Genomic DNA, 56,506 nt, shown 5'->3' with positions numbered 1-56,506 from the left:
AACATGTGAGACCCGACGACTCTCACTCCATTTTCGACGTCTTCGGCGACGACTACACCCGTGAGATACTGGCTCTCGTCCACTCCGAGCCGATGACGGCCAAGGCCATCGCCGATCGCTGCAACAGTTCCCTTCCGACGGTCTATCGACGCCTCACCGTGCTACAGGACCTCGATCTCGTCACGCCGAGCATCCGATTCGACGAGGAGAAAAACAGACGGAACGTCTACGAGAGCAATCTACAGAGCGTGACGTTCGAACTCGAGGATGGCCACATCGAGGTGGACGTGACCTACAAGCGGGACATGAGCGACAAGTTCGAGGAGTTCTGGAGGGAGCTGCAGTGACCGGAGCGGCGAAAAGATACATACCGACCGCGCGAATACCTTTCCGGAGGTGAGTTCCATGGTCGCGCCGATCGTGTTCTGGTCGTTCATCGCGCTTAAGGGGTTACTCCTACTCGCCGGCGGAGGGTTGACCGTCATCAGCTACCGGACGTCGCGGCGCAACGAGAACGCGTCGTTCAGGTTCGCCACGTACGCGTTCCTGCTTTTCACCGCTGGAGTGCTGCTGGAGGGGATTTACGCCCTGTACGACCTTCAGGTCCACGGCGCGTACGAACTCGTCGGCGCCGAACTCCTCGCGATCAACAGCGCGGAAAGCGTCCTCATCCTCGCCGGGTTCGGCCTGTTTTTCTACTCGATCTACTCGCTTTGATCCGCGTCGATCGAGGCTGCAAGACTTAAAACGTCGACCGCGGAATCCTCGTGTATGACGACCACACGCGATCTCCGGAGAAAGGCCGGGGAGGAGCCGATCACGATGTTGACCGCCTACGACGCGCCGACGGCGGCGATCGTCGACGAGGTCGGCATCGACGTGATCCTGGTCGGAGACAGCATGGGGAACGCGGTGATGGGCTACGACTCGACGGTCCCGGTGACGATGGAGGACGTCGCGAGCAGGACGGGATCCGTCGTCCGCGCCACCGAGGACGCGCTCGTGGTCGCCGATCTCCCGTTTCTCTCCTTCGGCGTCGAGCAGTCGGAGTCGATCCACAACGCCGGACGGCTCCTCAAGGAGGAGGGCGCCGACGCCGTCAAGATCGAAAGCGGCCCCCACACCGTCGCCTTGACCGAGGCACTCTCGGACGTGGGAATCCCCGTGATGGCCCACATCGGATTGACGCCCCAACACGTCAACGAGATCGGCGGGTACCACCGCCAGGGGACCGAACGGGACGCCGCCGCGGAGACGCTCGAGATCGCGGCGGCCCACGAGGACGCCGGCGCCTTCGCCGTCGTGATCGAACACGTCCCCGCCAACCTCGCCGCGGCGATCACGGACCGGCTCGAGATCCCCACGATCGGGATCGGCGCCGGCCCGGACTGTGACGGACAGGTGCTCGTCAGCACGGACGTATTCGGCCTCTCCGACTGGTCGCCGCCGTTCGCCGAGCGGTTCGGCGACGTTCGCGGCGAGATGCGACGGGCGGCCGAATCCTACCGGGAGGCCGTCGAGAACGGGGAGTTCCCCGGTCCCGAACACGCCTCGATCGAGGAGGACCTGGAGGGCTTCGACGATCGCGAGTGATCCCGGCTGACTGGTGACACTCCGATCGGCTCGCCCTGGAACGTCATCCGACCTCGCTTTCGAGGAGTTCGTCGAGACGCTCGACGCGGTGGTCGCCGAGCACGCATCGCCCCCGCTCGCGGTGGCCGAGGCGTTCGACGTGGACCGCATCGAGCCCAGCGTTCCAGGCGGCGCCCACGTCGGCCTCGCCGTCGCCGGCGTAATACCCCCGGTGTGTGGTCGGGTCGACGTCGAGTTCCGCCATCGCCGTCCGAAGCGGGTCGGGATCCGGCTTCCACCCCGTGTCCGCATCGCAGCAGACGACCGCGTCGAAGTGGTCGCGAAGGTCGAGCCGGTCGAGGATCGGCTCGGTCAGAAACGACTGACAGTGCGTGATGAGCCCCGTCGGCCCCTCGATGTTGGCGAGCACGCGCTCGGCGTCGGGGTGGAGGTAGGTCGCCTCGGCGCGCGCGGTGGGGTCCTCCGCGGCGTGGAAGGCCGGCCAGAACTCGTCGGGATCGATCCCCCAGGTCCGTAGCGTCTCGTTTCGCGACCCGGCCAGTCCGTGCCAGAGGATCCGGACGCGATCGTCCGAGAACGCGTGGCCCATCCGATCCTCGACCCGGTCGAAGACCTCGCGCGTGTACGCCCACTCGGCGTCGACCAGCGTCCCGTCGAGGTCGAACAGGTGAACGTCGTACGCGCTATCGAGCATGTCCGAACGTACGGACCCGACGAAGATGGCCCTTGTGGTCGTCGAGGCGTCCGTTCCCCGGCCCGCCGTCGCGACGCGAGCAGGACCTCAGCGATCGCTGCCTCGACCAAGCAGGCGGTCGGCGAGACTGCCGAGCGACTTCATCGTCACGTTCACGTAGAGTCCGACGAGGAACGCGACCCCGGCGGTAAACCGGGCCGTCTCGGGCTGTCCGGGGGCGAGCAGAGCGGTCGAGAGGAGATACACCCCGGCGCCGAGGACCCACGCGACCGGGATCCGAAGCGCAAGCTCGACGAGGCGGTCCATGTCGTCCGTCTCGTCGTACGACTCGATGCCGGACATGAGCTTCGTGAAGATGTACCCCAACGCGCCCATCGACGCGTACAGATAGACGTACGCCGGAACGCTCACCCCGTCGCTCGATCCGCCGTCGGCGTCGACCAGACCGAACCCAAACGCGCCCGTGGAAACGACGACGCCGACGATCGACAACGCCGTGAACAGCGTGATGAGAAGCCAGTTCTTCCGCGCCCACGTGGTCGTAGGAGCCGTGGCGGACGCGTCGTGGCTCGTGGATCGACTCATGAACTCACCCCTGGACGGGCTCTCCGAAACTGTAGATCAACCAACACTCCGAAACCGTATAATACTACTCCCCGCCCCACCGATCTCCGTTCGGATCTCTCGTGGCCGGATACACCGATGCCGCTCGGCTGATCGACGGCGACACGCTTCGAGCGGTGCGCCTCGCGATCGGCGGCGATCTGGGGTCGTTTTCGCCACCCCCGGATCCCGATCCGGCGCTCGTCGACGTCGTCGATCGGCCCTTCGAGTCGGTGGAGGACGCCGCGGATCGCCTGTCGCGACTCGAGTCCCGGTTGCGCGAGCGGGGTGATCGACGCGCCGTGTTCTTGACCATCTACGCGCGGATGACCCGCGAGGTCCACGACGGGATCGAGGGCGGCATCTTCAGGGACCCGACCTGGATGCGACGGTACGTGATCGCGTTCGCGAACCACTACCGGCGGGCGTTTCTCGCGTTCGAACGCGGGGAACTCGAGCGGGTTCCGGACCCCTGGCGTATCGCGTTCGCCACCGCCGTTCGTGGCGACGCCCTCGTCGTACAGGACGCAGTTCTCGGCGTGAACGCCCACATCAACTACGACCTCGCGCTCGCGATCGACGAGATCGGCATGGACCCGAATCGAGCTGACAAACACGCCGATCACCGGGCCATCAACGGGATCTTGGCCCGTCTCGTCGACGTCCAACAGGACGCGCTCGCCGAGATCTACGCGGCCGGAATCGACGACGTCGACGCGGCGTTCGGCCGTCTCGACGAGGCGTTCACCCTGCTCTCGATGACCGAGGGCCGCGAGCAGGCGTGGCGGATCGCGACCGTGTTGACCGACGTCCACGTTCCGCCGATCGCGTCCTACGCGAGGTGGGTGCTGTGGGCCACCGCCACCGGCGGCGCGTTCTTCGCTCTCGGTCCCCGGCTCGATCCCACGCTTCGACGGACGCTTCACGCGGTCGAATCCGAGGGAACCGATCTGGACACGGCCGTCGAGTTGATCCGAACGCGACTCGAGGAGTCCGCGGCCACGTCCGACGCCCCACGCCGGTGACTCTCGCCATGGCGCGCGTGACTCTTCGGCCCGTTCCGACGTGTGAGGGTCCGATCGGAGCATCCGTCGTCCGCCCCACGGACACCGTCTGTTCTAAATAGTCTATATAGACATACATTGACGTTCGTAACCTATTCGACGGAGCGCGTCGTACGTCCCGGCATGACTGCGAGGAACGGATCGCTCGGGAGTGAGCCGCCGTGACCCAGACGGGTATCGAGGGCGCGCTGGTGGCGGAGCTCGACGGGCCGGTGACGCGGCTCGTCGTCGCGACCGCGCTCGGGCTGTTCCTCGGCCTCGAGCGCGAGTGGTCCCAGAAGACGGCGGGGATCCGTACGTTCGCGCTGATCAGCCTGCTCGGATCGGTGTTCGTGCTCCTCGATAGCGACCTGCTCCTCCTCGTCGGCGGCACGTTGATCGTCGCCCACGCGGTCCTGCTCGCGGTTCGCGGGCTGCTCGCCGAGGCGTACGACGGGCTCTCGTTGACGACGTCGATGTCCATGCTCGTCGCCTACAGCATCGGAGCGCTCGTCGGCGTCGGACGCTACATCGAGGCGGTGACGGTCGCCGTGTTGTCCTCGCTGCTCTTGGTGTTGAAACGCGAACTCCACGAGTTCGCCTGGGGGCTCTCGAAGGAGGAGGTCCGGTCGGCCACCGAGTTCGCGATCCTCGCGTTCGTGGTCTACCCGCTTTTGCCCGACGAGACGATGGGTCCCTGGAACGCCATCCAGCCGCGGGTCATCTGGCTCCTCGTGATCGCGATAAGCGCCATCGGCTTCGTCAACTACGTGCTCGTCAGACGCTACGAGGGCCGGGGACTCGCGGTCACCGGGTTCTTCGGCGGGCTCGTCAACTCGACCGCAGTCATCGCGGAGATGGCGAAACGTGCGGAATCGGATCCGGGGTTGCGGGACCTCGCCGTCGGCGCCATCCTCCTCGCCAACGCCGCGATGGCCCTGCGTAACGCCGTCGTGGTGGCGGCGTTCATTCCGGCCGAGGCGCTCGCTGTCGGCATCCCCCTCGGCGGAATCGCGGTCGCCGGCGTGGTCTCCTCGATGACGACGAGCGACTGGCACGCCGACGTCCGGACGGACCTCACCTCGCCGTTCAGCCTGCGGAACGCGCTCACCTTCGGGGCGCTGTTCCTCGTCGTGCTGCTCGCCTCCGCCGGGGCTCAAGAGACGTTCGGCGCCAGCGGGTTCGTTCTCACGACGTTCCTGGCGGGGCTCGTCTCCTCGGGCACCGCCGTGACGACCGCGGTCACGCTCGCGAGCACCGGACAGATCACTGCCACGACCGCCGTCTGGGGCGTCATCGCTGGAACGGCGGCGTCGATCCTCGTGAAGGTCGTCTTCGCCGCCACGATCGCCCGCGAACTGGTCCGGCCCGTTCTGGCCTACAGCCTCGTGTTGATCGCCGTCGGCGTCGGCCTCGGGGCCGCATCGCTACTCATCGTGTGAACCGTTCACTGACGCCGCGTCCACGAAGAGAACCGCGATCCCGAAGAGTGCAGATGTTCGTTAACCGTTTCCGAACATCTGGCGCATCATAGATCAAAAGGAACCACAACGGGGTCCCAAACCGATCCACCACACAGTAGTTCAGAATGCTGTGTTGAATAGCGGTGCTTGCGTGGACAGTCAGAGTTTGAGTCAGCTTGTGGGCCAGTGACGCGAGTGATTTCAAATACGGTGTTACCGCACCGCGGGCCAGAGGTCGCTATTCAACACACCTATGGAAACGCTGCTAGCCGACCAAACCACGTCTAGCGACAAAATGATTACGTCGTCCGGGGATCTGTTCCTTTCAGAGCCGGCAGGCGGTCGAAACGTGTCTGCGGTGCGGTCGCCGTCTAGCGATAGCAGATGCTAAAGAAAGGCTCCGACCGACCGCTGAGGGCCGCTAGTTTGGCGGCTCTCAGCTCTCTCGTCTGTCTGCCCGGCCAATGGCCATCATCGTTCGGAGAGGCGATCGTGTGACTCGGGACGCCAGCACGTGAAGCAGAGATTCACCTATTCGGCTCTGTTGAAATCCTTACCAACCTACTTGTTTATCAGAAAAAGACAATAGATTACCATTTATACAGTTGGCCTGGGTCGGGCGGGAATTCGCTAAGTTCGAGGTTGCGTGGGTACGGGTCGGAAAGGATTTCGGCTGGCTCACGAATCTCGCCACTGGTCAAATCGTATGATGCGAAGACACCGATATAGCTACCTTCGCGGTATCGTTTGATGTTGTGGTTTGAGAGTGCGCGGTGTATTCGGGGTTCTGCATCCGATGGCAGGTTATCGAGGTGTCGGCGGAGACCGTAGACAACTAACTCGCTGTCGTCTGAATTCCGTGCGCGAACGTGGAAGCGAACGCGATTGTCCTTCGTGTCGATCTCGATGATTTCCATGCCAGAATATGCGAAGCCCCAGAATCTTAGAAACTTGGGCTCTGTTGAGATACTCAGGAAATGATATATTCTGACCGGATGTGGTCAGTACAGATGATTAATTAAGTGCCTCGAATAAAAAGAATGAGATATGCCAGAAGGAAATCCTTCTACACTTTTTGAAAAGAAACGTGAGGGACGCCCACCAATAGATATTCTCGGTCTTGCAGCCGGATTAGCGGTGTTCGCAGCCCTCTCATTCTTGTTTGCGGCATTGTCCCAGTTATCGGGGCCAGTTGTTGAAACTGGGATCAGTCCTCAAACAGTCGCTGCTCTCCGATGGAGTGCGATAGGAATTGTACTTGGCGTACTGGCGGTCTTTGTATATCAAGGAAGGCTCATCGGCTGGTATGGAACACTCGTAGCGGCGGTGGTTGGTGTGATTCAGGCTGTGAGGATAGATATTCCATTAATGATATTGATTATCTACCTAACACTTCCGTTGATCGTGCTCACTCTCCTGTTGGTACGTCGTGACACATTTTTGCGTCGTTAGATACGCACCTTTCAGTGACCAGTTGTTTCAGACAAGAACTTATCTGAAGAAGAGGATTTCAACAGAACCACCTATTCGGGCTTTCCCGGATGCCGCGTCCCGCGGCATCCGGGCTGTAGCATCCATGACTCGGGTTTTTTCGCACACGGACCAGTCAACAGAACGTGCTCGATGGCACGTGAAATCCGTCGGTTTCTTGCGCCCTATATCTTGTTTCACTCTCCTAGGGTAGCAGAGTTTCCATCGAGTCAACAGAGCCAACAATTCATATCGGAGATTCACACTCGGGGCACCTCTCTCCCCCCTTCAGTAGATAGTCACTCGTCGTCGATGAGTTTCGTCTGCGCCGTTTTTTCGTGAATATGATCGGTTGTAAACACAGCTCCCTGCTGATTGAGTGTATTGAGTACAGTATCGTTGACATCACCAAATGCAAACACATGGGACGCGAACGGAGCCGAGTTGGGATCTTCCCCGAATGAGAGACGATGATCAATCATCCCGATGGCGGATGCCTCTGCGAGCGCCGTGTGCCACCAATCAGTGGACGTATCTCCCTTACACAAATACAGAATCGTATCAACATCGTCGCGGTACAGTTCGGAGACGACCTTATCAGTCCACTCCTTCATTCCCGAGTACGGTGGATTAACCCACACTGTGCCGAACCATGGCTGTACGAGTCCGTCGTCGGCCTCAGTGTACACAGACTCTGCAATCGGGCTTTCTTCCGCACCTGCAGCCGCATCGAGGTCGAAACCGCCGACCGCCTCTGCAAGCGGTCGCAGAAAATCTGGCGGTGTCGCCCACTCATCCGTTTCGGATGATGTGAATAAACTCATATCATTGGTCGGGTTCCCGCCGTCTGTCATCAATCGCATCTTTTGCCCATTATATCTAGCATGAGTTGTACCGACATCGTTGTTTCTCTCATCGTGGGGGGAAGCAGAGGAGATCTTTTTTGACATATATGGTAGTTGTGTATGTACTATCATTTCTTTTGCGACGGTTATCGACAAGGACGAGACGTGAACATATATTTGCTAGTGATGGCATCGAAATCGTAACAACCGTGACTGCGAAGCTCGACGTTGGGACTCTCACGCACACCCACGACTTACTCATTACTAAACATCATCTGTTTCGATCATCGGCCCATGGAGCCGCTCCGAAAGTCTTCGAGCTTGTTCCTTTTGATGAGGGGTTCGAAAGGGTACTGCCTGTTCTTTGTTAGGATTTTCCCTAACACTTATCGGAGCAGGGTGCGTCGACATACGTGTGGATGAGCGATGATGTCACCGTACTCGAAGATGAGATCGAGGCCTATGCCGACGGCACTGTTGCGCGGGTTCGCGTGCTCTCAGTCCCAACCTCGGACCGGTTTGAGGACGGGATCAAGTACGCATACCACTACGGCGAAGCCGGCGCGGACGAGCCGATCATCCGGTTCGACAACCACCACGGCGTCCACGAGCTCCACCTCGGGGGCGAGACCTTCGAGATCGACTACCCCGGTCTTGCGGAGATCTTCCGCGCGTGGCGGGCGGCGCTCCCAGAAGAGAAGCGCGACGACTGGTAGCGCGTTCGAGCACGGTGACCGACGTACTGGCCGCGACCGATTCCAACCGACAACCCCACACCACCCATGACTCAGACACTCCACGTTCGGATCAAGTCCGGCGACCGTAGCGACCTCGAAGAGCGCCTCGAAGCGATCGATGCCGGCGAGGACGTCGAACCCAGCGAGCCGACGCTCTCGATCGAGAACCTCGAAACGTTCGGCCGCGTCTTCCGCTCGACCAACCTCGAACTCTTAGAAGCAATCGTCGAACACGAGCCAGGGAGCATCCGCGAGCTCGCGCGCCTCGTTGACCGGAACCCGCCAGAAGTCCTCGAAAACGTGAACGAGCTGGCCGACTACGGCCTCCTCGAACTCGAAGAGGATGGCCGGGCGAAGCGGCCGGTCGTGTGGTACGACGAGATCGACGCCGACATCCCGCTCACGACTGGGTCGGGACAGGGGCGCAAGGCGAACGCCTGACCCAGCGGGGAGACACGGATGGGCGACGACGTCGACCCTGAGGATCCGCGTCCTAATGGTCACTACCACGTCGACCGCAACGCAGAGTGGTACTACGTCGACGACGACCTCGCGGGGACGATCGCCCTCGGGCCAGCGACCGACGGCGGGCCAGGTGACGACTGGGTGCTTACGCTCTCGGCCGCGACGCCGGACGGCGATCCCGATGCGGCCGAGCGTGTCGCCGTTCGCCTCACGCCGTGGGCGCTCCACGAACTCTACATCGAGGCGCGGAACCTCTCACCAGACGCTCGCCAAGCAGGACACAGTGCCGAGTGTGGGCTCTGCGGTGAGCAGGTCCCTCTCGATCTAGCGTGGCCGGACAACCGCAAGCGACCGTGTCACCCAGACTGCTACGCCGACGCGTTCGGTGCGCCGCTCTGGTACGATGGACAATAGTCGGGTGTCGACAGAGCGTCAAAGATGAGCGGCAACAGGCTTCTCGTCGCTGCTGGCGCGACCGTACTGTGGGTACTCTTTGGAGTGCTCTTGTTCGGGGTCACCAGCTGGGCGTCGGCCTTCGAACTCGCAGTCACCGGCCCGTTCTTCGACCTCTCATCGGTGCTTGATGCTTGGCGACTAGCTGGGGTTATCATCGGTGTCGCCGACGTCGCCCTCCTCTGGGACATGGCTACTGGGGGGTGAGGACGAAACACCGATACCTGTCCTGATACCCAGCCACCAGCTGCTCGTCCGGGAGGAATCATCGGCCTGTCCCTAAGATTAAGCGGCTCTGTTGAAATCCTATTCTTCAGACATGTTCATACCTGAAACAGTCGGTCGATGAGAGCTGCGAACTATCCTATGCTCGGAGATAAAACTAATAGACAGCGCATGGTACCCGGTTCTATGGGGTACAACGCCCTCGGCTTGGAGCAGGTCTTGCTACTCTTGCTGGGCGTCAGCATGGTTTTGATTGGTGGAGCAGGTTTACTCGGATTCTTCTAACTGAGCTTACTGTACTGAGCGGTTCGTGAGTCCACTGTACTGAGCGATTCATGAGTCCCCTGTATTGATTGTGATCAGGATATCTGTATTAGCGATCAAGAAATTCAACGGATCCAAATCGTTCTAAACGTGTCTGAATAATGTCTGAAGGCCACGAGGACGTAGTTGTACCAGTTGTGACACCGAAAGTCTCAACAGTTCCCTCTACGGTCGTATTGGACTCCTTCATTTGCTCACTGAGATAGGTGTATGCTGCAATCTGTAGTTGATACCGCTGGTGTGTTTTCTCGGTCGGTTCAGCTAATGCTATCTTCACATCTGACAGGATTCGCTCTCCGTTCGGGTACTCAATAACGAAGTCGATCTGTCCATGAATCTCGAACTCGACTCCGCCTGATTCGACAAGGCCATCGATGGGCCGCTCAACGCTTACGTCTGTTCGCGGATCCTCAATTCGCTCCCATAGATTGGAATCAACGAATCCTACGAGTACGCGCTCGAAGAACGCATACATAGCGTCACGCTCGGCGACGCTTGCTTCCGACGCAAGATCATCAATTACATCATCGAAAGTCTCTCGAACATTCGAATTCATCGCTCGTAGCGATGTTTCGGTAATCCCTCGGGCAACCAACTCCGTGAGCACTGCGTGGAGACACGTCCCGACTGCCTCGGGTCCCAGCTGATCAAATAAGAGTGGAAGATCGTCGGGGACATCGTTCGTGTCTGTGTGGAGCGATTCTCCAAGGAGATGTGGGATGGTGTACTTGTCGAGGTCTTCAGTCAACGGGTACATTGTCGAGGGATTCAGGAACCGTGGAATCCACTGTTCGAGCTCATTAGGCTGTGGTCGCCGGGTGACGACGTTAGCAGGGGATAGTTCGGATTTTGCGGGGCTCCATTGGGCGAACAAATCGACGTCGTTGACTCCGACTTCAATCGCGTCTCCGTTTGGGTCCGATCTATCGAGTTCTAATGTGTACGAGTCAGTTCCCTTCTGTCTGAATTGGAGACCGTCACGGATCGTATCTAGCCAGCGGTCACGAAGCTGATTTTCTCTAGTATCAAGCGGTAGGGGTACGATCAAATGGTCTCTAGCTCGTGTTAGCGCCACGTACAGCAATCGCCACACCTCTGCACGTTCATTTGCGACGACACGGCAGAGCCGCTCAGGACCGACGAGGTTCTGACGGTTCGTGGATTCACACACGGTGTCGGACCACTGAGCTGTCGCCCACCGAAGCCCGGTATCGCGGTCCCAGCCGCCCGGTGAGTCGTATAGTCCACCGTCGAACGGCGGGAGCGTAATGTCATTAGGAACATCGGTGTTTGTGGGTGGGGCGATTCCCGTGATTGATCCCTGTGTGACGAATCGTTGTGTATGGGGTCCCAGCGACCATACATTGAATCCGGGATCGGCGATGGCGACGACGTCGTCTTGATCACCTTTTGCGTCGTGTACAGTCCGGAACTCGACGTCGTACTCGCTGCCCACAGTGCTTGGTTGGGACGGCCCCTCACTGGGGCTCTCAAAGAAGGGTTGGACGAGCTCAACCAAGTCCCCAGGTGCGTAACGTGTCTCTCCCTCCCACTCGGTAATCGTCTCGACAAGCGCATCGAGATTTGCGACTCGCTGGGCGGGAGCGACACCGGACGCGAGTTCCCACGGATCTGCCCGAAGTGCGAGCGACTCGATTATCTCCTCGATATATACGCTGGCCGGCTGTCGGTGGACCATATCGCGTCTGTCACGGAGGCGGCGAAGTCCACGTAGCACGTGCTGCTGTTCCGCCGACATCCTGCTCACGTCGTCGAGCGCGTGATCTATGTCCCACTCTTGACTTTCAAAGGTATCCGTGTCGATATCGACTCCCAGTTCGGACCCCGTGAGCAGTGCCTTCGTTTGCTCCGGAGAACCGGGCTCTTGTAACCAGTCACAGACAGCGAATACTGTGCCGACCGCAGGGCAAGCAAATAGTCCCTCTGCCGCAGTGCGTACTCGGAGATTCTCGTTATCAAACGCCTTTTTGTACTCCGGCATCCGCGCTCTGCGCCGAAATAACACCGTGACGTTTAGAGGAGAACCGTGTTCGTCACAGAACGTTCCGTCCGCAAGCCCCTTTGCGATGTGAGTTGCTAACTTGTCTGCCTCGCCAACACCATCATCGGGAGACGCCCACGTGTCGGTTCCCGGGCGGCCAGCACCGTTAAACGCAGAGATATGAATGGCGGCATCATCATCTCCGTCACGGGCTGCCTGTAACCGGGGATATGCTACATCTAGACCACCCAGGTCTCCACGGGCTGGGTCGGTCAACATCGGTTCACCGATGGCGTTGATGCCCGCTGCGATATCGGGAACGCACCGGTATGTGGTCGTTGCGGTCCGATTTTCGTGAGGATCCCAGCTAATGCCGAGGTACTCTCCGTTGGTGGTCGCAGCGTCGAACCATGTCGGGTCTGCGTGTCGCCACAGGTAGATTCCCTGACGGACGTCTCCGCAGGCAAACACCCGTGAGCCTTCCGTCACGATATGTGACAGCGCGGCGTGCTGAATAGCAGAAACGTCCTGAGCCTCGTCGATGATCAAACTACGAATCCGTGATTGATACGTCTGTAAGACACGATCGCGGTGCGTGTCATTGACCTCACGAAGCGGCTCTGGGAGCCGAGATCGATCAACGGACTCGTCAAAGTACGCGTCCACGAGATATGCGACATCCGTGTGGGAGACGACACCCAATTCCCGGACGACGTCTTGGTAGACCGTGCGATAGGCCGCCAAAATCGTACAGAAGTCGTCGATCTGCTCAGACCATGCGTCGTACAGTTGGCGGTCGGCATCGAGCAGTCGCTCTTGGTCGGGCACAGCCACACGATCTCTGACGCGCTCTCCAACATCGTCGTCGCCGTCTTCTCCGCTACCGTTGACAAACCGCTCAACGGACTGTGCGATATCTTCGAAGGACTCGGATTTTCCGCCGGGGTATGTGGCATCCCGCGTCTGTGCCAATTCCGAGTGAAAATCCGCAGTCGACAGACGTTGATCGCGGCAGAACGTCACGGCGGATTTGAGCATCTCAGCTACACTATCGTCATACTCTCCCTCCGGATATGCGGCTTCTAGATCTCGGAGTCGTCGTTCGTGATCCGGGTCATCCTGAAGAGCCTCGTAACAGTTTCGGTGAGCTCGATGTAATAGCGCGTCATTACCAACTGAAGGCATCTCCTCGAATCCTGCGTCATGGGAGATCTCTTGTAGGACACCACGAAGGAGGCTGTCAACAGTTCCTACGTACGGGGCCTGGCGTGTACGCTGTAAGAGATATTCAAGCTCTTCGTCGGTGACTTCGGATGCGATGGAGACGAGATCGTGTTCAACAATGGTTCGCAGCCGATCGCATACCTTCGGGACGATGTCGGCAGCCTCGTCACGATTGAACGATATCACCGCGACGTGCTGTTCCGGCGTCGGATCACCAGCGACGTATCGGCGGAGGATATCCTCGGCGGCGATGTGGTGTGCGACGACGGATTTGCCGGCACCCGGAACACAATTTAGCGTGAAGAGCCCGGTCTCGTAATCGAAATAGGCATTCCTGATCGCCTGCTGTGCGCCCCTCAAAACGAGGGGATTGTCGTCGCCAATTTCACTCATTGTCATTTCACCTCTCCGGTGAGATATCTCTGAAGTTCCGGTGGAAGGTCCCGATCGGTTCCGACGAGTTGGCTTCTACTTGCTTCGGACACATGCTCGTTGTCGAGGTATTCAAGGAACGGGGATCGCGGGACATCCTCACCGTCTGTGGTCCGTGTATGCCGCATCACGACCGCACATCGGCTTGCAGCACGAAGTGTGTCCACGAACTGGTCTCGGTCTCGGCCGCCTGCCCACGCGGGCTGTGGTGCGAGAAGCCGTGATCGGCCCTCACCCCGAAAAACCGCTTCTCGGAATTCTGGTGGCAGAACTGACTCTGGTGGTTGCGGCCATCGTTCGGCGGTCAACCCCAGCGCGACTACGTATGGAACGTCGAGCGCCCAGACGTCGTTTGCTTCCAACACGTCCACGGCACGCGCGTTCGAGTGCTCTCTCCGCCCCGGTCGCTGTGTGACGATCACGCTGGCCAGTTCGGCGACGTCATCCCACGACTGTTCGACCGTTTTTTTGTCGAGTCGATCAGCGTATTTGTGACTCAGTTGTTCGACGAGCGTTCGAATACGCACGACAGCCCTTGCGTCAGTTTCCGTGTCGAGCAGTGCTGGCGAGTCTGTAGCTTTCGTCTCCGGAAGTCCGTGCTCAGCATATCCCTCAATGACATCACTGAGCAGTTCCCTCACGAGGCCTGGCTCCGGGTCGGGAGCAGCACTTACCCAGTCCACGTACTTCCAAATGCGGTCGTCCACGTCACCAGAAGCTTCGATTACGTCTTTCCACCCCCTGGTAGTCCGCGATTCGCGCGGAAGCCGCCTGATCGCTTTCGACACTGTCGCGGGGTCAATCGGCCATGTATCGGATACTTCTCCGGTCGGCGACCAGCCCAGTTCGAGTGGCCGAAGTAGGGTATCGAGTTCTATAGACGACTCAGAAAGCGTTTCACAGACAGCATCAACGAGAGCATATGGCCGTGTCCGAGTTACTCGGAGCTGTGTCCAAAACACTGGTGTGAGTCCATATTGGATGGCCGCTCGGAACAACGGTTCTTCGTAGGGGTCGAGGTCGCGGACGACGACAGCCACGTCGCGGATCGAAACATCTTGGTCACACAGCGCGGCCACGACCGCCATCGCGCTTCTCGCTTCCTCTCGCTGCGTCGACGACACGATTTCGACTGTGGGGGTTTCTGGTGGATCGATCGGCCGTGTGAGCGTGAAACGGTCCGATGCGGTCATTCGAACACCTCTGTCCCGGGACCAGTGACTGCAAGTAGGTGCCGTGCCCGCTTTTTGAGGTACACTCCACTTTCAGAGCGGAAATGGATGTGGACCTTAACTTCCGTTGTCGCAAGAATTCCATGGACGAGATCAGTGTGAGGTGCGGAAAGACTGCTGAGTCCGAGTAGCGTGAGCCGTTCGATATGCGGATACGCGCTTTCCCACACAGAACCATCCGTTGCCACGAGTGTTTGAGTCGCTCGTCGGACCAGTTCTGTTTCCGAGATTGCCTTTGAGGTCCGCTCCCGGAGATTACGTTCCACGCCAAGCGCGATGTCGAGAAGCTCTGTAGCCGTTGCGTCGATCGGACTGTACAAATCACCGGCCGTATCTCGCCACGCTGCGACTCGTTCAGGGTGAAAATTTGTGACTGTCTCTACTTCCGTGCGAATTTGTTCGATCTGCTGTGGCTCACGCGAAGCAAGCCGGGATGAGAATGCGATGTCTGGCGACTCCTGAGACATCGAATCCTCAAGAACTGAACGGAGCAGGCTCAAGCGATCGATCCGGTCGATAGTTGCAGTCGGACGTTCATTCGACTCTAGGAGCCGTTTGCTGAGCTGAACGGGGTCTTCGAACGAGAAGGCGTCTTTCGGGAGATGCTCTTCCCGAAGCCGCCGCTGAACGTTCCGCTGATGGAGTTCAACCGGAGACACTACGAGTTCTGTCGGTCGTGTACACTGACGGGCCCTCTCGAAGAGCTCGTCTTCGTCAGCGACGTGTAGCGTCAGTTGTTCCTCTTCGCTATCGACCAGCCTCTGATCGCCTTCCATGGATTCTCGACGGTATCTATCCGTTTCCACGTCTACAGTGTCCTCCCGTGAACCATTGTCAGTCACTATATATCGGCCTCTTCGAACAATCCCGCTAATCGGTCGACGACTTCATCAAGTTCATTTGCATCCATCGGCGCGTCAGGGTGCTCACTGTCGTCGAGGGGGACTCTAAGCGCACCTGCCCTCTTGTTGATGTAAAATGTCGCCCTATACGACCGGCCAAAGAGCATCCCAACAGTCGAATGGGAGACCCCGGCATCAAGAAGTCGCCGTAAGAGCTCGTCTCGAAGCCCGTCCACTAGTTCTTTCTCGCTTGTGGGCAATCTGGCTCGGACAGTGCGCCCGATGTCAGCAGGATATCCCCATTCACCAGTGTCGAGGTCTTTATCAACCAGTGGTTGGTTCAATGAGCTCACCTTCCGATCGACAGACATCAACGTCCACAGGCGCTCAATGATCGATGTCCGAGTCGATCCATCGGTGGCTTCTCTGATCTCGCTAGTTGTCGCTGGCCCGTTCTCGTAGAGGTAAGTGAGAATTCCGTAGTCTTTGTACAGCAGGGTAACCTCGGCGGCGATGTCGTCGAGGTCGAACGGAAGGTCATCGGCCGTTATCCGCTGAGTGACCAAGTGATGGCACGGAATACACATTGTCGTCCCGTTGTCTGGGTGGTCACGGTCGACGTATTCCGGATTCTCTTGCATATGGTGTGCTTCCAAGTCGATATTCCCACCGCGTTCAGGGCCCAACCGTGCACATACCTGACACCGATACCGGTCTCGTTCGAGGATCTCTTCCCTAACACTCGTCGGGAACGTGTTGTATCCCCCGTTACGAACCATCTGTCACCCCCGTGTACGCTTCATCGCTATACGGGGTGACGTCTTCTGCCAGTAACCATCGGGAAAGAATTTGTTTAGCGTCGGAATCAACCTTCCAACGCGAGTATAACTCGATCACACTAACAAACAGGTTTGAGTTACTATTCACCGGGGAAAGACACTCCAATAGTTGGTTCGTCTGGTCGAACTGATTCGTCAGTTTCCGAATTACCGATCCGTCGATCAGATCGTCCTCAGAGGTGCGAGTCATTCAGAATCCTCTGGTTCGTAGCACGCGCTTGTTATCTCCCGAATGTGTTGAGCGACGGGTTTCGTTACCTCGGTTGATTCGACCTGTTTAGCTCTCTCGTCGTAAGCGATGACGCCTATGTCGTCTAGCATTCCCAGGTGTGACTGTATCAGTGCGATATACACTGTCGTCCGCTGTTCACCCGATACTTCACCAGGATCGATGAGATTCTCGATCGCAGCAATTTCCCGAGCGAGCTCAGAGACGGACACTACACCGTCCGTCTGAGAAAGCGACAGGAGAACCTGCCGTCTTCGGCTATTGGACACAGCTTGGAACGCGTCATCGGGATCAAGAGGCATCGCGCTGTCTTGATTTGGTTCTGTCATCGAACCTCCTCAGCGAGATTTTTACCACGATGTGTGAGGACGATCAACTCGTGCCCAGAGTCACCGATTAGATCGAGATAGCCCCAGTCTGCAAGTTCACACAGTCGTTCCCCAAGCGTCTCTGAAGTCAATTCAGTTTTTACTAGGAGGTCTCTGCGTGTCGTCGTTCCTCCGACAGCGCGTGTTTCCGCGACGATTCGTGCGTCTTGTGTGTCGTGTGCGGAGAGTGATTCCTCGGTCCTCCGAGAGGCAGAGTTATCACTCTCGACACGGTTAGTGTCGTTTGCTGTCATTGGTGGCAGCGTTGTTCCCCGGTGTCATCGCACCGGGGGGCGTTTTCAGCCACTTGTGGGTAATGGATCGATTATAAAAACTATTTGTATATTAAGTGAAACTCCCTCGTGATTTGGATGGTGAGCTGTATCTACAAGCTCCTGAGAGGGGGTGTTAGACCGGATGTAGATCAGTAGCTCTGTTGAGATCTCCGGTCGATGATCATCTTGGGCTGGTCATTGTCGATACAGGATACACAATCTTCAGCGACGAATCGTTTCGGATGAGAATCTATCTGAAGACAGGAAACCGATGAGGATATATTCTGGGAGGCTACCAATTTATCGAGAAGTGGACCTGTTTTACGTTGGCATAAATCCCTCGCGTGAAATCATCCCAATCGGTGACGTGAAAATGCTGCGTCGTGTACTCATGAGGATCTTCCGGACGATCCCAATCACGTAGGAAAGAACGTAAAGTGCGATAATTCGACAGGGGAACAACTCGACCTATATCTAATTTATTCTGTAAGAATTCTCTTTTTCCATAGAATGGGTTTTTACAGAGGGCACCGTCAACACTAGCCTCTGAATCTGACTCGAATTCCACAGTCCGAGTCGTTCGTTCTACGATGTCTACCGGAATGCGCTCAGGTCGTTGAATTCCATCAGTAGGAATCTCCACGCTTTCTGCTGTGGTGAGGTTCACTTCACTTTGCTCGGCAAATTCAATCAGCGGACGAACGTCGACGGGTTGGCCATCGATCAAGAAATTCACTGTCAAATGTCGGTACCCCGATTGCGACGTAAAAGGTGCCGCGTAGATGAGTAGACTCGATTCGGGATATCCGATATCTAGATCACAAATGAGGACTGCTTGGTCATGGTCATACAATTCTAACTGATAGCCGGAATCCTCCGACTGCGAGTATCTGTCTTCTCGGTTACGGAGATTGGCTACGAAATTCCGATATCCGCTGCCAATCCATGCTCCGTTTGACTGGTTAATCGTGAAATGGCACTCTGGTACAGAAAGACCGAACAGGTTATCTAGAACTGCAAATACATGTTCTGCCCGCTCTTCAGGAATATAGTCAAGCTGTGCCATGACTCGGTGCGGATTATCCGGAAAGTAGTGAGGAGTAAATAAACAAAGTTCTGAGATGTGCCCTTCCGGGCATTCAATAAAATAATTTGAGATACCCTCCTCTGGTTCAGGGAGCCTTAGAAGTCCCTCCTTGTCATTTTCCGAAAGAGTTCCTAATCGTTCTTCGAAGTAGTTCTGAACTTCGTGACCAGAAAGATACCTCACTTCGGTTTGCCGCCGAATCGGAAACAACGGTTCTTCAATTCGATCATGCTCATAACTCAGCAAGTTGTCTGTCCCTTCGACGAGAATTGCCAGTTGAGTCTTTCCCTCAATATCTAGAATGTCCGTGGAAAATTGCGGAATTGGTTCTACATAGTGACTAAGCACATCGGAGATTGATCGAGCAATTTCATCGCTCGATGTAACATTCTGTATTCTATCGGGTCGGCCATGCGAATCTTCGCGGATTCCTAAAACGATGGCACCACCTACAGCGTTAGACATCGCAGCGATCTCCTTCGCAACTTTACGGGGACCGACCTCTTTGGACTTATATTCGAGTCGTTCAGACTCTTGTTCTCCTCTCCGGATTTCCTCTTCTAGATTCATTAGATAAGTAATGCTCTATTTTGGACTTAATCCTATACATCTAGATTAGCCGCCTCTGTTAGAGATCTCGATAGTAAATACATCGAGAACGAGCGTACGCAAACCCTATTGGGCTATTGAGGATTCAGAGAAGTCCTCCCCTTTCCCAAGGAGCAGTTCGGTTCCGGGTTCTCGACTGTGGCGACTTGGTCAGGTGCTGTGGTCGATGTAGTCGGCTTCCCATTCTGCCCGCGCCTGAATCTCTCTAGTACCCCGACGTGTGGTAGTGTACTCATTGGTCCGTCTATCTCGCTGACTTTTTTCGACAAGTCCCTTCTCAACAAGCGTGTCGAGATTCGGATAGAGACGACCATGGTGGATCTCCTTTTCGTAGTAGTTCTCAAGTTCGTCCTTAATTGCGAGCCCGTGTGGATCATCAAGGCCGGCGATTACGTACAGCAAGTCGCGCTGAAAGCCAGTAAGATCATACATGTCTTCATATTTCGTATTCATGTTTTGAAATACTACTGATCTTCGAAATGATACTCATGTATCATATTTGTCGAGCTATTCACTCCGGAATAACTAGGTCATAGAATTCAGCAGAGTTATCCTATTGGCTTTGTTGAAATCCTCTTCTTCAGACATGTTCTTGTCTGAAACGGCTGGTCGCTGAAAGGTGCGAATTAGCTGTTGACATTTCTACCAGCTTAGAGAGATGTTCTGATAGCCGTGCAAGATACAGGGCGCGAGTCTTACACGACAAACTGTTCAAATCGTGGTTGTCAAATTGGTCGATACAGCGTGATGGGTCTCCGTCTCGCACAGATTTACGACGACGTCCTCAATGCTGTCCATACCCTGCTTTTCACTGTCTTGATGGGTATTCTTGGGACATGTCTGATCCGACAGCACCGGTATCGGGTCGTGATTTGTGACAATCGTCGTACTTCTCCTGTCGCTGGTCGAGTGGTGCGGCCGGAACGCGCTCGGATCGTGTGGAACTGGTACGGGAAGGTCAAGTCGTGAGGCTGACGACATGTTCACTCTTCACTGTTTTCGATGATCTCAATGATCTGCTCCGGGTAGAACGCGAAATTAACATTCAGCGGGCCTTCCTCTATCGAATGCGCGGGCGATTGCAGAGTCGATGAGTGAATTCCGAGGAAGTACCGCTGCGGCTGCTTATACACGACGGGCCCGCCATCCATCTGATCGATTATCGACGGTGTTGTGAAGATTGGGCTTCCGCTCATCCCGGAGTGCGTGTTCGCGTCTGTTGCGAACGCGAGATTCCCCATAAATCCGCCGCCGTAATGACTAGAGATCAGGGCACTCCGGATTATCGGCATGTAGTCGTTCGGTTCGATCACTGGGTACCCAACAATCATCGCTTCCTCACCTGCTGTTATCGGTCGTTCATCAGGGAGGAAGTTTGGCGGGCCGATCGGTTGATTGATGTAATCATCCAAGTCGTCGTACAATTCGAGCACTGCCAGGTCGGGTTGCGGTTCAGCGGAGTGTTCCATCCATTGCCGCTCGCCGTCCTTCACTAAGTCTAGTGGGCGGCTGATACGGAGCATCGGTGCGTCTGCGTTGTCTCGCAGGTAAATCCGGGCTTCCTCGGCTACGAATTCTTCTTCGCCGTCATCGTTCTCCTCAACGAAGACGTGCCGGTTCGTGACGAGATAGTCTGTCTTCTCGCCTTCCTGCTCGTATCGGAATAGTGTCCCTGTTGCGTGACCGCCGCCCGGTAGTTTGATCGGTGTGACGCACAGGAATAGCGAGTCTAAAGGGTTGTTCGGCATGCTCATGTTGTGTTCCGGTAGAGTAGGCCGGGTTATTGACGTTGGTGATACATCGAGTAAGACCCGGGAAGGCCCGTTAAACGACCGTCCCTCCTACCCGTAATCGTAACCGGGTTGGCCTGGTCACTGCGCATAAACAGTGAACGGTTGCTTCAACGCATCTGAGGCGAAAGAAAAAAGCTTCCGTCCTGCATGGAATCTCTATATCCGTCACACCGCTGCTGACAGCAAGCAAGTAGCTGACAAAGCCGTTGCTGTATTGAATACCTGCTGCTAACCGAGATATAAAATGTAGACTAGAGGGGTTACAGCGGCCTTACTCGTCGTCGGAGGTGTCGCCGGGCCGTGTGTTGTCGGGGCTGTCTCCGCCCTTGAATGTCTCGTGGGATCCGAATTGTCCGAGGTCGGGGGCTTCACCGTCGCCGGAGGAGCCGCCGTCACCGGAGTTTCCTTCGTCGGTCATACTGTAAAGAGGAATAGTGTACCTACCACTAAAAGGATGACGCCGAGGATAGAGGTGAGAAGGGCTCTATCGACGTCTTTGGACTTGTCTTCTGTTGTTGGCTGCATAGCGTCGATGTCGTCTGCGTGGATCCGTAGTGCGTGGGAGAGGTATTCGTCTTCTTCGTAGTCGTGGTTGGATACGGCGCGGTACATCTCTGTTTCAGGGCCTGTCCTGACGCTTTCTCGTTCCTGAGTTTGGAAAGCGGTGTATGTGGAGTAGCCGAGTACCAAGGCAGCTGCGGTGAGGATCAGGCCGGGGATCAAGGTAAGTTGATTTAGTCCGGATTGAATCGGTACGAGTGCTGCGAAGACTGTAGCAACTAATCCGTTGAATTGGACGATTCGCCAGGATTTCTGAGTGACATCATTGAGAGATTGGAGTTCGTGGTCAAGGACTCGCCGTGCGTCCTCAAGTGCGTGGTGTCGGGCTTCTGTGGAAGAGTCAGTTCCCTCAGATTCTTGCGTCTCTGTCTCTTCTACATTGCTTCGCATACTTTGCGATATAAGCGGTGAAATAAGAGGTTATGGGCGTAGAGTCTTCAATTCCATTGCTCATGCCGGACGAAAAGAACTGACAATGACGAGCTCCTTTGAGCCTGTAACAACATTGTCTTGCTGAATATACGCTCTGTATCTCGCAAGCTACTACTGACATGTCGTGGAGAGGTCGGAGTTCGACATCGGTACGTGGGCCCCCTGTACTGACCGTACCCGGAGCAGAACGTATCACTGGCTCAGAATTCTAATAGAGCCAAAAATCAAAGTAACACTAAATCTGCCTCAGTACCTATGGGCAATGCTGGCGACGGAACAATTGTCACAGTCACGAGCACGGGAGAAGTGACGATTCCCCCAGAGTTCTGTGACAAACTCCATATCAATACACGGGGGCGAGTCCGGTTCGTTGAAAATGAGGAGGGAGAGATTGTAATTCAACCAGTCAAGCGTCCGTCGGAAATTCGCGGCGCACTTGCATATGAGGACGAGGAAGAAGAGAAATCAGCCACGATGGAACTCCGTGACGAGCGAGAGACAAATAAACAGAAGGATGATGAGAAGTAGAGACTGTCGAAGCAAGATGGTGGTCATCTTCGATGTCGAGATATCACGCGCTTTTTCGTTTGACGAGGCGAGAGCACGCTCATCACAACAGCAGCCCCGCCAACCGGTACCCCAAGAAGCGGACGAGACTGATTTTCTAGATCCTCCACGATCGTGTGTGTAGTGGCTCGACGAGTCACTTTACAATATTTTATGTGGATTAATCTCACGTCGACAAGCGCATGACGAACGACGACGTCGAGGACGATTCGAGTGGATTCAAAACAGAGCAAGAAGTGCTCGAAACAGCATCGAGCGGTCCAAGTGTCAGATCAATCCAACTTGGAGAGGGAATCTCGCCGACTCGAATACTTGTAGAAGTGGAGCGAGAAGACGGTTCGAAAAAAGAGTCGACCGCCAGTATCGAACTTATCAATCTCTGTCGACACGACGCGGGAGACGACGTCTATGACCCAGAGTCCAAGGAACTCGATTATAGTGAACTAGGGAGAGACATCCGGATGCGAACCGACGCTTTACTCGGACATCGACTCCCGAGCTCCCTCGTCGGGACGAATCTGCCAGACAAGTCTCCATCCGATCCCTGAGGCGATTTCGCAGAGACCGTGAAGATGAGGATGAGGGGGAGTCTGGCAGCGACCTACTCCGCTGAGAGCGAGATCGTGACTGAGAAGCAGGGAGAGACCTTGCGGTCATGCGCGCTCTCCTAATTGCGATATTGACTGATGTATCCCGAATGCGGCAGTCTACTCTGAAATCTGAAAGTGTTCTATCTCATCTGATCCACACTTGGGACACTCATCTGCGCGCGACATTAGATTCTCGCCGCACTGACGGCACTCCACGACTACCTCTGTCTCGTCACCGGGCATTAGCCGAGTAAGTACTGTGCGGATACTCATGGGTTCCAAGTTTTTGATGGCTGTGAGTTAATGTTACTGGCGATATGTATCCACCGGAAATTCGGTGCGTTTGACCCGTAAAGCCGCCAAAGCCTTACGTTCTCCCCCGGATGAAATTCATTTGGAAGGAACACTGTCACACGCTCCTTCCACCCCTTCCATGAACGCTGACGAATCGTCCCTCGGTCGTTGCCCGAAATGTGGTGAGGACATATCTGAAGCATGGATTCTTGTTGAATACGAAAAGAACGACGGCACCGAGGGCGTGTGGACCGAGTGTCCGGCGTGTGGGGACGTTGTAGCGCCGGAATAGGCAGACAGCAGAGTAAAGTGCTCTTCGTCGCGTATCCGGTGTAAGGTTTACAAATGGAGATTTCAGAGGAACTTCGGTGTCTGTTCTCGGGTAAAGTCGAAGAGCGTGATGGGTCATATGTGGTTGAGATTCCGGAGCAGGAACTCCGCCTTGGCGATCTACAGGCAGAGGAGACGTATCGTGTGGCTGTTCTGCCGGTACCCACGACCAACGAGGCCAACAACACTGACGCTGATCCACAGGTCGATCAAGTGCCACAGACGCCCCCTATCGAAGAAGGCGAGCAACGCACCGTCGAAATCGAAGATATTGGTGATCAAGGCGATGGTATAACCCGTGTTGAGCGCGGTTTCGTCGTTATTGTTCCTGACACCAAACAGAGCGAGCGTGTCACTATCGAGATTACTGATGTGCGCGAGAATGTCGCCTTCGCGGAAGTTGTTGAGCGCGTCAGTTACTACGAGTAGTTCCAAGGGACCCTGCGCGGCGAACCTTGTCCGCCACTAACGACTATTCTGCCGTCGTTTGTAGCGATGGGCAGAAAATTGTTTTTTCAGACTCTTACACGCCCAGTTAGTGTACAGCCCTAATCTCTCCTCGTGCTGGCACATAGCAGTTCGATTTTGTGGACTGAGTTGTTATTGTTATAATTTTGTTGTGTTAACACTAGGGGCGTAGCTTTACCACACCTTCCTAACACTAATAGTAGTACAACACGTAACACTAAACAGACATGGCGAAAACGAAGGTCCAAGTTACCGAATCAGAGGTCACTGATCGAGACGGAAACACCCGCGAGACCAAACAGTACCGGGTCACCATTCCGAAAGACACGGCTGAGTTCTTTAGTCTGTCACAGGGTGATGAACTCGAATGGGAGATGGGTAGTGCAGCAAACAAAATGGAGCTGACGGTCCACCAGTACGATGACGAGTGATGAAGAGACTCTCATAGCCGACGGCTACACCCGACTCTCTCAGGACAGCGACCGGTCTATACCACGGCAAAAAGAGAATATCGAAGCATATGAGGCCGTGATTAACGACCGGGACGACTATCCTCCGGTCGAACTGAACACGATCTATAACGACGGCAGGTGGTCAAGCGGATTCTCAACAGAGGACCGTGGAGAGTGGCAGCGTGTGATGAAACGCATCGAACATGGAGAGACAGACTTGGTATGGGCCGATGGAAAGCGTCGGTTCGCCCGAGATTTTGATGACACTATGGAACTCATCGTGGCCTGCCGTAAGAACGATGTCGAGCTCCACGACATCGGATCCGGGCCAATAGATTTAGACGATCCAATGACTGTTGCTATCGAACTCTTACAAACTGCCTCAGAGCACGAAGCAATGAGGAGATACATCGAGAAGTCGATTGAGGAGACCAAAGAGCGCATTTCGAATGGTTACTACCATGGGCAGCCTCCGGTTGGACTCTGTTTTGATGGTGACAAACAGTATCTTGTTATCGAGGAAGAACACAAAGAGGATATCCGGTTGGTATTGAAACTTGCCGACAACGGCAAATCCACCCGTTGTATCGCTGAGGAAGTGCCGTGGACACATCCGACCGTGGCTAAGATTCTGAAGCGAGAGCAGGCGTACAACCACGCAATTGCGGGGGGACGTCTTGGCCACCAGTTGGAGACTCTTGAGAAACCAGCGTAGGATGTGTGCCGCGCGGTGGACGAGGCTGACAGTAGGTGACTACCTTGCTAATAGCTTGATCACGGATGAAATTAGATAAGAGCGAGATCTACCCATCCACTCTAATATATCATATTCTCCAAACTTACCCTTTTAAATAACTACAAATTTAGCTTGTGTGTGACTGCACACGATAGAAAGCCGTCAGCTACAGACGCCCTTGGTGTTGATACGTACTTCCGCATGTACATTGGGGCACTACGAATAGACGATCGTGCCCGTCGCCTGATTACCTGCTATGTTATTTTACTTGCAGGGCGACTTGGAATGCGATTACAAGAGATACAGCATCTTCGTGAATCTTGGATCGATTGGAAACGCGGAGAGATTTGTATCCCTTCGTTCGACCCCTGTGGATGTAGCCGATGCTGGGTTGGCGCGCTTGACGTATGGGGACGAAAAGGGCTGAAGGAACTACAAGAGAGCGGCGAGTGGGAATCCGGGGTCTCGTGGAAAAATCTGAAAGCCGAACAACGAGAAGATGTAATCAAACGAGCTGAGTTCTGTACTCCCGAAAACCTACAGAAAATCGTCTACACAAGCAAGTGGTCTCCCAAATATGACCGGTCTGCACGCGTCATCGCGTTCGGCTGGTCGTATCGAATCACTGCTTGTCTAGTGACTTTTTTCGATGAGTTTGATTGCCTTGACTGGCAACAGCATTCTATCAACCGGCTGTTGAAAGAGGCCGCCGAAAACGCCGACGGTGTGGACTCGTCAGAGATTTCTGCCCACCCTCTACGGGCGACAGGTGAGACATTCCTCGCAGATGCATCGGTGGATGTGAAGATGCTTCGTGATCTTGCAGGCTGGGAAGATCTACAGACAGCGCGATACTACATAGCAAAAAGCGGCCGTATCAACACTTTAAAATTATATAACGTAATGGGAAAGGGCGACGAAGCGCCACCCGTTGTGCCCGAGGACCCCGAACATCAGTTTCCGGTCATTGGAAACCCATTCCCGTTTCAGAACGAACCGTTCTCCCCGGTCAGTCCTGACGGCGATGCGTATGATGAAGATGTTCGTCGAGACCGCCATCGGGAGCAGCAAAACCAGCCACTTCCGTTACACCACCCACGCGACGTGAACCTACCGTACGATCGCGCTGGCTTCCCCGATAAAGATCAGATTCATTACGACCCGAATGATCACGAACTCCCCGGGCACATCGACCGTGATTCCGATCGTGTCGAAACGAAGGACGGAGTCCCAGTTACCGAAGCGACGACGCTGGTCGATGTCGAAAATCCTCATCGAGTCCCACGATCGCGTGATCCTGAACCTGGTAAGCATCGAGCCGATTGGGTGAACAGTAAACTCGATGAATTCCTCGATCAAGATAGTGATGACAATCCCGCTCTTTCAGTTGTCGGTCTCGGTGGAGCCACCGCTTATGGAACGTTTCGAAGCGCCTCAACAATTCGCACTCGACTTAGTAGAGAGTGGAACAAATATTGGATGACCAATGGTGGGGCAGCACCCAATGCTACGAAGTTTGGGAAGGGTGTTGCCATGTATGTCCTACTGATTGTGTTACCTCTGGCGGTGAACTTCGGATTCATTTTCGAGTTCTGAACCGCGCGCCAGCTGCGTTCGGCCTGTGATTTTTTATGTAATGACCACAGATCGAGTGCTCTGAAGTTCGATAACGACCACACTTCGACTTGATCTGGGCGCACACCGTTGTGTCGAGTGAATCAAATTCTCCTCTAGTACGGTCGTGCTGTCACTCCGAGCCACAGGCTATCAGCAGTTATATTTCTGACCCTATCACGCACTCGTCGTTTTGTTTCAGATTGTCTGTCGATGTTTTTCTACATCTAGCAATTCTAAACTCTGTTGAAATACTATTCTTCAAATATATTCTCACCCGAAATAGCCAGTCGCTGAAGACTGCGCGTCTATCACGCGCTATCAAGACATCGTCACCTTACAGATTCATAAAGTATTACTCTGGCCCCCGGGACGGTCCAATATGGCTGTCTCGACGACATCTCCTCTCTTTCTGCTCTATGTTGGTCTCTTCGTCGTGGCTGCATTGGCCTGTTTTATAAGTCTCACACGCCTTCAACGTATCACAAATGCTGATACGCGACGGGGATTGTGGGCACTCCTCCTGACTAGCGGCGGGTGGGCGACCGCTCACGTCGGATTTCTCGTCTCTCCAACGATATCACTCAAACTCGCGTGGTATACGTTCGGGCTCGTGCTGGGACTCGCAGCTGTCGGCGCATGGCTCTACTTCTGTTCAGCGTATACTGGTCGGACCTACCATCGAAATCCGACATACCGTCGCCTTGCTATCGCCGTCTACATCGTACTTGTCGCGGTGAAGGTCACCAATCCTCTCCACCAAGGATACTTCACGACGACAGCCGTCGCCACCCCGTTCCCTCATCTGTCCGTGTACACAGGGCCGCTACATTGGACTGCAATGGGGCTCTCGTATGCACTCGCCTTTGTCGGCTATTTCATGCTGTTGGAACTGTTCACCGAGATCGATCTCGACACACGAGCGCTCCTCGCTCTCGTTGGAATCACCGGCCTGCCCGTCGTGTTCGATATCATCGGGTACACCACGCCCTACCTCATCGACATTACCTACGAGCCGCTCGGGGTCGCCGTCTTCGCCGTTGGTGTCGCGTTCGTCTATATCGACCAGTTCGATGCCATCCAATTGGCCGGCGAACGGGACGAGCCAATTATTGCACTTGACGCGAGCAACCACATTCGAGACACGAATCGCGCTGCGCAGACCCTCTTCCCTGACCTTGACGGTGCCGAGGGCACCCCTCTGAAGACGACACTTCCACGAGTAGCTGACTGTCTTGACAGCGACGACGCTATTTTGAAACTCCAACAAGAGGACCGCCCCCGGTATTACCATGTTACAGAGACACCGTATGGGACAGCAAAAGCTGGGCTCGGCCGAACCATCCTTCTGACCGACGTGACTGACCGTGAGCGGTATCGTGAGGAATTAGTGCGACAGAACGAACGTCTCGAACAGTTTGCCAGTTTAGTGAGTCACGACCTCCGTAATCCTCTCAACGTGGCCACAGGGCGGTTCGAATTACTCCGCGAGGATGTCGAGGAGGTTGCAGAGAATGAACACGCAGCAGCCATCGAACGGGCGCTAACTCGGATGGAGGACCTAATTAGGCAAATTCTCTCGCTCGCCCGTGATGGCCAACCAGTCGAGCAGTGGGATGCAGTGTTGCTCTCGTCGGTCGCACAGAACAGTTGGGAGATGGTTGAGACAAACGCTGCCGAGTTACGTGTCGAGGACGACCTGACGTTCAAAGCGGACCCGACACGGCTCCAACGACTGTTCGAGAACCTGTTTCGGAATTCAATCGATCACGGCGGCCCGGACGTGACGGTCTCCGTCGGAGTGCTTCCTGACCGGCCGGGATTTTACGTGGCTGATGATGGGCCCGGTATCCCTGAGAGTGACCGTGAGTCCGTGTTCGACCCGGGGTATACGACCCGCGAGGAAGGGACCGGGTTTGGACTCGCTATCGTCGCCGAGACAGTTGCTGCACATGGGTGGAAGATACAGGTGACTGAGAGTGAGACCGGTGGAGTTCGCTTCGAGATCCTCGGCGTTGAAACCGTAGCGTGATTCTGTACTGACAGGCTCTGACTGTTCTGCAAAATGTGTCCGCTGCACTGAGCGATTCGTGAGTCCCCTGTACTGAGCGATCTGTGCTTCATCTGTACTGGCCGGAACTCGGGCAGAACGTGTTCCTCGAAGAGGATTTCAACAGAGCCGGCGCAGACTAAACTCGTTGATGACAAGTGACCGTGACGGAGACGATATCCTCACGTCTCAGATATTCAATACCAGGTGACTACATACTGAGGTGAGAGGTACACACCACAGTGTACACTCGTCGGAAGGGATCCACTCTCCACAATCACGCCGGGTTGAGACACCAGCGCTAGATGGTGTTTGACGAGAAGGTGGGGACCAGTTCAATAATTGGATATTCCGTCGTCTGCGCAGTTTCGATACCATACTAAAGAATAGACTGCCTGAGACGGATTTTATATATCCTCGGCTATACCTATCTGAAAATGGGTAATTCGTCTGACGACACGTACACGCTTGAGCAGGCTAAGGAAGAGATCAACATCCTCCGGCGTGTCGAGGGCGATGTCGTTGAAGCAATCGAGAACGCTGAGAATGAGGAAGTCCTTCTGTATCTCATCGAGGAGCAAGAACTCGACATAGCCCACGATGGGAAACGCGGTCTCGGAAACGTCCGGCAGGCAGTCCTAGAGTCACGTCTCGCATCAGATCGATTGAAGCGTCTCGTCAGTCTTCGCGGTGATGAGACACCTGAAGACATCCTCGTCCCCGAAGATGTCGTGCGAAACGCCAAGGTCGCCCTCGAAGCCGGCAAACCCGTCGTCCTCTACGGACCCACGGGGACCGGGAAGACGACGTTTGCGAAGCAGTTGGCCCGGGAAACAGGTATTGGATACTCACTCCACACCGCGACACCCTCATGGACGCCGTCGGACATCATCGGCGGAATCAGTCCGGACTACACCGGTGAATCGCTCAGCTACCGGACCAAGCTCGGCTGTGTCTCGGAGGGTGTTCAACGAGCTCGCCGGTTCGACGTCGAATACGGAGTCATCCTCGACGAGATCACCAGGGCCGACATCTCGAAGATCTTCGGACCTCTTTACACCGCGATCGAAAACCCGCACCAGACGATTTTCGAGACTGATGAGGGAGAGACCATCGAACTCGACGAGCGGGTGAACATTATCTGTACAATGAACATGTCGGACCGAACCGTGAATGAACTCGATAACGCGATCACCCGCCGATTCGCCATGATCGAGTTGGACGAGTACGAAGAGGACAAGCGACGCCAACTGTTCAAAGACTGGCTCGACACGCACATTTCGGGACAGACCGACATCGACGACGCCGAGTTACTCCGTCTGTTTGAGCGGGACTACGAAGGGATCAACCACGGCAACGAGTCCACGGCACAGGGTTCAATCATGCGATTTGGCCCGATGCACTACCGCGATGTCGCCGTCTTCGTCGGTGTCGCCTGCCGAGAAGGCGGGGAGTACGAGTACGACCAGACCGATTCGGTTGGACAGGCCTTCCGAACCTACATCGTTCCCCGGCTGTTGAACTCCGCAGCGTTCCCGCAGGTGGAACGAATCGCGGAACACTACCGGGCGCTGAATGATGAGTTCGAGGAATTCGACCTCTCCCCGGCTGCTGAACTCGCCGAACGTGAACTTGAACAGGAGCGACGCCAGATGGGTTCCTACGAGTAATGAGTGCCGTCGACGAAGTCTATCAGTACGGGCGGGATACATTCGACGTCCCTGAGCGGGGGGAAATCCGGATAGAGGACTGTCCGTCGTCCATCACTGATCAGCTTCGTCGCGCGTCTTTCACACGAGAGAGTCCCGGCGTGTTCACGAAGCGCCAGAATGCTCTCGACTCCGACCAGCAGTACGACGTTATCACGGTAACCGTGGAAGGCGACGACGGCGACGTCATCCACGTTTCTGCGACCGATATCGTCGGGGCAGTGAGCCTGACCCCGTCGTCGAAGGTCACGATTACCCCGAAGATCGACTGGGGCCCGATATTCGACATGCTCCTGGCGGTATACGATCAGAACCGTTCGATCGACTACCACGGCATTCCGCTTCAGGATTTCCTCTCTGACGATATCGAACTCGAAGACGTGCTCGTCGTGATGGCGATAAACTACTTGGAGGGACTTGAGACGATCCAACGCAACGGGTACATTCGAGACCTAATCTTGCGGCGGACCAACAGCCTCGAAGGACGAGGAGAGATTGATGTCGAACAAACCCTGTTGAATCACGCCCGGGGAACTGTCGAGCCGAATTGGATCCGAAACGAAACAGAGTACGACAACGCCGCCAACTCGCTGCTCCACTACGCAGGGAAGACGCTGCTCCGACTGTTCCGACAGAATGCCTCGGAGTACGACCATCCCGGCTACGATCGCATCTTCTCGGAAGTTCATCGAGAGGTCGAACGCTTGGAGGGCATGGGTGTTGACAGCGGACTGGGCCGCATCGACGAGTATCGACGCATCACACTCGGTGACCTTCCGAAACAACGCCAGTACTACCGGAAGGCGTTCGACGTCGCAAAGGCGGTATTGTCGTCGTCGCTCGGCCAGCAGCTCAAGGACGGGCCCCGAGAGTTGGTCGTGGACTACGTCTTGAACATGGAGTCGCTGTTCGAGCAGTACTCCCAGGTGGTGATCGAACGCGAACTCGCCTATATCAAGTCCTACGACCATTTCGATTCGGTCGCCAACGTCAAACCCTCGTCGTCGCCGTCGGTCAATCCCTTCGAGGGCGAGAACCAAATCTACCACGCGCCCGACCACGCCCTCCAAGAGGGGAAAGAGACCATCGCTGTCCTCGACTCGAAATACTACGCAGAAGGGCACGACCCGGTCAAGGAGTCTCCATCACGATCGCGGTTGTTCAGCTACGCGTATCTCCTCCACGCCGACAGACTCGCCTTCCTCTGCCCGTTGCTCGAACCACGACGACGTCGAGTCACACAGACCGGCGCAGAGTTGGAAATAATCTCCCCGACAGGCGACTTCTCACTAGACAAGTACGACGAAGTCGTACACGAGTATCTCCATAGCGTTCTCGCAGATATCCATCCGGAACTTGAACCGTTCTACGCAATCGCGGAGAACAAGCTTTGCTTGGACGGTGTGAAGGAGAGCGACCTCAGTAGGGCTACCGACATGAATGGCCCCTTCACATTCCAAGACCTCCGAGACTTCTCACTTCGGGTGGTAAAAGCGGCCGCCGACGAGCACTCGTACAACGTTCGGAACCGCTACGACTTAGAGCATGACGGGGATTGGACGCGAGACCAGATCGAAACTCGCTGTGAGCGACGTAACGAGTACACGTGGACCTGTCTCCCCGTCTTCTATGAGGAAGACCATCAAGATTGGATCGACCTATACTTCCTCAAGAGGGATACAGGGGAAGTCGAGAAGGAAGGGCCGTTGAAGCTTCTGTGAGTGGACCTCAGAAAGGCGTAACGAGCCAGTCTCCATCTCCTTCTCGTTCGATTTGTGCCCCAAACACATCCTGTAAGGAGTGGAGCTGGTCATCGTAGCGAAGGTCGTACGTCTTTCCCTGGCGATGGAACGACCCCTCAACGACGAACTGAACCGTCGGATTCTGGTACTCTAAATCGTTCGCTCGTCGATCCATTGCACTATTGAGCTCAGTACGGAGTTCGTTGTCCGAGAGGGCGTCTTCGAGGCCGATTACGGAGACTTCATCCGGGACATCGTCTTTCTGAAGGCGTTCGATGAACTCCTCGATCGGCATTCGGTGATCGAAGGTGTCGTGCGTGCCCTCGATGACGAGATTGTAGCGTCCGGGAATCTGTCCGGGTCCTGCCATTAGTTGATTCACAGTTTCACAGGATAAAAAACGGGTTGCTGTCGCTTGGCCATACAGAGACTCCCAATCGAAAAGGCTCACACAACGGTATAGATCATCTCTGGTCGAAGGAATAGCAATCCACCAATTCCCATAATCATGAGCGATTTTAGGTCTGTGTATCGAAAATTGTCTACCGAGGCATTGAACGCGATCATGCCGAAAATCAAAATGAGACCAATTCGTTGACCGGCGATAAAGCTTTGAGTGAGAGCTGAAACTTCTGCTCCAATCACACCTTCGCCGTACTTGATGAACAGACCAAGAAAGAACGTGGCAAGGAAGAATGGGAGTGCTTCGATCTTGCCCGCAAACTGATCTCCGGACCATGCTGTCTTGGTATAGCGATCTCCACTTTCGAAGATTATGCCGCTAATCGAGGCAGCTATGAGACCGTAGATGAACGCTTCCATCAGATTTGCCGATAGTTGTTCGACCATCTCATCAAAGGACACACGAGGGAGCCATAAGATTGGGTACCTGATTGCTGGGAAGGAATACAAAAACTACCCCGTGAGTACACAAAAACACCTGATTTCTACCTCTCTGAAGGAGAGATACATGTTCTTCATACTCATCTCTTCGAAGACACGGTATAATCGGCTAACCTCTGGGTTGAACAGAATTGTACGAGGGGATTTTCCATGACTTCAATTCCACAACACTACCAATCGCCGTTAGAATTCGGAGAGCCCTCGTTGAGACTCCGTGCTGGTGAGGTCTTCGTCAATGAATTCCTGCGACTCAACCTTTGAAATGCCCTTCACCGAGACCTCGGCCGAACCAATTTTATTCAGCCGTACGTTCAGCGCATTCCGAGTTGTCTCAGAGAGCATCAGTTCTTCTCGGTCTTCTACATCAAGAACACGAAGTTGGTAGTCCAATGAACGAGACTCAAGCTCGGAGTGACATGATTGGCATAACGAAACGAGGTTTACCGGAAGGTGAGCATCGAATCGGTCAGGGATGCGCGAATCTGGGATGAGGTGATGTACGCTCAACCGCTCATCACCTTCTGTCGTCTCGCACCACCGACATCTACCAGCGTCCCTGTTTCGGACTGAGAGTGCGATCTGTTCGAACCGTTGCTTTCGGTCTTGGTGCGTGCTATCGGACATATCTCTTGTTTCAATCGAGGTTGTCTGGGTTTATTTCTGTGATGCCCAGCATCAGTGTGTGAGTTATCATCGACTGGGAAATTAACCTGCTCCTCGCTTCAGTAGCTCGTGATGTCTCGGTCGCCGAGTACGCGCGTATAGGTGTCGTCACCAGTCACGTCCGCGAGCCGTCCGGCGAGCTCGCGGAGATCGTCATCGACACCCCACTTGTCAACGTAGTTTTGGACGGCCTGTCCCTTCTCGTACCGGTACCGGAGGAATTGGAGCTTGTCGAGATTTGAGAGATGTTCATCGCCGTTGCCGTTGGTCCGCTCTTCGATATACGCCCGACGCTTTTCATTGTCCCACGTCCCAAGTTCGAAGCCGTCGTCGGTGTTGTACAGACACATCTCTTTGAGGTCCTCTGGCGTGGCATTGGTGCCACGACAGAGCTTATTGATGTCGTCGAACGATGGATCGGGACTATCGAGCAGATCAATAAACACATCTTCGACGCCGATGTCGCTGGCCTCCTGAATGATGCCGTAGATCTCTTGCACGACCTCCTTTGCGGACATTATCTCACCGTCGCGCTGTACCTTACCGTGATGCTTGGAGTACTCACGGAAACACGCGCCCATCTCCATCACTCCAATGTCACCACGGGAGAGCTCACGGTTCTCTTCGAGTTGCTTGCGTGTGCGGCGGGCCGTGCGGTAGATGTCTCGGCGGAGAGATTTCCAAGAAGCCGATGTTCGCTCAGTTGTTGGCCTAGCAACTACGATAATATCAAACGAGACTGCTTCTCCTTGAATGAATTTCTCAATATCTGCGGATACCGGATGAGTTGCTGTAACTTCAAATCCGACCTCACAGAGTGCTTCAAGCAATTCACCCCATGACTCGGAGTCGCTATGGTGGTAAGTGAACGCAAGTGCGCCATCGTCTTTTAGAGCAGTATGAATGCTCTCGAATCCTTCTTTAAGTTCGGATTCAAATATTTTGACATCCTTATTTTCGGCTGGGTTCGAGACAATACTCTTGGCTCGTGGAGTCGCTGTTGGGTTGAACCATTCAAATTCTTTTTTCAGGAGCTGTCGTTGCCATACATAGAAATAGTCCGAGAGCTCAGAGTAGAGAATATTATCGTAGTAGGGGGGATCTGTAAGTACCAAATCAAATTCGTTTTCGTACTCCAAATCTCGGAGATCGTTACAAGTCACCGATGATTCTTCACCAATAGGTTGTGAGAATGGTGGTGTTTCGTGTGTATCTCCATCAGAGATATACCGCTCTGTGGGCTCGTTCGCATATTCTACACCTTTCTTGACCATCTCCCACATAGCACTAAATGTACCGGTGCCGTATTCAGATCCCCAGACATTATTCTCAAGAGGGGTGATTGGCGGATCAAAAGAATTCGTCTTGAAAATGTTGGTGGCCTTATTATATGCTGGGTTATACCCAATCATCATTGAGTTATAGTTGAGTGATTCAGAGAAGCACAGTAGAAGGAACTCTCGGAGATTATCATCCTCCAATTTATCGATGCTCTGAAGTAATTTCGAGAGAGCCAGAAGCTGTCTGTCATTATACATGTCGGCCCACTCTTCATATCCATATTGGAGAATATCATGGGCCCCGGGAGCAGAGCCTTCAAATTGAGTTGATGCAGTATACCATCCCGGGCGAATATCTACAGACGGGACGTAGTTGCGTAGTTCTTTACTCTGCTTCCACTCTTCCTTTGCTTTCTCAAATAGTTCCTCGTCTGCTTCTTGTGGGCGTTTATAACCCTTATACGCCGCTCTGTTTTTACCGGAGTCGTCGCAGCACTCACAGTAGTATTCAATTGCGTAAAGCCGGAGATCGTATCCGTCCTGTTCCTGTATCGCATCTTTAATCCCATACTTCTGCCCGCAATCCGGACAATTGTACTTTCCACCGCGTGAGACATTCCCTTCTTTCGGGACGAAATCATGACCACAATCGTTACATACACTCTCCGACTGCCAGTCATCCACGAGGGTGACCGATCCACAGTCCGGACAGAGAACGTTGTACTTGTCATCGTTCTCATAGCGGCCTGCTGCGATCCGATAGTCCTTGAACAACGGAACGGTGTGTCCGCAGGAGACGCAGTCCAATTCTTTTACCCAGAAGTTGTACATCACGTCGGCATCATGGTCACTGTTCGGACAGGGCGTTTTGTAGTACTGCGTAATTTCGTCGGCTACATCTTCCTTCACCTGCTCAAAGGCTCCTTCCAACTCTTCGACGTCGGTCTGGCCGGCTTCGAGTTGTTTCTTTGTGACGAACCAAGCAACGGGATTCAAGTCGTTACCGACGACCTCTGCGCCGAATCGAGACGCTTCGACGAGCGATGTGCCGCCGCCCATGAATGGATCGAGGATTTTCTTGTCTTCGATGCGGACATCCTTCGGGTAGAGCTCCCAGAGGCTCTCTGGGTCCGTCATATCCACGCGTTCGAGGAGTGAGGCGACGTCGAGGTCGGACTCGCTGTCGGCGTCGTCACCGTAACCAGCGAGTGTGCCACCTTCGTGACCCGGCTCATACACCGAGACCTTTTCCGGATCATCGAGCAGGGTGTAGAGAGAGACAGCACGGAAAACACAGCCCAGCCGCCGTGCCCACCACTTGTGCATCGTGTAGATAGGTCGGTAGTACATCTTTGCACGCCCCTCTTTCTCGGCAATCTCATTCACGCGCTCGATCGGGAATCCTCGTTCAATAGGGAGCTCTTTCCGATCTCGGTCCTCTAAGCCTTCAGACATAGTAGTTAAATACCAAACGAATCCCCGCCGGTATATCTGTTTGGGAACTCTCCACGACAATATAATTATACCACCTCTACAAACAAATATTATTCAATGGATGTCTCAAGCCCCTTTGTGAATAGGACAACGGAAATGAATCGCCTGCAGAGTGGGCTTGGTCCTGAATCAAATGCCCAGATGTATACGGTTTCAGGACCTAGCGGTTTCGGTAAATCGGCACTGCTTGATGAATTTGCATCTACCTGCGAATCAGAAAATATTCCGGTCATTCGTTACGAGATCGGGAACCCAGACACAGTACAAGTCTTTCTCCAACGATTATTAGAGGAATGGGAAGCGGAATTCCCGAATTCGGTTAGAGAAAAAATAAAGTCAGAAGTATCACCATCAACGATAAAATCAATATCTAGCGCTAGCTCAATACTAGATCCATCCGGAGGTGTGGGTAGTGCTGTACTCGGGACAACATTAGCCAAACTATTCAACACTGATGATGATATAACAGAAACAATTGATCCAATTCATTTTGTACTCGATGTCATCAGAAAGGAATCCGAAAATCACGACCAAATTGTTTTAATAATAGATCAATATGACGTAGGAGGTCTTAATGAGAATAGAAAAAAGAAATTTAATTCTGCTTTTCAGGAAATATCTCGTGATCTACCGGATAATGTTACATGGTATATTGGTTCTTCCCGCCATATTCCAAACGAACCTGAGAATATATTACGGGTGGGGCTGAGTGAGTTAGATGATCACGCTACAGAAGAGTTAGTTCAAAAGCACGGTTTTTCAGTTGAGGACGATGTGATCGGTGAAGTATACAACCGTACTCGTGGCCATCCATTTATCCTCAATAAACTATTAACATTGGCTGATAATACCGGACTAAAGAATATACTGAATGATAGTCCGTTAAACAGACCAGAGCTAATAAATTACCTAGAAGATAGTCTTCTTAATGAATTGACGGTTGAGGAAGAGCAACTTCTTAGAGATTCATGTGTCCTTCGAGAACTGAGACCTCATATATTAAGCGAAATGACGGATCGATCTCAGGCAAAAGTTCGACAGTTACTGGCAGGTCTCCACCAACGTGCAATTGTAAAACGTCGAGAAGAAGCCGGTGAATGGGTTTATCGCTGTCATGATCTACAGCGGGATTATATACTTGATAACGAATCCTCTCGTGAAAAGCGAAAAAATCGTATGAACGCAGCCCGAGCATTTCTAATCCATGGGGGAGAATTTTGGAATAACACCCAAATGTCTGAATCAGGTAGAGAAACACAAGATTATACACTGTATCTGGGACACATGATGAATTTTGATTTTCAGCTTGAGAAGATTACTGATACTCACGATATTGGCTTCTGTATTGATCAAATATTATCTAATGTAAATAGTATTGAAAAAGAACAAGCGATTAATGCGATAGAACACTATTATTCTACTAATTTAAGTTATGAAAGTAATCTCGACACAGATGCTATTTTGGGTGTGATTCTCTGACAATTTTGTCATTCAAAAGTAATTCTACCAAGTCTAATTCATCGTATTATATCAATACTTTAGAAATATCTGCCGGCTTTTTCTAGATTTAAGTGAAATTCTAAATCTGTTATGTGAGTATACAGTCTTACTTTTGGAAGCTGATTTCGACCTTTAGACTTGACGCCTCGTCAGGCATTAGTTCGAACAAGTCCTGTATCTTCGTGTAGTCCTGCTCGGAGCGGAGCGTCAGGCTCACTTGCGAGCGCTCGATGTCGGCAGTTCCCTGAAGCGCGCCAGGCACACCCTCTCGATCCGGTAGCATGAACGTGACATCACCGTACTCGACGGTCCCTGTCTGATGCTCACGTCGCCACTTCTTGCGCATGGCTGCGACGTCGTCGCCGTTGTACTCGAACCGCCACGTCTCTGAGCCGACATCAGGGATCCGAAATGGATACCCCGGCACCCAGTCGGATGCCTTCTCGGAGCCCGTCGGCCCGACGACGTACACCGGATCCTCTTCGCGGCCGAGGTTCTGCAGTAAGAACGTCTGTACCATGTCTTCGGTGACGGTGCTATCGAAGCGATCAGCGACCTTGCTCAAGGTGAACTGATCGCCAGTATCGAGCTCGTCTAGGTGGTCGATAATCTGACCCCCAATACGGTCAGAGACTGTCGGAACGATCTTCACCGTCATGGGGTTACGGTCGCCGAGAGAGTCCAAGTACCGCCCGCCCGCTTCTAGCACGTATTCGTCGATGAGGAACTCGTTCACTGCCTCGCGGGCTGCTGTCTCGGTCTCATCCGGTGGGAGGAACACCGATTCGTCCGCACGAATCTCGCCGATGATCGTTTCGAGGTTCGCATACCCCTCGGTCTCGATTGCTTCCTCGATACGCTCAGCGAGGTACGATCCGCCCACAGTCGTCGCGCTCCCGATATCGCGGAGCGTCGCATCAGACTGCGGCTTGTCGAGAATTTCGTTGCCCCGAACAACCACATACTGGTCCTCGCTGTTCAGCCGTCCGATGGCACGCAACACGACGTCGTGGCTGTCGCCGTCGAGCCAGACCTCGCCATCCTCGACCATCTCTAACTCGAAGTCGCCGATGTCGAGCGCCGTCGTCCCGCTACCGAACCGCTTGCGGAGTTCCTGTTCGACGTCGTTCACTCCCCACACGTCCACGTCCTCCTTCCGGACTAGGACGGTGTCGAGCGAGCTTCCCGAGAGGTCGTCGCGGAACCCATCGGAGTCACGAGCCAGTACCGGTTTCCCATCGAGTGCGTCCACGGTAGCGTTCAACACGTCGTTCGCGCTTCCGGGGATCGGGAGTTCCGGGTCACGGAGGAACTGCTCGTACACGTCCTCAATCGAAATCTCGCCGCGCCGCTCCATCAGGTCGGACACGATGGGCCATACGTCAGACTGCAGGTCGAAGGGGTCAGCCGCTGCGGAGTCCGCGATGTTCGAGGCGTCGAGCTCCGGGCCATCGGATACGTAGACATCGAGGTCCATCGGGGCCACGAGATCAAACTCTTGGAGCAGGTTGTCGCCGTCTAGAACCTCTCCATAGAGCAACTGCAACTCTTCACGGAGCTCGCTTACCTCCTGGTCCTTCATCGACTGAATAGACTCGCGGATCTCGTCGTCGAGAGATTCGTCGGCGAGGACTTGACGAGCACCTTCGATGTACCGTGCCTTGTCGATGTACCGGGTTCCGGATTCGATCGCCTTGTCCCCGGACGGCTGTACGAACACGAGTGTATTCCGCCACTCACGTCCGCGACTGTCGTTCGTGATGACGCGCTCGACCTCCTCTTGTGTCCACTGGTCGTCTTTCACGACGACCTTGATGTCACGGTCGTCCGGGACGTCACGGATGTCGTCAGTTCGGAAGCCAACGGGAGACGCGTTTGAACCGAAGATGTCGGTGATGAAGTCCGCGATTTCAGCTTTTGCTGAGCGCTCGGAGACATCGACAGCTGCGTTTCGAATGAGTGCGTTGGGGTTCTGGCGGTCCCGGATAGCGTACTTCCCGTTCAGCTTGTGGAGGTGCCAAGCGACGCCGTGTAGTCGTTCGAGGTTGAGCACGACGTCAGAGACGAGGTCGCCCGTCTGGTACGCGCCCATCACGATCTCCGAGACCTCAGCGCCCTCTCCCTCACTCGGCTTTAGTGAGTAGAGGAGGATGGTGTTGAGGATACGACGACCGTGGGGGATGTCGTCCTCATCTACTCGGTTCTTGATATCGCCAGTCGCGGCGTTCAGTCGTTCGTAATTGATCTTGGCGATTTCATCTTCGAACTCAATCCCATCGATATCCCCGTGCGTTATCAGGTCCGTTTGGTTCTCCATTTCGAGGAGAACCTTCGAGAAGAGGTAGATCATCCCGCGCGTGTTCTGGTTCCCTTCGTCGGCGTAGTACCGCGTCTCAAGTGCGTCGAGGAGAACGGGATGGAAGGGGTATAGATCGTGCATCTCCGAGAGGAGACCGTCGGGGACAGTGACATGGTCCGACTGGTCATAGGCGTCGAAGTACCCGTTCACGATCTCACGGGCGGCTGATTCGTCGGTGTCCTCAATCAGCCGGTGGTGGAGAACCTCGCGCTTGTCCACCTGGTTGTTCATGTTGACCTCGACCGCCTGTTCCCGGTTCAGAATATCGTGGACCTCGGAGTCCTCACGGAGGACAGAGACGATCGTGTAGAGCTCCAAATCGGACAGCGCTGTCGATTCAAGCAGAGATTGGAGGAAGGCCTTGTTCGCGCTCTTGCGGTCTCCTTGGAGCGTATCGAACCAGTCCTCAAGCTCGTCGACGAAGAACGCGACGGTGTCGTCGCCGACGGCATCCTGAATCGTCTGCATATCCGGGTAGCCACCGGACTCGTACGTCCCGGGTTCGTAGTCGAGCGCTTCGAAGAACGGTTCCCAGAGGTACTCGTACTGCTCGTTTTGCATGGAAACCGTGATCGGAACTGCTGTGTCTGGGAGTGCCGATTCGAACCCATCTATTTCTTCGGTTGCCCACGACCCCGCAGCGAGCGGATCGTCGAAACAGTGGTACAACGCCACCATCTGGTGGGATTTCCCACTCCCGTAGGGACCATAGAGAATGTGCGTACCACGAGGATCTTCGCCCGTGAGAGAGTCGCGGAGTATCGATAGAGCTTCTCGAAGACCCTGGGTCATCAACGTGCGATCGAAGAAGAGTTCGGCATCTGACTCGAACTCATTAGCGTTATCCACGTTGTAGAGTTTTACCTGCCCGTCTATCTGCCCGTCCTCTCGAAGCTCGCGGCTAAGCGTAACCGTGTCTTCGAGAGTCTTGGGCAGGGAACCTACTTCCGACATGCGTTGATATATACATAGCCCACTACAAAACAGATAAGCACTATGGTGAGTCGATACCGTTTCTGCTAGATGAAAATTGGGTGCGATCGGGATATCATCTTTCGAATTCGGACAGGTGATCGCTCCCTATTCCGGCAATTTGCGTTCCCGTCTGATATAAGCATGCCAAGGCTGCCGAAGGAGCGAGTTTGCCAACCCCAGCGGCTATGATGTCTACCGACGTATTCTCGGCGGTGACCGAATTCTCGGAGACTACTGATCCCGAAGCCGTTACGATTCGGCCTTTCCCGTCACTTTCGAAACAAATTGTTCGATAGAACCATATTCTCTTCTGATTTCTCGATATGCACTGTTGCTCATTCGTTGTATAGATTGTGGCTGGTAAGCAACTTTGTAATCGCAGGCTTCGTTGAGTACCTTACGAGCCACATCGATGTGCTTGAAATCAGCGATTGTGTAGAGCATATCTGCCGAAATATCACACCAATATCTCTGACTGATTACGTCGCTATCGAATTTGTGCCCCACTCGCCCAAAGAATCGATAGTGATCATTACGATAGAAGATTAAATAATCACCTTCGGTCATTTTGTCGTAGAACTTTTTATTCAGCTTACTGTTTTTCACACCCCATATCCGAACGTTTTCTGCCGTATCCACTTCATCAAGAGCTGACGTGTGTATCGGTAGTTCAGTAAGATCGACCGGTGAAATTACTGTTCGCTCAAACTCCGGGAAAGTTATCGGAACCAAAAACGCATCTCGACTCATTATTGAATCTATCTTACGCCGTCTACAAAGTTTTGGCCTTTATACACTCTCTCACTCACCACGAACAACTCTCTGAAGGAGAGTGATATGTTTGCTTGGCCTAGATCACTGATTTGTAGTCCCGAGACTTTCACAGTATCTCCCGTACCTCACGACTCCGTCAGTAGTCACAGAGATTCAGGTACACGAACAGCTGTCGTGACGCATCGGCTTCTCCCTGATTCTAAGACCTCATTTTAAGTCTATAGGTTGGCAGTCTGAAGGGTCAGTAATTGATATTGAAATTTGTCGTAGACAGAGCACATCGCTACACAACATATTTGACGGTCAACTAACTTTCCAACTATATGAGCGATTTTGACCTCGTAGATATCGAGGTCACCCATGAGTCAGCGGACGATGTTCTATACACAGACCTTGGTGAGACAAGTGAAAGTCATCTTCATACTGTTCAAGCAGTTCGTCTGCAAGCTGGTCAGCCAGACTCTGAACTTCGTTCCCTGAAACAGCTTGATGAGAATTCGGTCAAGATGCTCGAACATCAGGTCGATGCGGCGTACCGGGCTCTGTTCGAAATGGACGGGAAAGCGTTACTCGCAGACGAGGTCGGCCTCGGAAAGACGATCGAGGTTGGAATGATACTCAAGGAGATGCACTTCCGCGAGACTAACGATTCTGTCCTCATCTTGACACCCGCCCAACTGGCCAAACAGTGGCAAGCGGAACTTCGGGAGAAATTCGGGTTAGAGTTCGTCTGTAACTACGATGACGACTTCAACGGATTCGACAGCCACGACTACATCATCGCCAGTATCGACACGGCCAAAAGCGACAGATACCGACAGGCGGTGCTCAAACGCGACTGGGACGTTCTCGTTCTCGATGAAGCCCACTACGTGAAGAACGAGGAGACGGATCGATACGAGCTGATCGACCAACTCAGGTATAACTACGCGTTCTTTCTCACGGCGACGCCGATACAGAATGAACTCACCGACCTCTACAACGTCGTCTCACTACTCCGTCCGGGCTTGTTCGGAACACGTGATGTGTTTCACCAGTATTTCATCAATAGCGACCAGGAAACCCTCGTTAACCGTAACGAGCTTCAGGACCGGTTAAACAAGGTGATGATCCGGAACCGCCGTGAAGATACAGATGTAGACTTCACAGAACGGCGGGTCGATACGCGGAAATTCGATCCTTCACCGGCGGAGCGTGAGCTCTACCAAGCCGTATCCGACTACGTCAAGGGAGCTTACAGCCAGGATCAAGGACAGAAACTGGTGTTGATGCTTCTCCAAAAAGAGGTCGTCAGTAGTCCTGAAGCGCTTGAAACGACGATCCGGAAGAGACTCGATGACCAGTCAGAACTCACGCAGACGGAAGAGTTGGAGTCGATTATAGACCTCATCGATAATATTGACACGGTCACCAAACAGGAGCGACTGCTCGACATCGTCGAAGAGGCACGCGAAAACGTCGAGAAAGGACGCGTGATCGTCTTCACACAGTTCCGTGCCACCCAACGCCGGGTAGCTGAAAGACTGGCGTCAGAGGGCTACACGGTCCACTCGTTTCATGGCGGCCACTCTAGCCAGGAGAAAGAAGACATCATCGAGAGCTTTGAGGAACAGGGCGGGATTCTCGTTTCGACAGACGCGATGTCTGAGGGACGTAATGCTCAGTTCTGCAATATTCTGGTAAACTGGGACCTCCCTTGGAACCCGATGCGTGTTGAACAGCGGATCGGTCGTATCCATCGGATCGGTCAGAAACGGCAGGTCTACGTGTTCAATATGGCGTTGAAGGATACTGTCGAAGAGTATGTCCTTGAACGGTTATATCACAAGATCGATATCTTCCAACAGAGTGTCGGTGAGCTAAGCGAGATACTCACGAGGTTGGAAGAATCCGGGAAAAGCTTCGAGGATGAGATCTTCGAACGGCTGGTCAACGCTAATTCCGAGGTCGATTTGGAGAACAACTTTGACGCGATGGCAGTCGATCTACAAGAGCAACGCGACCTCGCCGAGAAATTGGAGGAATTCAATAGCGGTGTCTTCGAGGGATTCGACTTGGGGGCCAGCGATGACTGACGCCGCCGTACCGGTGACCCAGTCCACAGTTGAGAGTTTCACAGCGCGGTATCTCCGATCACTCGGCTGTCAGATCGATATACGAGACAACGAGTGGCAAGTAACGATTCCGGAAGATGTAGAGACCAACCTGCCGAAAGGCCAACACAATCTTCTCTGTGATACCGTCAAAGACCTAGATGAGACACACGCTCTCCTGAATCCCGAAAGCTCGTTCTTCCAATCGGTCCTCGACGACGCGAGCGACCGTGTACCTCTCGGGAGCATCAAGATCGGCTCAGCCGACACGGAGATTATTACGCCGGATTGGCTAGAGGATGGCCCAGTCTCAGTATCAGAGATCGACTTCACACCTTACTATGACCGAAGGGCACTAGTCATTCTCTTTCAGGTATCTGTTGAAACCGTGAGCGAGTATCAACAGGAATTCCTCCGCAGCATAGGTATCGATGTTCGGTCTAATGAGATTCTCCCCAATATCGACGAGACATTTCTAACCTTGACGCATTCGGAGGCTACTACTCTCACGTCGGGGGAGTTTACCGTGGAACCGACACAGGCGGAGCGGCTAGTAGACGTGTCTCGTAATTCTGTCCTCACTGACATACAGCCACAGATCGACGAAATCCACGAAGAGGCGTCTCGTGCCGCTGACGCAGAACTCGAAGAGTACCGTCAGTTGCAACGACAACGAGAGGACGAATTCGAGACAAAGATCACGCGTCTTCGGTCCAAGATTGAGGACCTCAACGAGTCGGTCGAGAATAAGAACCAGACGGAACGAGTTGAGGCACTGAAAGAGCGGCGAGAACATAAATCAAAGCTCGAAGAGGTTGAAGCGGAGCTCAAGGAACTACACCGCCGACGAGAGCATGGATATCCGGATCAACAGCAGGAGATTCGGGAGCGGCATGGATTAGAAGTAGTCGTCACCCCCGTCACCATTACTCAGGTTGAATATGAGCGCGGTGATGCCGAGTTTGACTTAACTGACCGTAATTCGACGGTATCGTTGACGGTCGGATACGGAAGTGGAGTTGGCGTGACGGAAGAGATTGATTGCGACACTTGCAACCAATCACTTTCGGAAGAAAATCCACTCTGGTCTATCACGAATGGCATTCAGTGTGGTAGCTGTGGTAGTGAGTAGCTCATCTGGTCCTGTGGTCATCAGTCGTTACTCCGCCTCAACAATAATACGGGGTAGAATAGTCGTTCGCTGAAAACTATGGATAAATCACTACCTGGCATTCTCGCTGGGTATTTCAATATATACTTGATCTTTTCTTTGTTTTCACTGATCTTTTATCAAAATATCTCCATTAGGGTTATAACAAGTAGGGCATTACGTATGGGTGCAGTAGCATACGAGTCCGATAAAAATCCCTCACTGTGCGCGGTTGCGAATCGCGGGGATGCCCAGTCCCGCGCGGTGCTCGTGTTGCCTAGCAGTTGGCCTCACGGCTAGGGTAGCACGATGCAGATCACAACACACAATATACCAACTGGGACTGACGAGACGTATAGTAACACATCAGGCACTAGTGACGACCAAGACGAGAGCGACGACGACCCAATAAAGAAGCGTCCCGCAATTCGTTTCAGCGAGACTGTCCTCAGAGAAAATTTTTTTTCGAGCAAACTTGTGAGAGTGTCCCTGCGACACCTACAAACAGATACTGGGAAACGGAAAATCACCAGACGGGAGGCAGTCGAAGATGAGAACGACTTGCCCACTGACCCGATTTTACCTTTCGATCACTGCCACTACTACTACTGTCACGTGCCAAAACGTTACGTACGTACGTACAGACAGACACGATCGTGTCAGTCTGACACGTCGTCACTCACGGGGTGGTCAGTGTGACGACCTCGTCCCGAGTGAAACTCGGGTGGGAAGTCCCGAATGATCGATGGGCCGAGTATACCGCCAAAGTCGAAGAGAAGTGGGGTGAAACCCGTCTATATGCCGGCGTTCAGATCGAGGAGTCTTGGCGTGAGTACCGCGACGTTCATGCCTTGGAGAGCTATGCCAACCGTCTATTAGAGGCAGCCGGACTCTCTCGTGAGGTTGATAGAAAAAATAATTTTCCGAGTGTTCCGTCTCTCGCCGACACCGAATCGAGTCGGCAGTTCGTTCGCGTCCACGAGGATGTCAAACACGGAATGGAGCAGTACGCTGCGGCGAACGACCTCTCGAAACATGAAGTTCTACGCGGCGTGATCGCGTGGTATCTTGGTGGGACTAGAGAAGAGCGTCTCATCAAGAAGCTCGAACGTGTCGTTCCCGAAGCAGAGCGGTCCTTCGCGCAAGACAAAGATGACGGCTCTGACATAGCGAACGGTCTTCGGAAAACTGAGCGCACTACCCGGGAGATTGCACGTACCCTTGGGAACAGTTTTTCGGAGAAAGATCTTAAAAGGGCCATCAACGATAAGACCAGCGGGACAGACCACTTCCACAACAAGTTCACGCCGCGCGTGGTGGAGTACAAGGGCGTGAAGCGCTGGGAATACGACGAAAGTCCCGATATCTATCTCTCGTCGGAGGTTTCGAAGAAGAAGCAGACGACGGAGATCGTGTCCAATCTTGTTGGTGACTGTGAGGGGCCACCCTCACCGTTCACAAAAAAAGAGTTCACACGAGCGCTTTACTTCGCAGGCATCGAAGAAAACTCGAATAGCCGGGAGGCGGTGAGCGAGTACAGAGATCGCGTCCTCGAACGTATTGGGTTCGCCTGGTCCGATGAGACTGAACATTTCGAACCGGTGGATAATTCCAATATAGGGGCTAAGTCAAACCCGAACGCGGACAATGAGGATGGGACTGACCTGAACGCGGATAGCGAGCCTGTTGCCGACAAGATGGCCAAACTTGAAAACGCGACACAAATCCGTGCGGACGGCGGTGGTAGTGAGGACATGAGCTAGTAGGTCCGTGTATTAGAAATGTTGGCCGGGTAGTTCAGTCGTGCTCTCATCCGGTGCTTACTACTGACATCTGTTGGTGTGGGTTACTGAACCCAGCCCAGCGACGGTCGATAGATTGATCGGAGGCCAAACGTGATCAGATTTCTATAGCAGATTCAATCTGACGTGGTTATTATTACATTCCACATAAGAAATATTTATAAGATAATAAGTTGCCGCGGCATAGTCACCGGTTCATACCTCGTTGATAATCTGTAATCAGTTGCTCATCATCATCCTCGACGTACTGCATTGTCTGATTGATTCGAGCATGCCCAGCCAACCGACGGACTTGATGTAGATCGAGTGAATCTACGTCATTAACCCAGTGAGTGATAGCCGACCGTCTAATCCGGTGTGATGTCACGAACCATTCCTGTACATCATCATCCGGTTCTGGGTCAGGTGGGCGCAATGGCCGCTGTACACCCGCAGCTCGCGCTGCGGATTTGATGATATTGTTAATCTGAGTCGGCTGCATCTCATCGCTGTGTGTGGTTACTAATATCCTCCCTTCACCGGGATCAGCTACGCCACAAAATCCGTGTCGAACACGTTCACACCATCGCTTGAGTTGAAATTTAAACTCTCTCGGGAAACAAACATCACGCCGGATCAGTTTGGGGTGCTCTTCCGGATTAAGTTTCGCTGACCGAACGTTGATCAGACAATTGTCCCAATCAATGTTCTCAACTCTCATCCGACTAAGTTCATCTGACCGACACCCAGTATACCAGGCTAGCCTGACGACGATTTCGTTGCGCAGACGCGTCTGTTGCTTCGATCCCGGTACATTTTCAAACAACTTTTCGACCTGTTCCGGGAGAAGTGCAAGGATATCGTTCGATGGGGAGCGAGAACCGTCAATATCTTTCGAAGAGAGGCTATGCTGCCGCTTGTATTCAGACTGGTTCTCGTAGATCCGATAGTCATTCTTCAAATCAATTGTGTCTTTGTTGGGGCACGGATGCCCATTAGCAAGCGTCAGTTGATTGTGCGCTTCGTCGTTTTCCACGACAGAGTAAAACGACTGAACTGAACGGTAGTAGCTCCCGACAGTCGTATCTGCCAAATCAGTATTATTCTGTATATACCCTCTCACGTCACTGGTCTCGGCAGCGAGTGGATCAATTTCATTCGATTCACAGAATGCCAACCAGTAGCGTACTTCTCGGCGACGGGTCGTGACTGTGGAGTCTGAGGTCCCTGTCTTTTGACCCGTCAGACTATCCAAGTATAGGCCAAGCAATTCCTCCGAGTGTGCGGAAATAGTTTTGTTGTCAGGTGTCGTGTACTCCCCCTTGTAGTTCCGCATTTTAGAACCTCATCCAATGACGTGTCCCATCCACGATAGCGCTGTGGACATTCTCCGTCGTTTCCTGTTCGAGGTGGAGCAGCGCCTGTCTGGCTTTGTGCTCTGGTTCGCGGAGTTGACCGGCAAAGTGGTTCGCAGATCCATCAATAGCGACTCCCGTATCGGTGCTCCGGAGTGTATCAATAATGAACTCGATATATTCTTGTTTACTCATCTCGCCCCTTCCACCCATATCTTTCAGCGCGTATTCGGGTATGTCTCTCGGGTATGCCGGTAAACGCGGCAAGATATCCATTGCTAGCTCCTCAATACTCTCAGTGTCGTCACTGTCCTCTGTATCACCTACAGCTGCCAAAGTGTCGATCTTACTGTTTGCAGCGGCGATATCCCGATGCAACTCGTCAAGCTTCTCTGACAATTGTGAGACATCTTCACCAGAGCCGGTGTCATCCGTTTGTTCAACAGCTTCTATAGGGACGTACTCGTTGTTGATTTCCCGATCCACAGCACGTTGAACCAGCGATGACATGGTTTCACCGTCTGCGAGCGCTTTTTTCCACTCCTTCTTTTTTGCCCGAGCGACCCGGACATTGAGTTTGATTTTGTTCCGCTGCTCGTTAGCCATAGCAGCAGCTTCACAGACTTAATAAATAAAATGTGGGACCCCAGTGGGGTTACTCGTTTCCAAACATCTGGCGCATCATCGGGTGCATCTCCATGAGCTGTTCTTCCGCGATCTCCTCGTAGAGCTTGTAGGTGATCGAGACCGCAAGCAGCAGTCCCGTTCCTGAGACGCCGCCGACGGTGCCGAGCATGTTCGCCATCACGGCGAGCAGCCCGACGAGGGCGCCGCCGATGACGGTCACCTGCGGGATGTACCGTTCCATCACCTTCTCTACGACCTGCGGGTTCCGTCGGAACCCGGGGATCTGCATCCCGGAGTTCTGGATCTGCTGGGCGGTCGCCTCCGGGCCCATCCCGGTGGTCTCCACCCAGAAGATGGCGAAGATCGCGCCGCCGACGACCATGAACGTCAGGTCGATGGCGATCCGGATCGCGATCATCCACGGCTCGGCCGCGGTCTCGCCGAGGAACCACATCCACTGTTGGGGCTGTTGGATCGGGTTCAGGTAGTAGAACACGCCCGAGACCGGCTCGCCCTGGTCGCCGTAGACGCCGAGCCACGCCGGCATTCCCTGCCAGGTCCGGTTGAGGATCTGGCCGAGGAACTGGACGTTCGCCTGCAGCGCGCGAACGAGGATCATCGGCAGGACGGACGCGTAGATGAGCTTCACGGGGAAGCGCCCGCGTGCGCCCTTCACCCGGGCGTGCGAGAGCGGGATCTCCACGCGAACCGACTCCGCATAGACCACGACGACGAAGATGAAGACCGTCGTGAACAGCGCGAGCACGTTACCCGGCGCGAAGAGCAGGTTCTGGAGCCCGTCGGCCGTGAAGATCGACCCGATGGTCAGATCCCCGACGATGATCCCGTACCAGCTCGCGAAGAATCCGACGTTGCCGAGCGCCGACCAGCTGAAGAACCCGCCGACGATGCGCTGGCTCACGCCCGCGATGATGAACAGGCCGACGCCGGACCCGACGCCCCACTTGCTCACGATCTCGTCCATGAACAGGATGAGCACGCCGCCGACGAAGACCTGTGCGAAGATCAGCGTCTGTACGCCGAAGGTACCGATCGAGAGCGCGTTCCCGACCGCGGGATCCGCGGGAAGGAACCCGCCGGAGTAGACCATCGGTGCCGCGGTCAACGCGGTGACGACGAACACCAACAGCTTCTGGAGGCCCTGATAGAGGACCTGATCGCGCGGGTCGTCCGTGTCGAGCCCGAGAAGGTTGGCGCCGCCGAGCAGCTGGAGGACGATCGACGCCGTGACGATCGGGCCGATCCCGACCTGCAGGAGCGACCCGTGTCCGCCGGCCAGGATCGACCGGAACTGGCCGAAGAAGTCGCTGCCCTGTCCGGCCGCCAGCCCGAACGGGTTGATGTTGGTGAGGAAGAAGTACACCATCAGGATGGCGCCGGTCCACGCGAGCTTCCGCTTGAACGGAACGTGGCCCTCCGGACGGCGGACGGCCGGCATCCGCGTGAGCACTGGTTCGGCGGCGTCCTTCCAGCTCATGGTTATGCGTCGTCTGCCTCGGCGTCTGATGTGTCTTCTGGTTCTTCGTCGGCCGTCTCGGCGCGCTCGGAGAGGACGGCCTCGCCGCCGGCCTCCTCTATGAGCTCGCGTGCACCGGCCGTGAAGGCGTCGGCGGTGACGCGAAGCTGGCCGCGGACCTGTCCGCCGCCGAGCACCTTCACGACGTCCGCCTCGTAGCCGTCCTCGGCCACGTCACGGGCGTCGATCACGGTCGTCTCGCCGTCCGTCTCGGCGAGGTCGTCGGCGACGTAAAGCGCCGCGTCCTCGTCGAGCTTCTGGACGGAGACCTCCCGAACGTCGACCGCTGCGCCCTGGGGGCGCTTGAACCCGTACTTTCCGAGCGGTTCGTAGTTGTGGTACTCGTGTTTCGACCGGCCGGCGGCCCCGCGACCGCCGCGGTGGCCGGCGCCCCGGCGGTTCTTGTGCGTGCCGCCGCCGTGGGTCCGGGATCCGCGCTGTCTGCGTTTCTTGTCGGTCATCGCATTGCCTCCAGCAGCGAGTCGATCTCCTCGCTCGAGTGGCGGCCGAGCTGGCCGCCGTCGACGATCGGATGTTTCACGCCGTCGTGGCCGCCACGCGGCGGGTGCAGCCGAACGGCCGGCGAGAGACCCTGTTCGCGAAGCGTGGTCTCCTCGTCGACGAGCGCCGCCGCGAGCGCCTCCAGGTCGTCGTAGTCGGTGTTCTCGGCGATCCACTCGTCGTCGACGTCCGCGGACCCCTCGAGGGGCTCCCCGCGGCGGGCGATCGTCCGTTCGACCGCCTCGACGCTCGGCTCGCCGAAGGCCACGAAGTCGTTCACCTTCGTGATCATGCCGCGGTAGGCGTCCGTCTCGGGGACGAACGTCGCGTGATTGACGCGACCAACGTTGAGCATCTGGAGGGTGTCCTCCACCTCGTGGCTCATGTTGACCTCGCCGCGGAGCTGTACGATCGCCTGCATCACTCGCTCACCTCGTCGTAGTGCACCTGTCGTGCGTGCTGGGGGGTTCGCGACTGTGCGGCGTTCTCGAGCGCGTTGAACGTGGCCTTCGCGAGGTTCACGGTCGTCCGCGTGTTGCCGTTCGAGCTGGTCCAGGCGTCCTGGACGCCGGCGAGTTCGAGGATGTGGCGCACCGTCGGCGCCGCCGCGAGCCCGAGCCCCTGCGGGGCGGGCTTGATCTCGACCGTGACCGATCCGGCCTTCCCCTCGGCGGTTCGCGTCAGCGAGTTCGTACCGCCGGGCTGGTCCTCCCACGAGCCCGATCCGCGGTCGACCTCGATGACGTTCAGCTTCGCCACCTCGATCGCCTTCTGGATCGCCCCGCCGACCTGTTCGTCTCTGGCCTGCGCGTAGCCGAGGTAGCCGTCGCGGTTGCCCACGACGACCACACATCGGAACTTCACGCGCCGTCCCGAGTCGGTCATCCGCTGGACCATGTTGATGTCGAGGACCTCGTCCTCGAGCCCCGGGAGGAGCTGATCGACGATCTCCGGCTCCTTCAGCGGGAGTCCGGACCGAAGCGCCTGGTCCATCGAGGTGACGTCGCCGTCCTGTACCTTGCGGCCGAGCCGCGTGCGCGGCTCCCAGCCGTCGTTGTTTCTACTCATAGTCCTCCTGTATCGTGGCGAGCACGTCGTCGAAGTGCTCGGGGAGTTCGGTGGCGTCGAAATCGCCGCTGTAGAGCGGCTCGTCGAGCTGCTCGGCGTACTCGGCGATGTGCTCGCCGCGGTTGCGCGACCAGTCCGCGAGAACGCTCTCGTTGTGCGGGATCTCGAGCCCTGCGTCGATTGCGCCTTCCTGTACCGCAAACACCTTGTTGCCGGGCGTCGCCGTGTTGAGACCGATGTCGAGGACCGCCTCCTCGAACCCGTCCTCGAGCGCGCGAGCGCCGAGGATGTAGCCCGTCAGGTACGCGCTCGGAAGGTTCCCCGTTGGCGCCTCCCAGCCGTACTCCTCGAGGTCCTCACTCGTCGCCGTGAGGTGTGTCTCATCGCCGTTCGATCCGGGGGTGACCAGCTGCGCCCTGACGTGAGCGTTGCTCACCCGGGCGACCAGGCGAGGCTTGCCCGATTTCAGCAGGCGCAACCTCTGGTGGTAGTCCGTCCGGACCTCACGACGACGGCGCATCGGCACCGTGTATCGTGGTCCTGTTGCCATCAGTCGTTCACCTCGTATCCGTACTGCGTCCGGATGTACGCCTCCAGACGCGCGACGTCCTCGAAGTCCCCGCCGCTCGCCTTGTTGTAGAGCGTGCGGTACTCGGAGGCGTCGAGGACGTCCTCGTCGTCGCGAAGTTCCTTGAGCCGCGCTCGCTGTGCGCGGATCCGGGCCTTCCAGTCGTCCTTGTCGCTCTTTCGAGCGCCGGATTTACCCTTGCGGGTGCCGGCGCCCGTCCGGTGACCGTACGAGCGCTTCTCCGCGCGCTCTCGGGCACGGCCGCGCGAGTTGGACTTGGCGTCCTTCGCGCGGATCGTCCCCTGCTCGATCAGTTCTCGGACGTCCTCTCGTGTGATCGCGTCCTCGATCTCCTCTTGTGCGCCGGGGTCGAGCCAGACGCGGCTCTTTCCGACGTCGAGTTCGTCGGCCGCGAGTCGCTTTTGTGCTGAGAGATCGGTCATTCTTCGACCTCCACTTCGACGTAGGTCGGGTTGAGCACGCGGATCTCGCGTTCCTCGGCGACCTCCTCGATGCGCTCGCGCTTTCGCGCGCCGACCGACCCGGCGATCCGAACCGCCTGCGTGTCGCCGTCGACGCCCTCGAGGTCGTCCGCGTTGTGAACGCGCACCTCCTCGAAGCCGCTCGGGTGGAGTCCACGTGCGGCCGTCGGCGAGCGGAAGCCCGCCTCGACGGTGTCGCCTTTCCCCTTTATCCCCCGTCGCTGCTTCGACAGGTTGCCCCTCGGCTTGCGCCAGGAGGTGGGGATCCGCTTTTTCTTGTGGTAGTCCTGTCGGTTGAACTGCGGTTTGCCCTCGCGGTGTTTCTGTGCGAGCGCACGCGCCGTCTCGTCGTCGAGGTCGGGCGTCTTCTCGGCGTACCCGCGCGGGCGCAGTTCGGTCTCGACGTCCTCGTCGTCGGCCGGTTCGGCCTCCTCGGACGTCTCCTCTTCGATCTCGGCTTCCGTCTCCGATTCGACCTCGAGCCCGCCGACGTCGGCTTTGATGCGCGCTGCGAGCGCGTTGCCGACGCCGTCGACCTCGGCCAGTTCGGACTGGGAAGCGGCCTTCACGTCCTCGACGGTCTCGTAGCCGGCCTCCCTGAGCGCCTCCGCTTTCGAGGGGCCGACGCCGCTTATGTCCTCGAGTTCCTCTGGCATTTAGACTCCACCTGCCTTCGGCTTCTCGACGATGTACACGCCGTCCTGGAAGACTCGCGTGTCCTTGTCGGAAACCCTCGTCAGCTGTTCGATGTCGGCGGCGGTCTGTCCGACGTCCTCCTTGGAGGGGCCGGAGAGCGTGATCTCCTCGCCGTCGACCTGTACGTTCGTGTCCCCGCGGATGGGGGTTCGCCGCTCCGCCCGCTCGCCGAGGAAGTTCTCGATGACCACCTCGTCGCCGTCGACCGAGACCTGCATCGGGAAGTGGGCGTAGAAGACCTCCATCCCGTACTCCCAGCCGTCGGTCACGCCCCGAATCATGTTCGAGACGTGGCTCTCGAAGGTGCCGACCGTCGCGTTGGTCTTGGCGTCCTCGTTCTCGGCGGTGATGACGACCGCGTCGTCGTCGATCGCGACCTCGACGTCGGGGTACCACAGACGGCGCGTGACGCTGCCGTTGGGTCCCTCGATCGTGAGATCCAGGTGATCGATCTCCGCGGAGACGTCGTCCGGTATGTCTATTTCGACTCTGTTCATTGTTAGTAGACGTATGCGATCACTTGGCCGCCGATGCCCTGTTCGCGGGCCTCGTAGTGGCTCATGACGCCGTGGCTCGTCGTGACGATGAGCGTCCCGTAGTCGCGGGCCGGGAGGAACCGCTTCTCCCATCGCTCGAACTCGTCCGCGCCCGCCGAATAGCGGGGCTTGATGACGCCACATTCGTTGATCGCGCCTTTCAGTTCGACCTCGAATCGTCCGGCCTTTCCGTCGTCGACGAACTCGAAGCCGCCGACGTACCCGCGGTCGTAGAGGACCTCGAGCACGGAGCCGATCACGTTCGAGGCGGGCTCTACCGTAAACGACAGATGACCGACGCTCTCGGCGTTATCGAGTCCCGCCATGGCGTCGGAGAGTGGGTCGTTGCCTGCCATCGTTAGCTGTACTTCCTGAATCCCATGTCTCGGGCGACCTCGCGGAAACACTGCCGACAGAGGTTGATCTCGTATTTCCCGACGAGTCCCTGCTTGCGTCCGCAGCGCCGGCACTCGACCTGCTGGTCCGTCCGGCTCGTGGCGTGTTCGCCCGTTGGTTCGCTCTCGGTTCCTGCGTCGCTTTCCGCTTCGGTCTCGCTCTCGCTCATTCGGCGACCTCCAGATCGAAGTTCTCCTCGAGGAACGCCTGCGCGTCCTCGGCGGTCATCCGATGTGATTCCGGGATCGACCGGGTAACCGTATCGCGCTTCGAGACGCGGTAGCCCGGCCGGACGATGGAGACCGTCACGTCGAGTCCGTAGATCCCGACGTTCGGGTTGTACTCCTGGCTCGGGAAGTCGGTGTGGTCGTCGATCCCGAAGCTCAGGTTCCCGCGGTCGTCGAACTGCGAGGCCGAGACGTCGACGAGCTCCAGCGCGGTCGCGAGGAACTCCTCGGCGTCGTCGTTTCGCAGGGTGACCTTCGTGCCGATCGGGTCGCCCTCGCGGACGTCGAACTCGGCGATCGTTCGCTTCGCCGTCGTTCGAACGGACTGCTGGTCGGTGACCGCCTCGATGATCTCCTCGGCGTCCGCCAGCGGTTCGCCGCCCTCGCCCACGCCCATGTGGACGACGACCTTCTCGATCTGCGGCTGCCGCATCTCGTGTTCGACGCTCATTCGTCGTCACCTCCGGTGAAGTTCTCGTCGATCACGACGACGTACTCCTCGACCGTCTCGTAGGCGTCGTCGTCGGTCTCGACGGTCACGGCGTTGTCGCCGGACCCGAGGGTCACGTCGATCGACTCGACCGTGCCGATCCGGCCGGCGTGCTGGCCGGCGACGGCGGTCACGAGCGCGCCCTCCTCGTAGACGAAGTGGGCGACGATCTCCTTCGAGTCGTTGTCGATGACGATGGAGTCCTTCGTGTGATACTGGTCGGCCTCCTCCGGATCGACGAGCACGTTCGTTCCGTCGTGGAGCGTGAGCTGCAAGTCCCCGCCGGGGACGGTCGTCTTCTCCGTGATCCGTCCGAGGCGGCTCCCCGCCGACTCCGCGTCGATCGGGGTCAACGCGAGCCGTCCCCCCTCGTCGGGGAAGACGCGGTAATACTCCTCCCGCTCGGTGAACGCCAGGATGTCGAACATCCCGATCGGCCGCTCCTCGTCGGAGATGGCGTCGCCGTTCACCAACACGGAGTCCTGGTTGAGCGCGTAGCGCGCCTCCTTGCGGGTGTCCACGTACTCGAGGACGTCCCGAAGCAGGATCAAGAGCGGAACCCCGGATCGCCCGTGCGGGCCGGCGTCCGCCTTGACGGTGAACGTGTCCGTCTTGCGCTCGACCGGCCAGGAGTTCGGTACTGCCAGTCGTTTCTGGTG

General features: G+C 55.6%; 57 protein-coding genes (1 of these 57 running past the window's edge). 24 read left to right on the top strand and 33 right to left on the bottom strand.

What is annotated here, in order from left to right:
• Window positions 1-5 precede the first annotated feature (5 nt).
• The 3 genes from ACFQE9_RS05050 to panB are packed head-to-tail and all read left to right on the top strand — an operon-like array spanning window position 6 to window position 1,593.
• Window positions 6-347 (top strand): winged helix-turn-helix domain-containing protein, encoded by a 342-nt coding sequence (locus ACFQE9_RS05050; RefSeq protein WP_379741251.1) that lies wholly within the window; start codon window positions 6-8, stop codon window positions 345-347.
• A 58-nt stretch (window positions 348-405) separates the two neighbouring features.
• Entirely contained in the window at window positions 406-717 is a 312-nt protein-coding gene (locus ACFQE9_RS05045) for a DUF7521 family protein (protein WP_379741248.1), read from the top strand.
• A 54-nt stretch (window positions 718-771) separates the two neighbouring features.
• The gene (panB, locus tag ACFQE9_RS05040; RefSeq protein WP_379741245.1) at window positions 772-1,593 is read left to right on the top strand and encodes a 3-methyl-2-oxobutanoate hydroxymethyltransferase; all 822 of its coding nucleotides are present in this window, start codon (window positions 772-774) and stop codon (window positions 1,591-1,593) included.
• A gap of 43 nt (window positions 1,594-1,636) precedes the next feature.
• Here the strand turns inward: panB and ACFQE9_RS05035 are convergent, their stop codons facing one another.
• Together ACFQE9_RS05035 and ACFQE9_RS05030 are read right to left on the bottom strand one after the other, a co-directional pair.
• A complete protein-coding gene (locus ACFQE9_RS05035) occupies window positions 1,637-2,287 on the bottom strand; it encodes an HAD family hydrolase (protein ID WP_379741242.1) in 651 nt (216 codons plus the stop codon).
• A gap of 87 nt (window positions 2,288-2,374) precedes the next feature.
• Window positions 2,375-2,872: a hypothetical protein gene (locus ACFQE9_RS05030; RefSeq protein ID WP_379741239.1), complete on the bottom strand. Its 498-nt coding sequence runs from the start codon at window positions 2,870-2,872 to the stop codon at window positions 2,375-2,377.
• A 101-nt stretch (window positions 2,873-2,973) separates the two neighbouring features.
• On the opposite strand from ACFQE9_RS05030, the gene ACFQE9_RS05025 reads away from it, so the two are divergent.
• From ACFQE9_RS05025 to ACFQE9_RS05015, 3 genes are all read left to right on the top strand, one after another.
• Window positions 2,974-3,915 (top strand): DUF5995 family protein, encoded by a 942-nt coding sequence (locus tag ACFQE9_RS05025; RefSeq protein ID WP_379741236.1) that lies wholly within the window; start codon window positions 2,974-2,976, stop codon window positions 3,913-3,915.
• Between the two features lie 200 nt (window positions 3,916-4,115).
• Entirely contained in the window at window positions 4,116-5,375 is a 1,260-nt protein-coding gene (locus ACFQE9_RS05020; protein ID WP_379741233.1) for an MgtC/SapB family protein, read from the top strand.
• Window positions 5,376-6,443: 1,068 nt separating this feature from the next.
• On the top strand, window positions 6,444-6,848 hold the full coding sequence (locus ACFQE9_RS05015; protein WP_379741230.1) for a hypothetical protein: 405 nt from the start codon (window positions 6,444-6,446) through the stop codon (window positions 6,846-6,848).
• Between the two features lie 317 nt (window positions 6,849-7,165).
• Here the strand turns inward: ACFQE9_RS05015 and ACFQE9_RS05010 are convergent, their stop codons facing one another.
• The gene (locus ACFQE9_RS05010) at window positions 7,166-7,816 is read right to left on the bottom strand and encodes a DNA N-6-adenine-methyltransferase (protein WP_379741227.1); all 651 of its coding nucleotides are present in this window, start codon (window positions 7,814-7,816) and stop codon (window positions 7,166-7,168) included.
• A 314-nt stretch (window positions 7,817-8,130) separates the two neighbouring features.
• Between ACFQE9_RS05010 and ACFQE9_RS05005 the strand changes: the two genes are divergently transcribed.
• The 4 genes from ACFQE9_RS05005 (at window position 8,131) to ACFQE9_RS04990 (ending at window position 9,573) form a co-directional block, all read left to right on the top strand.
• On the top strand, window positions 8,131-8,427 hold the full coding sequence (locus ACFQE9_RS05005; protein WP_379741224.1) for a toxin-antitoxin system TumE family protein: 297 nt from the start codon (window positions 8,131-8,133) through the stop codon (window positions 8,425-8,427).
• A 66-nt stretch (window positions 8,428-8,493) separates the two neighbouring features.
• Window positions 8,494-8,889 carry an HVO_A0114 family putative DNA-binding protein gene (locus ACFQE9_RS05000; protein ID WP_379741222.1) on the top strand — a complete coding sequence of 132 codons (396 nt, stop codon included), beginning with the start codon at window positions 8,494-8,496 and terminating at the stop codon, window positions 8,887-8,889.
• Window positions 8,890-8,907: 18 nt separating this feature from the next.
• Window positions 8,908-9,327, top strand: a complete 420-nt coding sequence (locus ACFQE9_RS04995; RefSeq protein WP_379741220.1) for a DUF8161 domain-containing protein — start codon at window positions 8,908-8,910, stop codon at window positions 9,325-9,327.
• Window positions 9,328-9,351: 24 nt separating this feature from the next.
• On the top strand, window positions 9,352-9,573 hold the full coding sequence (locus ACFQE9_RS04990; RefSeq protein ID WP_379741217.1) for a hypothetical protein: 222 nt from the start codon (window positions 9,352-9,354) through the stop codon (window positions 9,571-9,573).
• A gap of 391 nt (window positions 9,574-9,964) precedes the next feature.
• Here the strand turns inward: ACFQE9_RS04990 and ACFQE9_RS04985 are convergent, their stop codons facing one another.
• From ACFQE9_RS04985 to ACFQE9_RS04940, 10 genes are all read right to left on the bottom strand, one after another.
• Window positions 9,965-13,534 (bottom strand): UvrD-helicase domain-containing protein, encoded by a 3,570-nt coding sequence (locus ACFQE9_RS04985; protein ID WP_379741214.1) that lies wholly within the window; start codon window positions 13,532-13,534, stop codon window positions 9,965-9,967.
• 2 nt (window positions 13,535-13,536) lie between these two features.
• On the bottom strand, window positions 13,537-14,766 hold the full coding sequence (locus ACFQE9_RS04980) for a PD-(D/E)XK nuclease family protein (protein ID WP_379741211.1): 1,230 nt from the start codon (window positions 14,764-14,766) through the stop codon (window positions 13,537-13,539).
• A complete protein-coding gene (locus tag ACFQE9_RS04975; RefSeq protein ID WP_379741208.1) occupies window positions 14,763-15,647 on the bottom strand; it encodes a hypothetical protein in 885 nt (294 codons plus the stop codon). Before ACFQE9_RS04975 ends, ACFQE9_RS04980 begins: the two co-directional genes overlap by 4 nt.
• Complete coding sequence (locus tag ACFQE9_RS04970) at window positions 15,647-16,288, bottom strand: HNH endonuclease (RefSeq protein WP_379741205.1); 642 nt, start codon at window positions 16,286-16,288, stop codon at window positions 15,647-15,649. Before ACFQE9_RS04970 ends, ACFQE9_RS04975 begins: the two co-directional genes overlap by 1 nt.
• Window positions 16,289-16,672: 384 nt before the next feature.
• Window positions 16,673-17,044 carry a DUF7344 domain-containing protein gene (locus tag ACFQE9_RS04965; protein ID WP_379741202.1) on the bottom strand — a complete coding sequence of 124 codons (372 nt, stop codon included), beginning with the start codon at window positions 17,042-17,044 and terminating at the stop codon, window positions 16,673-16,675.
• Between the two features lie 606 nt (window positions 17,045-17,650).
• Window positions 17,651-19,015, bottom strand: coding sequence for an AlbA family DNA-binding domain-containing protein (locus ACFQE9_RS04960; RefSeq protein WP_379741199.1), 1,365 nt, complete (start codon window positions 19,013-19,015; stop codon window positions 17,651-17,653).
• Between the two features lie 189 nt (window positions 19,016-19,204).
• Entirely contained in the window at window positions 19,205-19,486 is a 282-nt protein-coding gene (locus tag ACFQE9_RS04955) for a helix-turn-helix transcriptional regulator (protein ID WP_379741196.1), read from the bottom strand.
• A gap of 551 nt (window positions 19,487-20,037) precedes the next feature.
• Window positions 20,038-20,808, bottom strand: a complete 771-nt coding sequence (locus ACFQE9_RS04950; RefSeq protein ID WP_379741193.1) for a S1 family peptidase — start codon at window positions 20,806-20,808, stop codon at window positions 20,038-20,040.
• A gap of 310 nt (window positions 20,809-21,118) precedes the next feature.
• The gene (locus ACFQE9_RS04945) at window positions 21,119-21,265 is read right to left on the bottom strand and encodes a hypothetical protein (protein ID WP_006629034.1); all 147 of its coding nucleotides are present in this window, start codon (window positions 21,263-21,265) and stop codon (window positions 21,119-21,121) included.
• On the bottom strand, window positions 21,262-21,798 hold the full coding sequence (locus ACFQE9_RS04940; protein ID WP_379741190.1) for a hypothetical protein: 537 nt from the start codon (window positions 21,796-21,798) through the stop codon (window positions 21,262-21,264). Before ACFQE9_RS04940 ends, ACFQE9_RS04945 begins: the two co-directional genes overlap by 4 nt.
• A gap of 297 nt (window positions 21,799-22,095) precedes the next feature.
• Here ACFQE9_RS04940 and ACFQE9_RS04935 point away from each other — a divergent pair, with 297 nt between their 5' ends.
• The 10 genes from ACFQE9_RS04935 to ACFQE9_RS04895 all read left to right on the top strand — a co-directional run bounded on the left by ACFQE9_RS04935 (window position 22,096) and on the right by ACFQE9_RS04895 (window position 32,371).
• Window positions 22,096-22,368, top strand: coding sequence for an AbrB/MazE/SpoVT family DNA-binding domain-containing protein (locus tag ACFQE9_RS04935; RefSeq protein WP_379741187.1), 273 nt, complete (start codon window positions 22,096-22,098; stop codon window positions 22,366-22,368).
• A 221-nt stretch (window positions 22,369-22,589) separates the two neighbouring features.
• The gene (locus ACFQE9_RS04930) at window positions 22,590-22,955 is read left to right on the top strand and encodes a hypothetical protein (protein WP_379741184.1); all 366 of its coding nucleotides are present in this window, start codon (window positions 22,590-22,592) and stop codon (window positions 22,953-22,955) included.
• Window positions 22,956-23,430: 475 nt separating this feature from the next.
• Window positions 23,431-23,583 carry a DUF7837 family putative zinc-binding protein gene (locus ACFQE9_RS15235; protein ID WP_464384452.1) on the top strand — a complete coding sequence of 51 codons (153 nt, stop codon included), beginning with the start codon at window positions 23,431-23,433 and terminating at the stop codon, window positions 23,581-23,583.
• A 53-nt stretch (window positions 23,584-23,636) separates the two neighbouring features.
• Window positions 23,637-24,050, top strand: a complete 414-nt coding sequence (locus tag ACFQE9_RS04925) for a TRAM domain-containing protein (RefSeq protein ID WP_379741181.1) — start codon at window positions 23,637-23,639, stop codon at window positions 24,048-24,050.
• A 266-nt stretch (window positions 24,051-24,316) separates the two neighbouring features.
• Entirely contained in the window at window positions 24,317-24,520 is a 204-nt protein-coding gene (locus tag ACFQE9_RS04920) for an AbrB/MazE/SpoVT family DNA-binding domain-containing protein (RefSeq protein ID WP_379741178.1), read from the top strand.
• Window positions 24,510-25,256: a recombinase family protein gene (locus ACFQE9_RS04915; RefSeq protein WP_379741175.1), complete on the top strand. Its 747-nt coding sequence runs from the start codon at window positions 24,510-24,512 to the stop codon at window positions 25,254-25,256. The genes ACFQE9_RS04920 and ACFQE9_RS04915 overlap by 11 nt, the downstream gene beginning before the upstream one ends.
• 159 nt (window positions 25,257-25,415) lie before the next feature.
• Entirely contained in the window at window positions 25,416-26,873 is a 1,458-nt protein-coding gene (locus ACFQE9_RS04910) for a site-specific integrase (RefSeq protein ID WP_379741172.1), read from the top strand.
• Between the two features lie 400 nt (window positions 26,874-27,273).
• Window positions 27,274-28,923 (top strand): sensor histidine kinase, encoded by a 1,650-nt coding sequence (locus tag ACFQE9_RS04905; protein WP_379741169.1) that lies wholly within the window; start codon window positions 27,274-27,276, stop codon window positions 28,921-28,923.
• 455 nt (window positions 28,924-29,378) lie between these two features.
• Window positions 29,379-30,611 carry an AAA family ATPase gene (locus ACFQE9_RS04900; protein WP_379741166.1) on the top strand — a complete coding sequence of 411 codons (1,233 nt, stop codon included), beginning with the start codon at window positions 29,379-29,381 and terminating at the stop codon, window positions 30,609-30,611.
• Window positions 30,611-32,371 (top strand): 5-methylcytosine restriction system specificity protein McrC, encoded by a 1,761-nt coding sequence (locus ACFQE9_RS04895; protein WP_379741163.1) that lies wholly within the window; start codon window positions 30,611-30,613, stop codon window positions 32,369-32,371. The genes ACFQE9_RS04900 and ACFQE9_RS04895 overlap by 1 nt, the downstream gene beginning before the upstream one ends.
• A 7-nt stretch (window positions 32,372-32,378) precedes the next feature.
• Here ACFQE9_RS04895 and ACFQE9_RS04890 read toward each other — a convergent pair whose 3' ends face one another.
• From ACFQE9_RS04890 to ACFQE9_RS04875, 4 genes are all read right to left on the bottom strand, one after another.
• Window positions 32,379-32,762, bottom strand: coding sequence for a hypothetical protein (locus ACFQE9_RS04890; protein ID WP_379741161.1), 384 nt, complete (start codon window positions 32,760-32,762; stop codon window positions 32,379-32,381).
• A gap of 77 nt (window positions 32,763-32,839) precedes the next feature.
• Window positions 32,840-33,241, bottom strand: a complete 402-nt coding sequence (locus ACFQE9_RS04885; RefSeq protein WP_379741158.1) for a hypothetical protein — start codon at window positions 33,239-33,241, stop codon at window positions 32,840-32,842.
• Between the two features lie 237 nt (window positions 33,242-33,478).
• On the bottom strand, window positions 33,479-33,919 hold the full coding sequence (locus ACFQE9_RS04880; protein ID WP_379741156.1) for an HNH endonuclease: 441 nt from the start codon (window positions 33,917-33,919) through the stop codon (window positions 33,479-33,481).
• Between the two features lie 98 nt (window positions 33,920-34,017).
• Window positions 34,018-36,693: a DUF1156 domain-containing protein gene (locus ACFQE9_RS04875; protein ID WP_379741153.1), complete on the bottom strand. Its 2,676-nt coding sequence runs from the start codon at window positions 36,691-36,693 to the stop codon at window positions 34,018-34,020.
• Between the two features lie 96 nt (window positions 36,694-36,789).
• Between ACFQE9_RS04875 and ACFQE9_RS04870 the strand changes: the two genes are divergently transcribed.
• Window positions 36,790-38,211: a winged helix-turn-helix domain-containing protein gene (locus tag ACFQE9_RS04870; RefSeq protein WP_379741151.1), complete on the top strand. Its 1,422-nt coding sequence runs from the start codon at window positions 36,790-36,792 to the stop codon at window positions 38,209-38,211.
• Window positions 38,212-38,338: 127 nt separating this feature from the next.
• On the opposite strand, the gene ACFQE9_RS04865 is transcribed toward ACFQE9_RS04870, so the two are convergent.
• Window positions 38,339-41,545 carry a DUF499 domain-containing protein gene (locus ACFQE9_RS04865; protein WP_379741148.1) on the bottom strand — a complete coding sequence of 1,069 codons (3,207 nt, stop codon included), beginning with the start codon at window positions 41,543-41,545 and terminating at the stop codon, window positions 38,339-38,341.
• A 270-nt stretch (window positions 41,546-41,815) separates the two neighbouring features.
• Complete coding sequence (locus ACFQE9_RS04860; RefSeq protein WP_379741145.1) at window positions 41,816-42,316, bottom strand: hypothetical protein; 501 nt, start codon at window positions 42,314-42,316, stop codon at window positions 41,816-41,818.
• 347 nt (window positions 42,317-42,663) lie between these two features.
• Here ACFQE9_RS04860 and ACFQE9_RS04855 point away from each other — a divergent pair, with 347 nt between their 5' ends.
• From ACFQE9_RS04855 to ACFQE9_RS04845, 3 genes are all read left to right on the top strand, one after another.
• Window positions 42,664-44,415: a DEAD/DEAH box helicase gene (locus ACFQE9_RS04855; RefSeq protein WP_379741142.1), complete on the top strand. Its 1,752-nt coding sequence runs from the start codon at window positions 42,664-42,666 to the stop codon at window positions 44,413-44,415.
• Window positions 44,408-45,565 (top strand): coiled-coil domain-containing protein, encoded by a 1,158-nt coding sequence (locus ACFQE9_RS04850; protein ID WP_379741139.1) that lies wholly within the window; start codon window positions 44,408-44,410, stop codon window positions 45,563-45,565. The genes ACFQE9_RS04855 and ACFQE9_RS04850 overlap by 8 nt, the downstream gene beginning before the upstream one ends.
• 713 nt (window positions 45,566-46,278) lie before the next feature.
• Entirely contained in the window at window positions 46,279-47,346 is a 1,068-nt protein-coding gene (locus ACFQE9_RS04845; protein WP_379741136.1) for a hypothetical protein, read from the top strand.
• A 226-nt stretch (window positions 47,347-47,572) separates the two neighbouring features.
• Here the strand turns inward: ACFQE9_RS04845 and ACFQE9_RS04840 are convergent, their stop codons facing one another.
• The 14 genes in view from ACFQE9_RS04840 to ACFQE9_RS04775 are tightly spaced (at most 49 nt apart) and all read right to left on the bottom strand, a layout consistent with a single transcriptional unit that may run on beyond the window.
• Window positions 47,573-48,700, bottom strand: coding sequence for a tyrosine-type recombinase/integrase (locus ACFQE9_RS04840; protein ID WP_379741133.1), 1,128 nt, complete (start codon window positions 48,698-48,700; stop codon window positions 47,573-47,575).
• Window position 48,701: 1 nt separating this feature from the next.
• The gene (locus ACFQE9_RS04835) at window positions 48,702-49,325 is read right to left on the bottom strand and encodes a hypothetical protein (protein WP_379741130.1); all 624 of its coding nucleotides are present in this window, start codon (window positions 49,323-49,325) and stop codon (window positions 48,702-48,704) included.
• 49 nt (window positions 49,326-49,374) lie between these two features.
• Window positions 49,375-50,844 (bottom strand): preprotein translocase subunit SecY, encoded by a 1,470-nt coding sequence (gene secY, locus ACFQE9_RS04830; protein WP_379741127.1) that lies wholly within the window; start codon window positions 50,842-50,844, stop codon window positions 49,375-49,377.
• Window positions 50,845-50,846: 2 nt separating this feature from the next.
• Window positions 50,847-51,344 (bottom strand): uL15m family ribosomal protein, encoded by a 498-nt coding sequence (locus ACFQE9_RS04825; protein WP_379741124.1) that lies wholly within the window; start codon window positions 51,342-51,344, stop codon window positions 50,847-50,849.
• Window positions 51,341-51,805, bottom strand: a complete 465-nt coding sequence (locus ACFQE9_RS04820) for a 50S ribosomal protein L30 (RefSeq protein ID WP_379741120.1) — start codon at window positions 51,803-51,805, stop codon at window positions 51,341-51,343. Before ACFQE9_RS04820 ends, ACFQE9_RS04825 begins: the two co-directional genes overlap by 4 nt.
• Entirely contained in the window at window positions 51,805-52,452 is a 648-nt protein-coding gene (locus ACFQE9_RS04815; RefSeq protein ID WP_379741117.1) for a 30S ribosomal protein S5, read from the bottom strand. Before ACFQE9_RS04815 ends, ACFQE9_RS04820 begins: the two co-directional genes overlap by 1 nt.
• Window positions 52,445-53,002 (bottom strand): 50S ribosomal protein L18, encoded by a 558-nt coding sequence (locus tag ACFQE9_RS04810; RefSeq protein WP_379741114.1) that lies wholly within the window; start codon window positions 53,000-53,002, stop codon window positions 52,445-52,447. The genes ACFQE9_RS04815 and ACFQE9_RS04810 overlap by 8 nt, the downstream gene beginning before the upstream one ends.
• Window positions 53,002-53,463, bottom strand: a complete 462-nt coding sequence (locus tag ACFQE9_RS04805) for a 50S ribosomal protein L19e (RefSeq protein WP_379741111.1) — start codon at window positions 53,461-53,463, stop codon at window positions 53,002-53,004. The genes ACFQE9_RS04810 and ACFQE9_RS04805 overlap by 1 nt, the downstream gene beginning before the upstream one ends.
• The gene (locus ACFQE9_RS04800) at window positions 53,460-54,158 is read right to left on the bottom strand and encodes a 50S ribosomal protein L32e (protein ID WP_379741108.1); all 699 of its coding nucleotides are present in this window, start codon (window positions 54,156-54,158) and stop codon (window positions 53,460-53,462) included. The genes ACFQE9_RS04805 and ACFQE9_RS04800 overlap by 4 nt, the downstream gene beginning before the upstream one ends.
• The gene (locus ACFQE9_RS04795) at window positions 54,159-54,695 is read right to left on the bottom strand and encodes a 50S ribosomal protein L6 (protein ID WP_379741105.1); all 537 of its coding nucleotides are present in this window, start codon (window positions 54,693-54,695) and stop codon (window positions 54,159-54,161) included.
• Between the two features lie 2 nt (window positions 54,696-54,697).
• A complete protein-coding gene (locus ACFQE9_RS04790; protein WP_379741102.1) occupies window positions 54,698-55,090 on the bottom strand; it encodes a 30S ribosomal protein S8 in 393 nt (130 codons plus the stop codon).
• A 2-nt stretch (window positions 55,091-55,092) separates the two neighbouring features.
• Window positions 55,093-55,299: a 30S ribosomal protein S14 gene (locus ACFQE9_RS04785; protein WP_379741099.1), complete on the bottom strand. Its 207-nt coding sequence runs from the start codon at window positions 55,297-55,299 to the stop codon at window positions 55,093-55,095.
• Window positions 55,296-55,808 (bottom strand): 50S ribosomal protein L5, encoded by a 513-nt coding sequence (locus ACFQE9_RS04780; protein WP_379741096.1) that lies wholly within the window; start codon window positions 55,806-55,808, stop codon window positions 55,296-55,298. The genes ACFQE9_RS04785 and ACFQE9_RS04780 overlap by 4 nt, the downstream gene beginning before the upstream one ends.
• Window positions 55,805-56,506, bottom strand: the 3' portion of a protein-coding gene (locus tag ACFQE9_RS04775) for a 30S ribosomal protein S4e (RefSeq protein WP_379741094.1). Its footprint extends 9 nt past the window's final position; only the last 702 of its 711 coding nucleotides appear in the window; its start codon lies beyond the right edge, outside the window; it ends in the stop codon at window positions 55,805-55,807. The genes ACFQE9_RS04780 and ACFQE9_RS04775 overlap by 4 nt, the downstream gene beginning before the upstream one ends.

Origin of the sequence: Halopenitus salinus, from assembly GCF_042662125.1 — an archaeon.
Classification (GTDB): Archaea; Halobacteriota; Halobacteria; order Halobacteriales; family Haloferacaceae; genus Halopenitus; species Halopenitus salinus.
This window is presented reverse-complemented; position numbering and strand designations above follow the sequence as displayed.

Coding starts and splice junctions, on each gene's coding strand:
- ACFQE9_RS04875 (WP_379741153.1), bottom strand. CDS start 36,693: ATGTCTGAAGGCTTAGAGGACCGAGATCGGAAAGAGCTCCCTATTGAA.
- ACFQE9_RS04800 (WP_379741108.1), bottom strand. CDS start 54,158: ATGCCAGAGGAACTCGAGGACATAAGCGGCGTCGGCCCCTCGAAAGCG.
- ACFQE9_RS05030 (WP_379741239.1), bottom strand. CDS start 2,872: ATGAGTCGATCCACGAGCCACGACGCGTCCGCCACGGCTCCTACGACC.
- ACFQE9_RS15235 (WP_464384452.1), top strand. CDS start 23,431: ATGAACGCTGACGAATCGTCCCTCGGTCGTTGCCCGAAATGTGGTGAG.
- ACFQE9_RS05045 (WP_379741248.1), top strand. CDS start 406: ATGGTCGCGCCGATCGTGTTCTGGTCGTTCATCGCGCTTAAGGGGTTA.
- ACFQE9_RS04955 (WP_379741196.1), bottom strand. CDS start 19,486: ATGTATGATCTTACTGGCTTTCAGCGCGACTTGCTGTACGTAATCGCC.
- ACFQE9_RS05000 (WP_379741222.1), top strand. CDS start 8,494: ATGACTCAGACACTCCACGTTCGGATCAAGTCCGGCGACCGTAGCGAC.
- ACFQE9_RS04940 (WP_379741190.1), bottom strand. CDS start 21,798: ATGCGAAGCAATGTAGAAGAGACAGAGACGCAAGAATCTGAGGGAACT.
- ACFQE9_RS04915 (WP_379741175.1), top strand. CDS start 24,510: ATGACGAGTGATGAAGAGACTCTCATAGCCGACGGCTACACCCGACTC.
- ACFQE9_RS04995 (WP_379741220.1), top strand. CDS start 8,908: ATGGGCGACGACGTCGACCCTGAGGATCCGCGTCCTAATGGTCACTAC.
- ACFQE9_RS04835 (WP_379741130.1), bottom strand. CDS start 49,325: ATGGCTAACGAGCAGCGGAACAAAATCAAACTCAATGTCCGGGTCGCT.
- ACFQE9_RS04880 (WP_379741156.1), bottom strand. CDS start 33,919: ATGTCCGATAGCACGCACCAAGACCGAAAGCAACGGTTCGAACAGATC.
- ACFQE9_RS04815 (WP_379741117.1), bottom strand. CDS start 52,452: ATGAGTAGAAACAACGACGGCTGGGAGCCGCGCACGCGGCTCGGCCGC.
- ACFQE9_RS04930 (WP_379741184.1), top strand. CDS start 22,590: ATGACGAACGACGACGTCGAGGACGATTCGAGTGGATTCAAAACAGAG.
- ACFQE9_RS04960 (WP_379741199.1), bottom strand. CDS start 19,015: ATGAATCTAGAAGAGGAAATCCGGAGAGGAGAACAAGAGTCTGAACGA.
- ACFQE9_RS04970 (WP_379741205.1), bottom strand. CDS start 16,288: ATGCAAGAGAATCCGGAATACGTCGACCGTGACCACCCAGACAACGGG.
- ACFQE9_RS04895 (WP_379741163.1), top strand. CDS start 30,611: ATGAGTGCCGTCGACGAAGTCTATCAGTACGGGCGGGATACATTCGAC.
- ACFQE9_RS04805 (WP_379741111.1), bottom strand. CDS start 53,463: ATGACCGATCTCTCAGCACAAAAGCGACTCGCGGCCGACGAACTCGAC.
- ACFQE9_RS04905 (WP_379741169.1), top strand. CDS start 27,274: ATGGCTGTCTCGACGACATCTCCTCTCTTTCTGCTCTATGTTGGTCTC.
- ACFQE9_RS04890 (WP_379741161.1), bottom strand. CDS start 32,762: ATGGCAGGACCCGGACAGATTCCCGGACGCTACAATCTCGTCATCGAG.
- ACFQE9_RS04990 (WP_379741217.1), top strand. CDS start 9,352: ATGAGCGGCAACAGGCTTCTCGTCGCTGCTGGCGCGACCGTACTGTGG.
- ACFQE9_RS04935 (WP_379741187.1), top strand. CDS start 22,096: ATGGGCAATGCTGGCGACGGAACAATTGTCACAGTCACGAGCACGGGA.
- ACFQE9_RS05035 (WP_379741242.1), bottom strand. CDS start 2,287: ATGCTCGATAGCGCGTACGACGTTCACCTGTTCGACCTCGACGGGACG.
- ACFQE9_RS04790 (WP_379741102.1), bottom strand. CDS start 55,090: ATGGCAGGCAACGACCCACTCTCCGACGCCATGGCGGGACTCGATAAC.
- ACFQE9_RS05010 (WP_379741227.1), bottom strand. CDS start 7,816: ATGTCAAAAAAGATCTCCTCTGCTTCCCCCCACGATGAGAGAAACAAC.
- ACFQE9_RS04865 (WP_379741148.1), bottom strand. CDS start 41,545: ATGTCGGAAGTAGGTTCCCTGCCCAAGACTCTCGAAGACACGGTTACG.
- ACFQE9_RS04850 (WP_379741139.1), top strand. CDS start 44,408: ATGACTGACGCCGCCGTACCGGTGACCCAGTCCACAGTTGAGAGTTTC.
- ACFQE9_RS04860 (WP_379741145.1), bottom strand. CDS start 42,316: ATGAGTCGAGATGCGTTTTTGGTTCCGATAACTTTCCCGGAGTTTGAG.
- panB (WP_379741245.1), top strand. CDS start 772: ATGACGACCACACGCGATCTCCGGAGAAAGGCCGGGGAGGAGCCGATC.
- ACFQE9_RS04950 (WP_379741193.1), bottom strand. CDS start 20,808: ATGAGCATGCCGAACAACCCTTTAGACTCGCTATTCCTGTGCGTCACA.
- ACFQE9_RS04795 (WP_379741105.1), bottom strand. CDS start 54,695: ATGAACAGAGTCGAAATAGACATACCGGACGACGTCTCCGCGGAGATC.
- ACFQE9_RS04840 (WP_379741133.1), bottom strand. CDS start 48,700: ATGCGGAACTACAAGGGGGAGTACACGACACCTGACAACAAAACTATT.
- ACFQE9_RS04855 (WP_379741142.1), top strand. CDS start 42,664: ATGAGCGATTTTGACCTCGTAGATATCGAGGTCACCCATGAGTCAGCG.
- ACFQE9_RS04965 (WP_379741202.1), bottom strand. CDS start 17,044: ATGACAGAACCAAATCAAGACAGCGCGATGCCTCTTGATCCCGATGAC.
- ACFQE9_RS04885 (WP_379741158.1), bottom strand. CDS start 33,241: ATGGTCGAACAACTATCGGCAAATCTGATGGAAGCGTTCATCTACGGT.
- secY (WP_379741127.1), bottom strand. CDS start 50,844: ATGAGCTGGAAGGACGCCGCCGAACCAGTGCTCACGCGGATGCCGGCC.
- ACFQE9_RS04785 (WP_379741099.1), bottom strand. CDS start 55,299: ATGAGCGAGAGCGAGACCGAAGCGGAAAGCGACGCAGGAACCGAGAGC.
- ACFQE9_RS04825 (WP_379741124.1), bottom strand. CDS start 51,344: ATGACCGACAAGAAACGCAGACAGCGCGGATCCCGGACCCACGGCGGC.
- ACFQE9_RS04925 (WP_379741181.1), top strand. CDS start 23,637: ATGGAGATTTCAGAGGAACTTCGGTGTCTGTTCTCGGGTAAAGTCGAA.
- ACFQE9_RS05015 (WP_379741230.1), top strand. CDS start 6,444: ATGCCAGAAGGAAATCCTTCTACACTTTTTGAAAAGAAACGTGAGGGA.
- ACFQE9_RS04900 (WP_379741166.1), top strand. CDS start 29,379: ATGGGTAATTCGTCTGACGACACGTACACGCTTGAGCAGGCTAAGGAA.
- ACFQE9_RS04780 (WP_379741096.1), bottom strand. CDS start 55,808: ATGAGCGTCGAACACGAGATGCGGCAGCCGCAGATCGAGAAGGTCGTC.
- ACFQE9_RS04985 (WP_379741214.1), bottom strand. CDS start 13,534: ATGAGTGAAATTGGCGACGACAATCCCCTCGTTTTGAGGGGCGCACAG.
- ACFQE9_RS04920 (WP_379741178.1), top strand. CDS start 24,317: ATGGCGAAAACGAAGGTCCAAGTTACCGAATCAGAGGTCACTGATCGA.
- ACFQE9_RS05005 (WP_379741224.1), top strand. CDS start 8,131: ATGAGCGATGATGTCACCGTACTCGAAGATGAGATCGAGGCCTATGCC.
- ACFQE9_RS04980 (WP_379741211.1), bottom strand. CDS start 14,766: ATGACCGCATCGGACCGTTTCACGCTCACACGGCCGATCGATCCACCA.
- ACFQE9_RS04820 (WP_379741120.1), bottom strand. CDS start 51,805: ATGCAGGCGATCGTACAGCTCCGCGGCGAGGTCAACATGAGCCACGAG.
- ACFQE9_RS04810 (WP_379741114.1), bottom strand. CDS start 53,002: ATGGCAACAGGACCACGATACACGGTGCCGATGCGCCGTCGTCGTGAG.
- ACFQE9_RS04870 (WP_379741151.1), top strand. CDS start 36,790: ATGGATGTCTCAAGCCCCTTTGTGAATAGGACAACGGAAATGAATCGC.
- ACFQE9_RS04945 (WP_006629034.1), bottom strand. CDS start 21,265: ATGACCGACGAAGGAAACTCCGGTGACGGCGGCTCCTCCGGCGACGGT.